The sequence below is a fragment of the Asaia sp. As-1742 genome, assembly GCF_011753235.1.
Taxonomy (GTDB): Bacteria; Pseudomonadota; Alphaproteobacteria; order Acetobacterales; family Acetobacteraceae; genus Asaia; species Asaia bogorensis_B.
This window is the reverse complement of record NZ_VWWA01000012.1, coordinates 1-57,671: the sequence shown is the minus strand read 5'-3', so window position 1 is coordinate 57,671 and position 57,671 is coordinate 1. Positions and strand designations below refer to the sequence as shown.

The 57,671-nt window shown below is 60.6% G+C and carries 47 protein-coding genes and 1 tRNA gene (1 of these 48 running past the window's edge); 35 read left to right on the top strand and 13 right to left on the bottom strand.

The window, feature by feature from the left end; all coding sequences use genetic code 11:
* Positions 1 to 363: the 5' portion of an NUDIX domain-containing protein gene (locus F3J08_RS14095; RefSeq protein WP_166930777.1), read on the bottom strand. The gene continues 315 nt to the left of window position 1, outside the view; only the first 363 of its 678 coding nucleotides appear in the window; its start codon is at positions 361 to 363; its stop codon lies beyond the left edge, outside the window.
* A gap of 65 nt (positions 364 to 428) precedes the next feature.
* Between F3J08_RS14095 and F3J08_RS14090 the strand changes: the two genes are divergently transcribed.
* The 6 genes from F3J08_RS14090 to F3J08_RS14065 all read left to right on the top strand — a co-directional run bounded on the left by F3J08_RS14090 (position 429) and on the right by F3J08_RS14065 (position 8,187).
* Complete coding sequence (locus F3J08_RS14090) at positions 429 to 911, top strand: NADH-quinone oxidoreductase subunit B family protein (RefSeq protein WP_062164147.1); 483 nt, start codon at positions 429 to 431, stop codon at positions 909 to 911.
* Complete coding sequence (locus F3J08_RS14085) at positions 908 to 1,825, top strand: NrtR DNA-binding winged helix domain-containing protein (RefSeq protein WP_166930775.1); 918 nt, start codon at positions 908 to 910, stop codon at positions 1,823 to 1,825. The genes F3J08_RS14090 and F3J08_RS14085 overlap by 4 nt, the downstream gene beginning before the upstream one ends.
* Before the next feature lie 151 nt (positions 1,826 to 1,976).
* Positions 1,977 to 2,954: a quinolinate synthase NadA gene (gene nadA, locus F3J08_RS14080; RefSeq protein ID WP_369794239.1), complete on the top strand. Its 978-nt coding sequence runs from the start codon at positions 1,977 to 1,979 to the stop codon at positions 2,952 to 2,954.
* 11 nt (positions 2,955 to 2,965) lie between these two features.
* A complete protein-coding gene (locus F3J08_RS14075; RefSeq protein WP_166930774.1) occupies positions 2,966 to 4,540 on the top strand; it encodes an L-aspartate oxidase in 1,575 nt (524 codons plus the stop codon).
* Positions 4,537 to 5,397, top strand: a complete 861-nt coding sequence (nadC, locus tag F3J08_RS14070) for a carboxylating nicotinate-nucleotide diphosphorylase (RefSeq protein WP_122038821.1) — start codon at positions 4,537 to 4,539, stop codon at positions 5,395 to 5,397. Before F3J08_RS14075 ends, nadC begins: the two co-directional genes overlap by 4 nt.
* Positions 5,398 to 5,859: 462 nt before the next feature.
* Positions 5,860 to 8,187, top strand: a complete 2,328-nt coding sequence (locus F3J08_RS14065) for a TonB-dependent receptor (protein ID WP_166930772.1) — start codon at positions 5,860 to 5,862, stop codon at positions 8,185 to 8,187.
* Positions 8,188 to 8,253: 66 nt separating this feature from the next.
* On the opposite strand, the gene F3J08_RS14060 is transcribed toward F3J08_RS14065, so the two are convergent.
* Positions 8,254 to 9,402, bottom strand: coding sequence for a redoxin family protein (locus tag F3J08_RS14060; RefSeq protein ID WP_166930770.1), 1,149 nt, complete (start codon positions 9,400 to 9,402; stop codon positions 8,254 to 8,256).
* A gap of 48 nt (positions 9,403 to 9,450) precedes the next feature.
* Complete coding sequence (locus tag F3J08_RS14055; protein WP_166930768.1) at positions 9,451 to 10,935, bottom strand: mannitol dehydrogenase family protein; 1,485 nt, start codon at positions 10,933 to 10,935, stop codon at positions 9,451 to 9,453.
* 180 nt (positions 10,936 to 11,115) lie between these two features.
* Here F3J08_RS14055 and F3J08_RS14050 point away from each other — a divergent pair, with 180 nt between their 5' ends.
* The 7 genes from F3J08_RS14050 to F3J08_RS14020 all read left to right on the top strand — a co-directional run bounded on the left by F3J08_RS14050 (position 11,116) and on the right by F3J08_RS14020 (position 19,547).
* Positions 11,116 to 12,396, top strand: a complete 1,281-nt coding sequence (locus F3J08_RS14050) for a TIGR03862 family flavoprotein (protein WP_240149369.1) — start codon at positions 11,116 to 11,118, stop codon at positions 12,394 to 12,396.
* Between the two features lie 100 nt (positions 12,397 to 12,496).
* Positions 12,497 to 13,927: an ATP-binding protein gene (locus tag F3J08_RS14045; RefSeq protein ID WP_166930766.1), complete on the top strand. Its 1,431-nt coding sequence runs from the start codon at positions 12,497 to 12,499 to the stop codon at positions 13,925 to 13,927.
* Positions 13,928 to 14,117: 190 nt separating this feature from the next.
* Positions 14,118 to 14,333, top strand: a complete 216-nt coding sequence (locus F3J08_RS14040) for a hypothetical protein (RefSeq protein WP_062164157.1) — start codon at positions 14,118 to 14,120, stop codon at positions 14,331 to 14,333.
* Positions 14,334 to 14,361: 28 nt separating this feature from the next.
* On the top strand, positions 14,362 to 16,233 hold the full coding sequence (locus F3J08_RS14035; RefSeq protein WP_166930764.1) for a potassium transporter Kup: 1,872 nt from the start codon (positions 14,362 to 14,364) through the stop codon (positions 16,231 to 16,233).
* A gap of 124 nt (positions 16,234 to 16,357) precedes the next feature.
* Positions 16,358 to 16,672 carry a hypothetical protein gene (locus tag F3J08_RS14030; RefSeq protein WP_122039128.1) on the top strand — a complete coding sequence of 105 codons (315 nt, stop codon included), beginning with the start codon at positions 16,358 to 16,360 and terminating at the stop codon, positions 16,670 to 16,672.
* A gap of 344 nt (positions 16,673 to 17,016) precedes the next feature.
* Entirely contained in the window at positions 17,017 to 18,204 is a 1,188-nt protein-coding gene (locus tag F3J08_RS14025; protein ID WP_166930762.1) for a glycosyltransferase, read from the top strand.
* A 14-nt stretch (positions 18,205 to 18,218) separates the two neighbouring features.
* Positions 18,219 to 19,547 carry a lipopolysaccharide biosynthesis protein gene (locus F3J08_RS14020; RefSeq protein ID WP_166930760.1) on the top strand — a complete coding sequence of 443 codons (1,329 nt, stop codon included), beginning with the start codon at positions 18,219 to 18,221 and terminating at the stop codon, positions 19,545 to 19,547.
* 115 nt (positions 19,548 to 19,662) lie between these two features.
* On the opposite strand, the gene F3J08_RS14015 is transcribed toward F3J08_RS14020, so the two are convergent.
* Entirely contained in the window at positions 19,663 to 19,941 is a 279-nt protein-coding gene (locus tag F3J08_RS14015; RefSeq protein ID WP_166930758.1) for a hypothetical protein, read from the bottom strand.
* 310 nt (positions 19,942 to 20,251) lie between these two features.
* Between F3J08_RS14015 and F3J08_RS14010 the strand changes: the two genes are divergently transcribed.
* From F3J08_RS14010 to F3J08_RS13995, 4 genes are all read left to right on the top strand, one after another.
* Positions 20,252 to 21,529, top strand: a complete 1,278-nt coding sequence (locus F3J08_RS14010; RefSeq protein WP_122039098.1) for an MFS transporter — start codon at positions 20,252 to 20,254, stop codon at positions 21,527 to 21,529.
* Positions 21,530 to 21,541: 12 nt separating this feature from the next.
* Complete coding sequence (locus F3J08_RS14005) at positions 21,542 to 22,780, top strand: SLC13 family permease (RefSeq protein WP_166930756.1); 1,239 nt, start codon at positions 21,542 to 21,544, stop codon at positions 22,778 to 22,780.
* Positions 22,781 to 22,881: 101 nt separating this feature from the next.
* Positions 22,882 to 24,357, top strand: coding sequence for a DUF2252 domain-containing protein (locus F3J08_RS14000; protein ID WP_166930753.1), 1,476 nt, complete (start codon positions 22,882 to 22,884; stop codon positions 24,355 to 24,357).
* Between the two features lie 195 nt (positions 24,358 to 24,552).
* Positions 24,553 to 26,079, top strand: a complete 1,527-nt coding sequence (locus F3J08_RS13995; RefSeq protein ID WP_166930752.1) for a glycoside hydrolase family 32 protein — start codon at positions 24,553 to 24,555, stop codon at positions 26,077 to 26,079.
* A gap of 49 nt (positions 26,080 to 26,128) precedes the next feature.
* On the opposite strand, the gene F3J08_RS13990 is transcribed toward F3J08_RS13995, so the two are convergent.
* Positions 26,129 to 27,190, bottom strand: coding sequence for an oxidoreductase (locus F3J08_RS13990; protein WP_166930750.1), 1,062 nt, complete (start codon positions 27,188 to 27,190; stop codon positions 26,129 to 26,131).
* A 251-nt stretch (positions 27,191 to 27,441) separates the two neighbouring features.
* Here F3J08_RS13990 and F3J08_RS13985 point away from each other — a divergent pair, with 251 nt between their 5' ends.
* From F3J08_RS13985 to F3J08_RS13975, 3 genes are all read left to right on the top strand, one after another.
* The gene (locus F3J08_RS13985; protein WP_166930747.1) at positions 27,442 to 27,756 is read left to right on the top strand and encodes a multidrug efflux SMR transporter; all 315 of its coding nucleotides are present in this window, start codon (positions 27,442 to 27,444) and stop codon (positions 27,754 to 27,756) included.
* A 599-nt stretch (positions 27,757 to 28,355) separates the two neighbouring features.
* Positions 28,356 to 28,694 (top strand): hypothetical protein, encoded by a 339-nt coding sequence (locus tag F3J08_RS13980; protein WP_240149368.1) that lies wholly within the window; start codon positions 28,356 to 28,358, stop codon positions 28,692 to 28,694.
* 214 nt (positions 28,695 to 28,908) lie between these two features.
* Complete coding sequence (locus tag F3J08_RS13975) at positions 28,909 to 29,298, top strand: heme-binding protein (RefSeq protein ID WP_166930745.1); 390 nt, start codon at positions 28,909 to 28,911, stop codon at positions 29,296 to 29,298.
* A gap of 137 nt (positions 29,299 to 29,435) precedes the next feature.
* Here the strand turns inward: F3J08_RS13975 and F3J08_RS13970 are convergent.
* Positions 29,436 to 29,512: transfer RNA gene (locus F3J08_RS13970), tRNA-Arg, on the bottom strand.
* Between the two features lie 137 nt (positions 29,513 to 29,649).
* A complete protein-coding gene (locus tag F3J08_RS13965) occupies positions 29,650 to 30,768 on the bottom strand; it encodes an alpha/beta fold hydrolase (protein WP_240149367.1) in 1,119 nt (372 codons plus the stop codon).
* A gap of 131 nt (positions 30,769 to 30,899) precedes the next feature.
* On the opposite strand from F3J08_RS13965, the gene polA reads away from it, so the two are divergent.
* From polA to F3J08_RS13950, 3 genes are read left to right on the top strand one after another with little or no spacing between them, the layout of a single operon-like run.
* On the top strand, positions 30,900 to 33,659 hold the full coding sequence (polA, locus tag F3J08_RS13960) for a DNA polymerase I (RefSeq protein WP_166930743.1): 2,760 nt from the start codon (positions 30,900 to 30,902) through the stop codon (positions 33,657 to 33,659).
* Positions 33,660 to 33,662: 3 nt separating this feature from the next.
* Positions 33,663 to 34,289 carry an SCO family protein gene (locus F3J08_RS13955; protein WP_166930741.1) on the top strand — a complete coding sequence of 209 codons (627 nt, stop codon included), beginning with the start codon at positions 33,663 to 33,665 and terminating at the stop codon, positions 34,287 to 34,289.
* Between the two features lie 13 nt (positions 34,290 to 34,302).
* On the top strand, positions 34,303 to 36,018 hold the full coding sequence (locus F3J08_RS13950) for an ABC transporter substrate-binding protein (protein ID WP_370458746.1): 1,716 nt from the start codon (positions 34,303 to 34,305) through the stop codon (positions 36,016 to 36,018).
* Between the two features lie 106 nt (positions 36,019 to 36,124).
* Here the strand turns inward: F3J08_RS13950 and F3J08_RS13945 are convergent, their stop codons facing one another.
* Positions 36,125 to 37,366 carry an acyltransferase gene (locus F3J08_RS13945; protein ID WP_166930739.1) on the bottom strand — a complete coding sequence of 414 codons (1,242 nt, stop codon included), beginning with the start codon at positions 37,364 to 37,366 and terminating at the stop codon, positions 36,125 to 36,127.
* Positions 37,367 to 37,559: 193 nt separating this feature from the next.
* Here F3J08_RS13945 and F3J08_RS13940 point away from each other — a divergent pair, with 193 nt between their 5' ends.
* Positions 37,560 to 38,027 (top strand): hypothetical protein, encoded by a 468-nt coding sequence (locus F3J08_RS13940; protein WP_146926484.1) that lies wholly within the window; start codon positions 37,560 to 37,562, stop codon positions 38,025 to 38,027.
* Positions 38,028 to 38,350: 323 nt separating this feature from the next.
* On the opposite strand, the gene purD is transcribed toward F3J08_RS13940, so the two are convergent.
* The gene (gene purD / locus F3J08_RS13935; protein ID WP_166930737.1) at positions 38,351 to 39,607 is read right to left on the bottom strand and encodes a phosphoribosylamine--glycine ligase; all 1,257 of its coding nucleotides are present in this window, start codon (positions 39,605 to 39,607) and stop codon (positions 38,351 to 38,353) included.
* 58 nt (positions 39,608 to 39,665) lie between these two features.
* Between purD and xseA the strand changes: the two genes are divergently transcribed.
* Together xseA and F3J08_RS13925 are read left to right on the top strand one after the other, a co-directional pair.
* Positions 39,666 to 41,117 carry an exodeoxyribonuclease VII large subunit gene (gene xseA, locus F3J08_RS13930; protein WP_166930735.1) on the top strand — a complete coding sequence of 484 codons (1,452 nt, stop codon included), beginning with the start codon at positions 39,666 to 39,668 and terminating at the stop codon, positions 41,115 to 41,117.
* Positions 41,114 to 41,488, top strand: a complete 375-nt coding sequence (locus F3J08_RS13925; RefSeq protein WP_122039085.1) for a hypothetical protein — start codon at positions 41,114 to 41,116, stop codon at positions 41,486 to 41,488. The genes xseA and F3J08_RS13925 overlap by 4 nt, the downstream gene beginning before the upstream one ends.
* Before the next feature lie 140 nt (positions 41,489 to 41,628).
* Here F3J08_RS13925 and F3J08_RS13920 read toward each other — a convergent pair whose 3' ends face one another.
* Positions 41,629 to 42,648 (bottom strand): dienelactone hydrolase, encoded by a 1,020-nt coding sequence (locus F3J08_RS13920; RefSeq protein ID WP_166930733.1) that lies wholly within the window; start codon positions 42,646 to 42,648, stop codon positions 41,629 to 41,631.
* A 199-nt stretch (positions 42,649 to 42,847) separates the two neighbouring features.
* On the opposite strand from F3J08_RS13920, the gene F3J08_RS13915 reads away from it, so the two are divergent.
* Entirely contained in the window at positions 42,848 to 43,765 is a 918-nt protein-coding gene (locus tag F3J08_RS13915) for a LytTR family DNA-binding domain-containing protein (RefSeq protein ID WP_166930732.1), read from the top strand.
* A 288-nt stretch (positions 43,766 to 44,053) separates the two neighbouring features.
* Here the strand turns inward: F3J08_RS13915 and F3J08_RS13910 are convergent, their stop codons facing one another.
* Positions 44,054 to 46,993: an Rne/Rng family ribonuclease gene (locus tag F3J08_RS13910; protein ID WP_166930730.1), complete on the bottom strand. Its 2,940-nt coding sequence runs from the start codon at positions 46,991 to 46,993 to the stop codon at positions 44,054 to 44,056.
* Positions 46,994 to 47,512: 519 nt separating this feature from the next.
* Here F3J08_RS13910 and F3J08_RS13905 point away from each other — a divergent pair.
* Both F3J08_RS13905 and F3J08_RS13900 read left to right on the top strand, forming a co-directional pair.
* A complete protein-coding gene (locus F3J08_RS13905) occupies positions 47,513 to 48,415 on the top strand; it encodes an N-acetylmuramoyl-L-alanine amidase (RefSeq protein WP_166930729.1) in 903 nt (300 codons plus the stop codon).
* Between the two features lie 237 nt (positions 48,416 to 48,652).
* A complete protein-coding gene (locus F3J08_RS13900) occupies positions 48,653 to 50,224 on the top strand; it encodes a 2-isopropylmalate synthase (RefSeq protein WP_166930727.1) in 1,572 nt (523 codons plus the stop codon).
* 194 nt (positions 50,225 to 50,418) lie between these two features.
* Here the strand turns inward: F3J08_RS13900 and F3J08_RS17235 are convergent, their stop codons facing one another.
* Together F3J08_RS17235 and F3J08_RS13890 are read right to left on the bottom strand one after the other, a co-directional pair.
* Complete coding sequence (locus F3J08_RS17235; RefSeq protein WP_166930726.1) at positions 50,419 to 50,880, bottom strand: hypothetical protein; 462 nt, start codon at positions 50,878 to 50,880, stop codon at positions 50,419 to 50,421.
* Positions 50,881 to 50,904: 24 nt separating this feature from the next.
* On the bottom strand, positions 50,905 to 51,174 hold the full coding sequence (locus tag F3J08_RS13890; RefSeq protein WP_122039081.1) for a hypothetical protein: 270 nt from the start codon (positions 51,172 to 51,174) through the stop codon (positions 50,905 to 50,907).
* A gap of 398 nt (positions 51,175 to 51,572) precedes the next feature.
* Between F3J08_RS13890 and F3J08_RS13885 the strand changes: the two genes are divergently transcribed.
* The 6 genes from F3J08_RS13885 to F3J08_RS13860 all read left to right on the top strand — a co-directional run bounded on the left by F3J08_RS13885 (position 51,573) and on the right by F3J08_RS13860 (position 57,565).
* Complete coding sequence (locus F3J08_RS13885) at positions 51,573 to 52,619, top strand: rod shape-determining protein (RefSeq protein WP_122039080.1); 1,047 nt, start codon at positions 51,573 to 51,575, stop codon at positions 52,617 to 52,619.
* A 21-nt stretch (positions 52,620 to 52,640) separates the two neighbouring features.
* A complete protein-coding gene (gene mreC, locus F3J08_RS13880) occupies positions 52,641 to 53,585 on the top strand; it encodes a rod shape-determining protein MreC (RefSeq protein ID WP_122039079.1) in 945 nt (314 codons plus the stop codon).
* 4 nt (positions 53,586 to 53,589) lie between these two features.
* A complete protein-coding gene (locus tag F3J08_RS13875; protein ID WP_166930724.1) occupies positions 53,590 to 54,156 on the top strand; it encodes a hypothetical protein in 567 nt (188 codons plus the stop codon).
* A gap of 111 nt (positions 54,157 to 54,267) precedes the next feature.
* Complete coding sequence (mrdA, locus tag F3J08_RS13870) at positions 54,268 to 56,175, top strand: penicillin-binding protein 2 (protein WP_166930722.1); 1,908 nt, start codon at positions 54,268 to 54,270, stop codon at positions 56,173 to 56,175.
* The gene (rodA, locus tag F3J08_RS13865; RefSeq protein ID WP_023978670.1) at positions 56,175 to 57,329 is read left to right on the top strand and encodes a rod shape-determining protein RodA; all 1,155 of its coding nucleotides are present in this window, start codon (positions 56,175 to 56,177) and stop codon (positions 57,327 to 57,329) included. Before mrdA ends, rodA begins: the two co-directional genes overlap by 1 nt.
* Positions 57,326 to 57,565: a hypothetical protein gene (locus tag F3J08_RS13860; protein ID WP_166930721.1), complete on the top strand. Its 240-nt coding sequence runs from the start codon at positions 57,326 to 57,328 to the stop codon at positions 57,563 to 57,565. The genes rodA and F3J08_RS13860 overlap by 4 nt, the downstream gene beginning before the upstream one ends.
* The last annotated feature ends 106 nt before the right edge of the window (positions 57,566 to 57,671 follow it).

Sequence of the window (57,671 nt, the reverse complement as noted above, 5' to 3'; positions counted from 1 at the left end):
TACTGTGCCGTCATCGACCATTCCGGCGGGCAGGGAGAGGGACTCTGCGGTGGCTACCGGAAGGCGTGGCTCGCAGGTAAGCACGGTTCTTGGCGGGTGATCGGGATGACGCAGTACCACGAGGATACCGACGGAGTCCCCGCGCAGGAAGGCATAGCGGGGTACGGGAACCCCCTCATGATAGGCCTGTGCCTCGGCGAACACAAAGCCGATCCGGCTGCCGAACTTCACGGCATCGCGGATCGTGAGGGAGGAAACCTCGAACTCCCGTTCCACGCCCTCTATCCAGCGACGCACATGGGGTGCGTTGGCAATGGCGTCATGCCAGTCTTGTGGAATATGGGACGCAAAGGCCAGAACCATGCGGGGTTTTTCCTTGAGCCGGTTTATGGTTTTACTCACAACGAACCAGATGACCGGAACTGTCCATGATTTTTCTGCGCGCCCTGCTGGACGCCAATAGATGGCGGCCCCGTGATTCCCTGCCACCCGCGCCGCGTCCACTCACGCTTCATATCGTGGCAGGTGGTGGCTGCGATGGCTGTCGTATCGAGGCACAGGCCCTTCAGGGCGCGGCCTATGATCTGACCCGTCACGACATCCGTTTTGTCGATACACCCCATGATGCCGAGCTTCTGTTCGTCACCGGCGTTGTGACGCGCGCCATGCTGCCCGGGCTTCAGGCCCGCTGGGAGGCCATGCCGGGGCCAAAGGGCATTGTGGCGATCGGCGATTGTGCGCTTGGCATGGGGCCGTTCGGGGTGAATTACGCCGTGCTGGGCGGTATCATGGAGGCGGGTTTGGCCGGTGTGCGGCAATGCGATGTGGCCCTGCGTGGCTGCCCGCCCAGCCCGGCAGAAATCCTGCGCGCCCTGCTTTTGCTGACAACCGGACGGGTCGTGAATGCATGAGTAATATCGAGACCGAACTGGTGGCGGTGCTGCTTGCGGTGCAGGATGAGCAGCCTCTCGTGCTGACACTCGACCAGGGGCGCAACCTGCCTTCCGGACCGCTGGAAACGGCGCATCGCTCCTTGCAGCGTGGCATGCGCCTTTGGGTCGAGCAGCAGACGCAATGTCACCTCGGCCATATCGAGCAGCTTTATACCTTTGCTGAGGCGTCGGGCGATGACGGTGGTGAAGCGGGATTGGCGGATGCAGGGCAGGCCGGCGCAGACGCGCCACGTCTCATACGTATTTCCTATATGGGGCTGACCCGTCTGGAGGATGCACAGGAAGGCTGGCGCGGGCTGTACGAATATTTCCCGTGGGAGAATTTGCGGGGCAGCGGAGCGGAGCTGATCGAGAGCGAAATCGGCCGGGCGCTGCAAAACTGGGCCGGGCGCGATCCAGCCCGGCAATGGCGCTGCGCCGAGACGTTCGGGCTTGAAGGGCAGCCCTGGAATGACGAGCTGGTCCTGCACCGCTATGAACTGCTGTGGGAGGCCGATCTTCTGCCTGAATCGCGCAGGCCCGGCGCCTGGGTGGTACCTGGCCGTGCCATGCCGTCGGACCGTCGGCGCATCCTCGCGACTGCTCTGGCGCGTCTGCGGGCCAAGATACGCTATCGCCCCGTGGTGTTCGAACTCATGCCCGAGACCTTCACCCTCTGGCAGTTGCAGCGCACGGTCGAGGCCATTGCGGGAAGGCCGCTGCACAAGCAGAATTTCAGGCGGCTGATCCTGGCCCAGGACCTCGTGGAAGAAACGGGCGAGGCGGAAAACCAACCCCAGGGACGCCCTGCGCGGCTCTATCGCTTCAGGCGAGAGGTGATCGGTGCCCGACAGCTTATGGGCTCCAAATTACCGATTGCCCGGTCAGTGTGATCCAGGATGGCCTCTATCCGTGCTTTTTAGACAATCACGGCTTTGTGGCTTTGAAAACATCGGGGAGGCACCCAATGTATGGGTCTCGACAGTTTTGTCCCTATTATGCTCATATAGAGCATAACTAAGCGGAGAGGATCCGATGGATCAGATGACCCTCGTCAGAGATCGTGGCGATGCCCTGTACGAACCCGTTTCACGTCTGATGACGCGCGAGGACTGGGAGCGTAATTTCGAGGATGATATCCGGGCGATCCTGCGGCTGAAGCGCGAACGCAATGCGGTCATTCTTGCGCATAATTACCAGACCCCGGAAATCTTCCACTGCATCTCCGATATCCGCGGTGACAGTCTTGCACTCGCCCGCGAGGCCCAGCGCTGTGAGGAGCAGGTAATCGTGATGGCCGGCGTTCACTTCATGGCTGAAACAGCCAAGCTGATGAACCCGGAGAAAACGGTGCTCATACCGGACTCGATGGCAGGTTGCTCGCTGGCAGAATCCATCACGGCTGAGAATGTCCGGGCGCTCAAGGCGGCTTATCCCGGTGTTCCGGTCGTGACCTATGTGAACAGTTCGGTCGCCGTCAAAGCGGAGACCGATATCTGCTGCACGTCCGGCAATGCCAAGAAGGTGGTCGAAAGCCTTGGTGTGCCGCGCGTCATCATGATTCCTGATGAGTTTCTGGCGAAGAACATCCAAAACGAGACTGGCATCGAGATGCTCACCTGGCCTGGCCATTGCGAGGTTCATGAGCGTTTCACGCCCCTCGAGATCAGGCAGTACCGGCGTATGCACCCCGGTGTCGTGGTGCTGGCCCATCCGGAGTGCCCGCCCGAAGTTGTGGCAGAAGCCGATTACGCAGGCTCGACGGCGGGGATGATGGAATTCGTGGCGGTCAAGCAGCCCGCCAAGGTGCTGCTGGTCACGGAATGCTCCATGAGCGACAACCTCGCAGCGCTCAACCCGGCGGTCGAGTTCGTTCGCCCGTGCAATCTCTGCCCACATATGAAACGTATCACGCTGCCCGCCATTCGTCGTGCGCTGGAGACCATGCAGGAGGAAGTGACCATTCCCGATGCGCTCTTCCCGCAGGCCAGGCGTGCGGTCGAGCGGATGCTTGCGGTCTGAGGGCCTGAGCCATGATGACACTCACCCGTTTTGCAGGCTGGCCCGTCATTGCGGGTGCAGGTCTTGCGGGGCTCTCGGCGGCCCTGCATCTCGATCGGCCCTGCGTGGTGCTCAGCCCGTCACCTCTGGGGACGGAAGCGGCCAGCATGCTGGCGCAGGGCGGCCTCGCAGCGGCCATCGGCCATGATGATGACGTGGCGCTTCATATGCGCGACACGCTCGATGCCGGTGACGGGCTGTGTGACCCCCGTGCGGTCGAGGCCATCATCGGGGCTGGTCCATCTGCAATAGCGACACTGCTTGACTGGGGGGTGGCGTTCACCCGCACAGGGGGCAGCGATCTGGACCTGCACCTGGAGGCGGCCCATTCACGCGCGCGCATTGCGCATGTGAGTGGTGATGGCAGCGGTGCGGGAATTATGGAGGCGCTCATAGCGCGGGTAAAAGCCTCCCAGCGCATTGTGGTGCTCGATGGGGTGACACTGGACCACCTCCATGTGCTGGACGGACGTGTGCGCGGCGTATGGCTCAACACGGGTCAGTTCATTCCAACCAATCACTGTATCCTGGCCTGTGGCGGGGCAGGGGCGCTCTATGTCGGTGCAACGAGCCCTGCCAGCAATACGGGGCGGGGTCTGGCAGCCGCCGCGCGAGCCGGGGCCCGGCTGGCCGATATGGAATTTGTCCAATTTCATCCAACCGCCCTTGATGTCGAGACAGGGGGTGGACGCTCGCCTCTGATCAGCGAAGCCGTACGGGGGGCGGGAGCAGTGCTCGTGGATGAAACCGGCAACCGCTTTACGGACGAGCTGCAGTCCCGTGATCGCGTATCACGTGCGATTGCGCGCCACCGGGCACTGGGGCATCGCGTGTTTCTCGATGCGCGATATAGCGGGCCGCATGCGCGGGGCAACCGGCATGGTGCCGGGCAGTCGACGGGTTTGCGGCAGGTCTTTTCACGCCAGTTTCCAGGTATTGCGCGCATCTGTGCCCAGCACGGTATCGACCCCGACCGTGAGCCCATTCCGGTAAGGCCAGCGGTTCATTACCACATGGGCGGTGTGGCGACAGATCTGCATGGCCGGGCAAGCCTCGCGGGGCTATGGGCCTGCGGCGAGGTCGCCTGCACCGGGTTGCACGGCGCGAACAGACTGGCCAGCAACTCCCTGCTTGAGGCGTTCGTGATGGGGCGGGCCGTGGCATGGGACGTGAACAATGCCACGCGCGAGCGCCATTCCTGTCAGAATCCCACAGAACCTGTGCGCTTTGGTGCGGCGAGTTTTGGGCCGCGCATGGACAAGGGGGCAGGGATCCTGCGGGATCATGACGGGCTGGAGGGTCTGTCGTCCTTTCTCACCCCGCTTGCCGCGCGTGATGACCATGCTCTGGTTGGCGCTGCCATCGCCAAAGCTGCCTTACGCCGCAAGGAAAGCCGTGGAAGCCACTGGCGTCTCGATGGAGACGAAGCGCCTCAAACCGGGCGTTTCCAGTTTACCCTTGCTGAAATCGGCCTTGGACAGGGCGATATCGTCGCGTCGGGTTCAGACCACATGATCCATGCGCAGAGGAGCTTTGTACACGCATGACAATTTTTATTCCTCCCTTGCCCGATCTGTTGTGGGAGCCTGTCATAAGGGCCGGTCTGGCCGAGGATTTCGGCACCGGGGGTGATGCCACGTCACAGGCCATTGTCCGGCCCGGTCAACGCCTGCGCGCGGTGTTCCGCGCCCGTCATGAGGGCGTTATGGCTGGAATGGCGGGTGTCAGGCTGGCATTTTCCCTGCTTGACCCGAACGCAAATTTTACAGCACTCAAGGAAGATGGATGTCGCATCGCGCCACGTGACATTCTGGCCGAAATCGAGGGGCCCGCGGAAATCGTTCTGGGGGGAGAGCGTACGGCGCTTAACCTGCTCTCCCATCTGAGCGGCATCGCAACCGCAACGCGTCAGGTCGTGGACGCCATCCACGGCACGAAAGCCCGCGTATGTTGTACCCGTAAGACCCTGCCGGGCCTGAGAGCCATCCAGAAATATGCCGTCAAGGCAGGGGGCGGGAGCAATCACCGCTATCGTCTCGATGATGCAATCCTGATTAAGGATAATCATATTGCCTTGTGCGGAGGGGTGGCTTCGGCGCTCAAATCGGCGAGGCAGCGCGCAGGGCACCTCATGGCGATTGCCCTTGAGGTGGATACGCTTGACCAGCTTGAAACGGCCCTCTCGACGGGTGGGGCAAATGTCTATCTGCTCGACAATATGGGTCCCGATATGCTTCGGCGCGCCGTGGAAATGGTGAAGGGCCGCGCCCTAACAGAAGCTTCCGGTGGCATTACGCCTGATACTGCGCCAGCCATTGCGGCTTCAGGGGTGGATGTGCTCTCGCTCGGCTGGTTGACCCATAGCGTCAAGGCTCTGGATATCGGGCTTGATATCGATCTGTAACGATGTCGCCTTCTCCTGCTCCCACCCTTATTCCGGGCAGGGGGGGAGCAGGCTCGCATGCCGGTGATTTATGGGCGCTGCAAATGAGTGCGTACCATCCGGCATGGAACGGTTTGCGTTCTGGCCCGTCTGGCCGGTGTTCTCCATCTCTGTTGACCTGAGGCGCAAGATCGTCGGCCTCCCATGAGGGCGGTTTGAAGGCGTTCGAAGTGGGGGCAGGTCGGGCAAAGCCATGCCTTGGAAGGCATAAGCCCAACATGCTCGCCGTGGGGGCAGGGTGGCCCCTATGCATCAGACCCGAACAGAAACGTTCCATATCCGACACATTACGACTTGATTTCGACTTGTATACCTGCTTGTGTTCGTGCAGATATAAAACTGCAAGCGGGGCTTTCGAGGCGTAACTTTGTGTCTCGTAAGTAATAAACTCGAAAACTTTCGGAAATTGGGAAGAGGGTCTCGATGGCGTATGTGTTTGGTCGTGCGAAACTGAAAATCGGGCTGGCGATCTGTCTGGCCTCGGCCACCTGTCTGTCGCAGAATTTTGCCCATGCGGCCTCCGGTGCGCCGGCCTCAGCCGGGACCCCGCGTCATGGTAGTCCGAAACATACGGTGGCCCGGCCTGGCCAGACAGCAACGGCACCCGTGCCGCACGTTGGTCGCAAGAAGGCTGTCGAGGCCAGGGGCGAGGAGCAGATATCGGTTACCACCTCACGCCAGGCCCTCAATGGCGGTGGTGGCATGATGCGCATCGAGCACGCGCCGCGTAACGTGCAGACCGTCGATCACGAATATATCTCCATGCGTAACCCCTCGAGCACGGCGCTCGATCTGATCCAGAATCTCCCAAGCGTCAGCATCAGCACGCCCGATCCCTATGGTATGCAGGGCGGGCAGATCCAGACACGCGGTCTGACTGATCTCGATATGGCGCTTCTGGTCGATGGCGCGCCCGCGGCAGCCGCCAAATACATCACGGAAAATGTGGATACCGAGAACGTCGAATCCGTCTCGCTGACGCCCGGCAGTTCCGAGACCGCGTTGCCCGTCATGTCGGCGGCCAGCGGAACGATGAATGAGACCACCCATACGCCCGACAGGAAGTTTGGCGGTCTGGTTGATTTTTCCTATGGCACGAACAACCTGTCGCGCGAGTTCATCCGGCTGGAGACCGGCGAGATCGGCCATAGCGGCGTGCGCGGCTATGTCTCGTTTTCAAACACCCACACACGCAGCTGGATGGGGGCGGGTATCAATGACCGCCGACATGTTGATTTCGGTCTGAACAAGCAGTGGAAGAATGGCTCCTTTGCCAAGGCCTTTGTCTCGTGGAACTGGGAAGACTTCACGATCGACAATTATCCGACCCAGCAGGAATTTTACAAATACAAGCATACGGGTGAAGGGTACGGTCGCTCGGCAAATTCGAACAACATCAATTACTGGAAAAACAATACGGATTACTGGAATCAGGTCTATCTTTCTGCCCCGATCCATATTGTCCTGACGCGCCGCATCGCCTTCGATCTTCAGCCCTATTACAACCTTGGACGGGGCTGGGATGCGTCACCAGGCGGCACCGTGACGCAGAATGATGGCACCACCCGCAACGTGACCAGCTACTTCCTGCAGGGAGCGACCGAGCGCCGCGGGGCGACTGCAAAGCTTGGTATCGATGTGGATCGCCACAACCATGTGTCTTTCGGCTACTGGTACGAAAACAACTATACCCAGCAATCCTACCCAACCAGCTACACGCAGGATAACGGTGCTGCCCCCAGCCCCAACTGGGCAGCCTATCGGATCGATGCGGGCGATCAGCAGAATGCAGGCACGGAAATCCACAGCCTGTTTATCGAGGATCATGCCAAATATCTGAACGACAAGCTTGATATCCAGGCCGGATTCAAATTCGTCATGTCCAATACCTGGAACAAGGATCTGTACGGGCGCATGTCCAACAACCGGACCGCCCCTTTGCCGCAGCTTTCTGTCGGCTATACCATCGACGAGCACAGCCAGATCTACCTGAATGCAGAAGGGGATTACCGTCAGCCGAGCGCCGTGGATCTGGGATGGCTCTATACCAGCGTACCGATCCCGAAGAACCAGTATTCCATCAAGGAAGAGCTGGGCTATCGCTATCATGATCAGCACATCATCGTTGATGCGTCATTCTTCAACTACAATGTCACCAACCGTATCGTGAACCAGTATCTGGGCATGAACCAGTTCAAGCCGTTCTCGATCGGTAACCAGCATATGCGTGGTTTCGATTTCATGATCTCGGGCCGCCCGATTCACGGATTCAGCCCCTATGCCTCGGTCGAATATCTCCATGCTGTTCAGGACAGCAATGTGTTCGACCCCTATACAAATGTCATGCTGAACTCGAAGGGCACGCAGGCCATCATGGCGCCGCGTGTGCTCGCGAATTTCGGTCTGACCTACAAATATGCCGGGTTCTTCGGCAATGCGAGCCTGCATTACACGGGCCCGCAATCGGTCAGCGTTGCAGGCGATCAGCGCATGCCCGGCTTCGTCACGAACACGATTTCACTGGGCTATCGCTTCAAGCCAATCGGTATCGCCCAGTCGCCAACCATCAAGCTGAACTTCGCAAATGTAACGGGCTCGATTGTGCGAACGGGGGCTATGGGTGCGATCTATAGCGCGAAGGATCCGAGCACAGTTTATAGCGGCAGCCTTGCGCCCTATACCGGCTACGGCAATTCCTTCATGACGGCTGCACGCTTCACCATGACGGGAACAGTCTCCACCAGCTTCTGAATGGCGCTTGCTCAAGGCAGAACCATCGAAAACGCCCCGGCTGAAGCGCGGGGCGTTTTTTGCAGGTCAGCCGAAGGTGAAGGAGAATGCCTCGACACCGGGTGACAGAAACTCGATGCGAAACAGATGGTCGCCCACGTTGTTCTCGCTTTGGCGAATGAGCTGATAGAGACGCTGGCCGCTCACCGTTCCCATACCGTCGGCATCGCAATCTGTTCCGTGCATGGCACCCGGAGGTTGGCCATCAAGGGTGACACGAAACCTGACGGGTTTGCCGTCTTTCGCCGGGCCGAGCACAAGGTGCAGGTCGCGGGCATGGAAGCGAAAGGTAATTGAACCGCCCGGCTTGTTGAGGCGGGCGGCTTCAGGCCCAATCGTCCAGTTCCCGCTCAGACCCCATTCATTGAGGGCGGGGCTGTTTTCGATGACATAATCATTAGGAGAGTCCTGGACGGCCCCTCCAGTCGAGATGAAATGACTCGCCCGTTCATAGCCGATATAGGTTTCGGGAGAGCCGATAGCAGAGAGATCGGCTTCGGATTGCTCGCCCGTTCCCACAGGATGAACGAGGTCATCTGGCACGTTCTTCGCGCCATTATCGCGCAGCATGGCCTGTATCTGATGTTCGGAGCGGTCGTAATCACCTTCTCCGAAATGATGGGCCTGTATCTTGCCATCTCCTTCGACGAAATAGGCGGCAGGCCAGTATTCGTTGTTGAAGCCGTTCCAGATGGCGCGGTCGTTATCGACGGCTACCGGGAAGGTGATGTGGAAGCGCGCGACCGCCTTCTCGATGTTTTCGAGGTTTTTCTCGAAGGCAAATTCGGGCGCATGGACGCCAATCACGACAAGTCCGTAGGGTTTGTACTTATTGGCCCAGGCCTCGACATAAGGCATTTCGCGCAAGCAGTTGATGCAGGAATAGGTCCAGAAATCGATCAGAACCACCTTGCCCTTGAGCGCCTGCGCCGTGAGCGGCGCAGAGTTCAGCCAGTTGGTGGCGCCACTCAGTGAGTCGAGCGGAGCCGCTTTTGCCCCTGTAATGCCCCACCCGAACGCCAGGCCGAGGCACAGGCCACCCAGGGCGAGACGCATCTCTCCAAGGTGGGGGATCGCTGGCAGGCCCGACCCGAACCGGAACCGGGCTGCTTTGGGCCGCGAAATGGCAGGCTGGGTTGAGAGAGGTTGAAGAGAACCGGAAGCGCGCTGAGCCATGAAAGGGCCTTTTCGGGCAGGTGCAACGCGCCTCCGGGGTCTGTCAGGTCAGTCGCCGGAACCCGTTGCTGCGAGAAGTTCAGCGAGAACGGCGGGGGTTCCCTTCTGTTCCATTCTCTCTGCCATTTCACGTATCAGGCTGCGATGCGCTTCGCTCAGGGTGAAGCTCTCGAACACTGTCATGCTGAAAACGCTCTCCCATGACAGGGCGCGCTCGCGCTGGGCGTCGCCCATGGCGGGTTCGAAGGGCTCAAAGCGAGCGCCGGCATCGGTGCGGCCGTGCAGGTAGCGAATAAAGCAGGCCAGCACGAAAGCGATGCGCTGTATGTCAGCCCCTTTTTCAATCAGCACGTTCCATGTCGGCGCAAGAAAGACGGGCAGTTTGCTGCCGCCATCACCCGTGATGCGGGCCAGCCTGTCGCCCACGGCTGGATTGCTGAAACGGGCCACGATCAGGTCGCGATAATCGGTCAGGGACATACCGGCGGGCGCGGTAAGATGCGGGATGACGTCCAGCGTCATGAAACGATCGACAAGAGCATGGATGCCCGGATCGGTAATCGCATCACGCACGGTGTCGAGCCCGGCAAGCTGGCCGGGATAGGCCAGCATGGAGTGGGAGGCATTGAGCATACGCACCTTGGCGAGCTCGTAGGGATGCACGTCAGGGACAAGCTGCGCGCCGACCTTTTCGAGTTCGGGGCGCCCATTGACGAAATGATCCTCAATGACCCATTGCGCGAATTCTTCCGAGATCACGGGCAGCTGGTCAATCACCCCACATTCGGCATTGACCCGTTCGGCGTCTTCCTTGAGCACAGCTGGCGTAATGCGATCGACCATTGAACTCGGAAATGAGACCTCCTGGGCGATCCAGGCTGCCAGATCGGGATCGAGCGCTTCGGCATGGGCCAGAACGGAACGGCGGGTCACCACGCCATTATCGCGCAGGTTATCGCAGGACAGCACGGTGAAGGGCGCAATGCCCGCCTCACGGCGACGGCGCAGCCCTTCGACAATGAAGCCGAAAGCCGATTCCGGTCGGGCCGGATCGGCCAGTTCACGCTGGGTCAGAGGGGCTTCCAGACGGTAGGCACCTGTGGCGTGATCCTGGTTATAGCCGCCTTCCGTGATGGTCATGGAGACGATGCGCGTCGCGGGAGCAGCAATGCGGGCCAGAACGGCCTCAGGGTCGGCCGGGGCGAAAAGATAGGCGATCATGCTGCCGATCACCTGATGGCGGGTCTTTCCGTCAGGGGCGTAGCGGGTCAGCGTGTACAGGTCGTTCTGCGCCGGAAAGGCCTCCAGCTTGAGGCGTTCGGTAGCGTCATCAATCAGCCCGACGCCGCAGAAGGCCCAATGGCTGTTGCCCGGTTCGTGCAGAAGCTTGTCCATGTACCAAAGCTGATGAGCGCGGTGGAAATTGCCCACGCTCAGATGCACGATCCCGGCTGTCAGGGCGTCGCGATCATAGGAGAATGTCTCGACACTGGAGGGGAGGGCCGGGAGAGTTGCTGTGGAAAGAGCAATCATGAGCTATCCTGGGTGTGATCTTTCGCGATCACAACAATGGCGTTGGGGTCGTCCTGCCCCGGATGGAAAAATGCCGGAACAGTCCGGGCATGGCCTCGTTCGGCCACGCAATCTGTAGTGCAGCGCGCCGGATGATGTGGCGGTTCCCTGATATCCCTCAAGCGATAAAACGGACTGTCTATGGCACTATTTGGTGAGGAGGATTACACCGCCCCGATGACGAACAGGAAAACGATTGCCGTAATTGGCGCGGGCCCGGCCGGACTTGCCGCCGCCGAGCGGATTTCGGCGGCCGGGCACGATGTGGTGGTCTATGACCATATGCCAAGCCCGGCCCGTAAATTCCTGATGGCCGGGCGCAGCGGGCTGAACCTCACCCATGCCGAAGATCTCCCCCTGTTCCGGACGCGCTATGGTGCAGCAGAGGCATGGCTCGCGCCGTTTATCGAGCGCTTTCCTCCGCAGGCGCTGCGTGACTGGGCCGACGGGCTCGGGCAGAGCTGTTTTACGGGCAGCAGCGGTCGCGTCTTTCCTCATGCCATGAAGGCCTCACCGCTCTTGCGGGCGTGGCTGGGGCGTCTGGCAGCGCAGAACGTGCGGCTTGCTTTGCGCTACCGCTGGACCGGATGGGACGCACAGGGACAGCTGCTATTTTTGACACCAGAGGGCGTGGCCAGCGCCTGCCCGGACGCTGTTGTTCTGGCGCTCGGTGGTGCATCATGGTCTCGCCTGGGGAGTGATGGTGGCTGGGTTGAGTACCTGCCCCCTGAGAGCGTCTCCCCGCTCCAGCCGGCCAATTGCGGCTTTCAGACGTGCTGTCCTGCGGCCTTTCACGAGCGCTTTCACGGCGAGGTGCTCCATTCGGTCGTCATCAGCGGGGCAGGCGTACAGGCGCGGGGGGATGTGACCATCACGCAGCGCGGCATCGAAGGAGCGCCCGTCTATCGCGTGTCGGCGGCATGGCGCGATGCGCTGGCGGAGAGGGCGCCGCTCGACATCAGGATCGATTTCCGCCCCGGCTTGACCCGCGACGCACTCACCAAGCGTCTGGACAAATTCCGTGCGCGGGAGAGCCAGGCGAACAGGCTGCGTCGCCTTGGCCTCTCCGCACCCGCCCGCTGGCTGCTGCGCGAGGCGTTTGAGGGGAGGGTGCAACCCGCAGGGTCCTGCGTTGAAAATCAGGGGCAAGGGGCCGCTGACGGGCTGGCCGCGCTCATCAAATCCTGCCCCTTGTGGCTAAGCGGCGCAGATGCTCTCGACCGGGCCATTTCCACATCGGGCGGTGTGCGGCGCGATGCCGTGAACCAGGCGCTGATGCTCAAGGCGCGGCCCGGCGTGTTCGTGGCTGGAGAGATGCTGGACTGGGAAGCGCCAACGGGCGGCTATCTGCTTCAGGCCTGTTTCGCCACCGGTCGGGCGGCAGGCGATGGGGTACTGTCGTGGCTGGAGGCGGGGACCTAGAGTCAGGGCAAACTCGCAAGCCCCAAGCGAAGTGTAAAACCCGCTCTCATGCCTTGGCGAATGGCTGACTTTAGAGGCGAGTTGCGCTAGGGAGACCCCCATGAGCGTATCGATTACCATGGGTCGTGGCCGCGACGGTGCGGATGTCCAGCTGGACCTGACAGAACTTCTCGCAACCCGCCTGCTGGTGCAGGGCAATTCGGGTTCGGGAAAGTCGCATCTGCTGCGTCGTCTGCTTGAACAGACGGCAACGCTTGTCCAGCAGGTTATCGTCGATCCCGAGGGTGATTTCGTGACACTGGCTGATAAATACGGCCACCTCGTGATTGATGCATCGGAACAGACAGAGGCCACACTCCGTGCTGCCGGTGAGCGCGCGCGTGCCCACAGGGCATCGGTGGTGCTCAATCTGGAATCGGTCGAGGCAGAAATGCAGCTTCGGGCGGCAGGGTCGTTCCTCAACGGGATGTTCGAGGCACCGCGCGCGCACTGGTATCCGGTGCTGGTGGTCGTGGATGAGGCGCAGCTTTTCGCCCCAGTCGCGAGTGGTGACACCTCCGATGAGGCGCGGCGTCTGTCCCTTGGGGCAATGACCAACCTCATGTGTCGTGGGCGAAAGCGTGGTCTGGCAGGGGTGATCGCAACGCAGCGTCTGGCGAAGCTCGCCAAGAACGTGGCGGCCGAGGCCTCCAATTTCCTGATGGGCCGCACCTTCCTCGATATCGACATGCTCCGCGCGGCTGATCTTCTGGGGATGGAGCGCCGCACGGCGGAGGGGTTCCGTGATCTGGCCCGCGGCCAGTTCATGGCGCTCGGCCCCGCGCTGAGCCGCAGGCCGCTCATGGTCACGATCGGCACGGTCGAGACGGCCAGCCACGCGACAGGGCCGGTTCTGACCCCGTTCGAGGCACGCCCCGCCGAGGATAATTACAGCCTCATTCTCGAACCTGTGGTGGAAGCGACGCCCCGCCCGCGTGAGCGGCGCACGCCCGCGCCCGATCTGCTCGCGCAACTCGACGCTTATTCGGCGGCAGCACCGGTCGAGGAGGTCGCGCCCGAAATCGATGCTGCGCCGGAACTGCTCTGGCGTCTGGTCGAGGCGGTGATTGCCGAGACGGATTCGGCCTATCGCCCGCTGGCCACGCTCTATCAGGATTTCCAGCTGCGCGCCCGCATCGAGCGGCTCAACCGCAATGTGCTGGATCTTGGCGTGTTTCGGCTGCTGCTTGCGAGTGTGCGCTCGGGGTCAAGCTTTGAGCAGGCGCAGGAAGAGACCTGGCAGCAGGCGCTCGATATAGCCCGGGCCGTACCTGAAGACGTGCAGGGTGTCGTGCTGCTTCTGGCACGTGCCGCCCTGGACGGGGCGCCGTGCCCCAGTGATGAGGCCATAGCCGAGGCCTATGGCACGCATTCACTCGGCAGGGCGCGTCGGCAGCTTGCCTATCTGGAGGAACGCCAGATCATCGTGGTGCAGGACATGCCAGTGGGCCGGCGCGTCGCTTTCATAGGGCATGGCTGGCAGACCGGCTGAAGGCGTAACAGCCGGGCACCGCCCCACCGGGTGCGGGATGCCAATGTTACAAGACAAGGGGAGTGTCCCGCGTCGGATGACAAAATCGTATTCCACCTCAGCAGCCGCGGGCTGCAACCGTGCGGTGGACGGTATCGTTTGATCAGGGAACCCGATTTGTAACCAGCCCTGAAAGGTTCTGGATAAAATTATGACAAACGATGAACTGATCGCCCTCGTAGCCCTTAATGGTGCGGATGCAACCTACGATGCCCGTCTCTCCGGCTACGACATCACCGTGCCGGTGCATATCCAGGGGGGCGACGGGCACTACATCATCAAGCATCTCGTCAAGCCCATGTATTTCTCGGGCGCGATGATCATCGACGTCAAACTTCTGGACTCCGACGCGCCTCGCCACGAGTGATCGCGGGGTCTCTTGCACGGGGAGCCGTATGGCCGAAGAACACAGAAAGGTGCTGCCAGGCGCACTGGCAGCCCTCGGCATCGTTTTTGGTGATATCGGCACCAGTCCACTTTATACCCTCCAGACCGTCCTGAACGACACAGGCTCGACCGACCGGGTGACCTTGCTCGGTGGTTTCTCCCTGCTTGTCTGGACGATGATCATGGTGGTTGCTGTGAAATACGCGACCGTGGTCATGCGGGCAGATAACCGGGGGGAGGGCGGTATCCTCGCCCTGTTCTCGCTCGTTGGCGGCTCGTTCGGCAAACACTGGTATGCACGCAGCACGCTGCTCGCCGCAGCCGGACTGTTCGGCGCGGCGCTGCTTTATGGTGACGGCGCCATTACCCCGGCCATTTCGGTGCTCAGCGCCATCGAGGGCATTGGCGTTGTCACGAAGTCGCTCCAGCCCTACATCCTGCCCATCGCCACCGTCATCCTGTTTGGCATCTTCGCCATACAGCCACTGGGTACAGCGCGTATCAGTGCCGTGTTCGGCCCCATCATGCTGGTCTGGTTTCTGGCCCTTGGTGGGATCGGCCTCTTCTCCCTGCTGCATGATCCTTCCGTGCTGGTCGGGCTCAATCCCCTTTACGGTTTGCGGTTCCTGTATGAGCACGGCGCGAACAGCCTGATCATCCTGGGGGCGGTTTTTCTCTCGGTAACGGGTGCTGAAGCGCTCTATGCCGATATGAGCCATGTGGGCCGGCCCAGCGTACGCCTTGCCCTTGCGGTGATCGTGCTGCCCATGCTGGTGCTGAGCTATGCCGGGCAGACGGCTTTTCTGGTCAGTCATCCGCAGGTGAAGGACAATCCGTTCTTTGCGGCTATGCCGCATGGTCTTGTGCTGCCCATGGTCATTCTGGCGACCTTCGCCACGATCATTGCCAGCCAGGCCATCATCACCGGCGCCTTCACGCTCACGCGTCAGGCCATGCAGCTTGGCTGGTTCCCGAGCCTCAACATCCGCCAGACCTCGGATGAGGAATACGGGCAGATCTACGTGTCTGTAGTGAACTGGGCGCTGATGATCGTCACACTGCTCATCGCGCTCAGCTTCAAGAGTTCAGATGCCCTGTCCGGTGCCTATGGCACGGCGGTGTCCACCACCATGCTCATGACGACCCTGCTCATCTTCGATGTCATGCGTGAACGCTGGTCATGGCCACTCTGGAAGGCCCTGCCGATCGCGCTTTGCTTCTCGGTGGTCGACGTTGCGTTCTTCGTTGCCAATCTGCTCAAGATCGACAAGGGCGGCTATGTGCCTCTGCTGATCGGCCTGTTCATCTATGTGATCATGACCACCTGGCGTCGCGGTATCACCCTCCTGCGTGCAGGCCTTTCCCCCCTTGGTGAGCGCTCAGATAAGGTGTTGCAGAAGCTGCGTGACGGAGAGCTGATCCGCACACCCGGCGCTGCCGTGTTCCTCTCGCGCTATGAGACGGCCCTGCCACCCATCGTGATGCGCCACGTTGCCGATTTCCATTGCCTGCCCGAACATGTCGTCATTCTGAATGTGAAATTCGATACGGTGCCCCGTGTGCCTGCCGATGAGCGCATGTCGGTCAAGGATGTCGGCCACGGGATCTGGACCGTGAATGTCAGCTTCGGTTTTGTGGAGATACCGAACCTCTATTATGTGCTGGGTCAGGCCAAGGAAGCGGGCTGCGGTCTCGATCTCGAGACGGTCGTTTTCTTTGCTGGTGATGATGATGTGGTACCTGACCTCAAGACACCCAAAATGGTCTCGCCACGTCGTATCCTTTTCGGCTTTCTCTATCGCAACGCTGTGCGGGCCTCTGACCGCTTCACCCTGCCGCGCGAACGACTGATCGAGATTGGCCATCAGGTCGAGATCTGACCTGACATGTTTGCGACCCTTCAGTGATGAAGGGCGTTACGCTCACCTCGCCCCGATGTCAGCAATGCGACGGGGCCAGACTGGAAGGAATAATACCATGCGTCATCTCCTCGGCTGCACGCTTATGGCAGCAAGCCTCGTTATCACGCTCCCGCAGGCTATGGCTGAGCCGGGTGGCTGCCTGAAATATGGCGCGGCGGGTGCCGTAGGCGGCCATCTGGTCAATCACGGCGTGCTGGGTGCTGTGGGCGGCTGCGCGACGGGGATGTATCGCCGTCACGAATACCGCAAGGAAGCCAAGGAGAAGGCAGCGGCTTATGACAAGGAGCACCCGGGCGCCAAGGGCAGCTATGAGGAAAAGGCCACGGCTTACGACGTCGAGCACTCGACGCAGCCGGGAAAATCCGCCCCGTCTGACGCCCCGCCGCCGAAGAACTGAAGACGTCTTCAGCGGACATCCATAAGAGAAGATACCGCAGTGACATCTAATGCCAGTGATATTGGCTTGTGCAGCTGCGTCGCTTTTCTGCATACGGGTGATATTGAACGCTGACCAGACCCGGTGAAATCATGAATTGCGATCACATATCGCGGTCATGACAAGTCATGAGCCCCGTTATTACACCTCAAAAGGGGTAATAACGGGGCTTTTTGACTCAATAAGGCTTGGCGAAGGCGAAGAACGCTAATAAATCGATAACCTTAAAGTAACGCATTGTATCTTGTGTCAAACTATGACAAGCAGGGCTCATCATCCCAGTGTCGCGGATTTTCTAGCCCGTCATGTCTGTCACCCTGCCATTCCGATCTTCTCCCCAACAGCAGCCATTGTCGCGTATCGGCATTGTCCTTCGTGATTTCCGCCTTGGTGGAAGCGAGCGCGTGGCTGTCGGTCTTGCCAATTACTGGGCCTCATGCGGCCTTGAAGTCGTCATCCTGGCTGGACGTGGGGTTGGGCCGTTGCGCTCCCTTGTCATTCGGGATGTATCCATCGTGGATTTTGCGATCAGTGCCCGGCTGAACGACAAGGCTCTGGCCTGGGCTTTGGCCTGGCGCGCCCGTCACCGTGCTGCCGGCTTCGCTTTTGACGCCGTATATGTGCCTGGCAACAGTCATTGGCCCGTGGTTCCGCTATTGGCGACGCTGACGCGGGAAAAGCGTCCTTTCATTCTCGCGCAGGTCAGTTCGCCAGTCTGTCGTGAGGGTCGTTCTCAGGCAGCCCAATCACGATACAACCGGCGTATGCGCGCCTTGCTGCGCTATGCCGATCGCGTGACGACCCTCAGCGAAAGCCTTGCCGAGCAGACGCGTGAAATCCTGAGGGGCTCGCCAGTTGATGTGGTGCCCCTGCCTGCCTTGTGGGATGAGAAGCCGCCGCAACCCGTGCCAGAAGGCAGCAAGACCATTCTGGCAGCCGGACGCCTTACCGCCATCAAGGGGTTTGACGGTCTGATACGGACTTTCCCCCACGTTCTTAGGCGCCATCCCAAGGCGAAACTGGTGATTTGTGGTGAGGGAGAGGCACGCCCCGAGCTTGAGGCGCTGATCGAGCGTCTTGGTCTGTCAGACTGTGTGACGCTGACCGGCTACGTGCCCTCTATACGTACCCATCTCGAGGAAGCGCGGCTCTTCACGCTCACTTCGCATTGCGAAAGCTTTGGTGCCGTACTGACGGAGGCGTTCGCCGCGGGGCGTCAGGTCGTCTCGACAAACTGCTCACCTGCGGTTGGCGCGCTTATCAGGACAAATGCTGCAGGACGGATCGTACCCACGCGCAATGAGGGCGCACTGGCCGAAGCGTTGATCGAAGTTCTTGATGAAGCTCCCCCACCTCACGACGAGCTGGCCCGTCTGGTAGATCGTTTCCATGTTTCGCATGGGGGGAGGCTTTTTCTGGGGCTCATGCAGCCCAGGCGCCCCGTCAGTCCGGGCCTGACAGGACGAGCCTTTGACAAAACGGCCCGCGCGTAATCTTTTGCCTGATCATGGGTTCTGAACAACGCTCGGCGCTGCACCGTATCTTCAGCAATACCGGCTTTCTGGTTTCCAGTCGCATCATCAATGCGCTGTGCAGTTTCGCCTATGTGGCATGGGCTGCGCATACGCTGGGTCTGAAAACCTTCGGTGTGCTGCTTCTGATCACCACCTTCGTCATGCTCGTTTCAGACATGACGCATCTCCAGTCATGGCAAACGCTGCTGCATTATGGCGCTGCGTCATATGAGGCACGGGATCGCAGGCGTTTCATGCCCATACTGGGCTATTGCATGCGCTCGGACATGCTCAGCGGTCTGGCGGGGCTGGTTGGCGGTCTGATTGTGATTGCCGTGGCAGGCACGCATTTTCTGGGCTGGTCGGACGCCGTCAAGCGTGATGCCTCATGGATGATGCTCACGGTCGCTTTCATGAATACGGGGTGGTCCACGGGGCTGATCCGGCTGAGCAACCGTTTCGGGCTGGCAGCCCTGTTCGATTTCGTTTCGACCTGTGTTCGTACGATCGGTTATCTGATCGGCTATCTGCTTCATGCCTCGCTGGAGTTCTTCCTGTTTGTCTGGTTCCTGCATCAGGCAGCCTTGTTTGTCGTGACGAGCCTCGGTGGGTTTATCCTTCTGCGCCGTCATATGGGGCGGGATATCGGGTTTTTCTCCTGTCTTTTCTGTGCGGCCGATATTGTTGGTATCTGGGGATTCACCATCAGGGTCAGCGTCAACCAGATCCTGGATGCTGTGTTCCGTCAGGGTGGGACGCTGATCATCGGTGCCGTACTCGGCGCGCGTGATGTGGCGATCTATCGCGTGACCAAACAGATATGCGATGGTCTTGCCAAACCGGCCCAGATGATGATCCCGAGCCTGTACCCGGAGTTCGTGCGGTTTCGCGACAGCCAGAACTGGCAGGCCTTGCGCCATGTCACGCGACGCCTGGCACTGGTGATTATCGGGTTTTCGGTACTGGCAGTGCTTGTGGCGCTGTTCGGGGGCAAGGCGATCCTGCATCTCATGCTGCATGACAGTTTTGCCCATGAGCGCCTCATCATTCTTCTGATGGTATGCAGCGCCCTGCTTGAGGTGTGCATCATTCCGCTTGAGACATTGCTGACCGTTATGGGGCGGCTTGCGATCATTCTGAAATATCGGCTTGCCGTCATGGTGCTCTATTTTGTCGTGCTGGCGGGCCTCATGTCAGTCATCGGTGTGACAGGGGCGGCTCTGGCCAGCGTGGCGTGCTCGGTGATGATTTTCGCCCTCTGCCTGTTCCTTGCCGCGCGCTGGATCTCTCCGCGCTGGGCTGAACGTTACGGCGTGGTCTGAGGGAGTTGTTACCTGAGTGCTCGGCAGATCCGAGACGGGTTTACTAAGAGGGTTTCGGAACGCTGGAGCATGATGCGGCCGCGTCTACGGTTGAGTGTCTTGCACTCCCCAACCTCTATCGACGGCCTCCTTCCGATCGGTCCAGTGCCAGAAACAGCAGAGCAGCGATGCCGAGGCACACAGGGGTGACCGACGCGCCGCCATATTCGTGTCCCCCTTCGATATCGCGCACGATGCCGAATGCCCAGCGATGATCGGGGAAGACGAATAAGCCGACATGCGAAGGCCAGAAGCAGCGCATCAGCCCGACCGACGTAAAAGAAAGGCACATCAGCCATGAGAACAGCCGTAATGCGTGCAGGTCGACGCGTGATCTTGCGGTGATGGCTTGCATGGTTTTCGCCTTCTTCTACGCGTTCAATCGGGGGAGTCAGCAGCGGTCGGGAAACTTGCCAACGGATGTTTGGAACATCTCACGGGGGCGACCGTTCACGCAGGATGTTTTACCTTCGCGATGACCTGACAGACGTGATGAAGCATCCTGCCACTGTCGGACAAGCCGTCAGAGAGAGGCAATGCCGGGTGTACGATCATGACTGGCTCTCTCGGACACTTGGCAGTTCACAGCTGGTAATCTAGTGGCCCAGTGCTGTTGATCACAAGACCAGTTCATTTATTACTTTTATTATGGTGGTAGTGAAGACGTGAAAGAGGCACAGGCGGACGGGGCTCCGGTAAAGGCCGGGTCGGCGCAAGGCCTTTCGGCCAGCAGCAAGGCAGGGCTGGATGCGACCAATTTTTTTCTGGCGGATGTGCAGGGAGGCGTTGGTCCTTATCTGACCGTCTATCTTGCCAGTGCTCGACACTGGCAGGCAGGGCCGATTGGTTTGGCTATGGCCATGACCGGGCTTGCAACGGCGTTCTGCCAGATCCCCGCAGGGCTGATGGTGGACTCTGTCCGCTTCAAACGTGCCCTGGTGGCAATCTCTGCGGTTGTCACGGCCTTGAGTTGCCTCCTGATCGTTGCGGTGCCCGGCATGGCTCCTGTCCTGGCAGCGCAGATCATGATGGGAGTGGCGGCAGCGGTCATACCGCCAGCGCTGGCCGCCATTTCATTGGGGCTGGTAGGGCGCCGTCGCCTGCCTGGCCGTATCAGTCGCAACCAGAGCATCAACCATTTCGGCTCCTTTACTTCTGCTGCGCTGGCAGGTCTGTGCGGACAATACTGGGGGCTGAACTGGATTTTCTATCTAGTCTGCGGTTCGGCTCTGGCGAGTGCATTTGGCCTCCTGCTCATACGACCCGGTGAGATTGACCAGAAGGTTGCGCGTGGCAGTGAGGATGATTCGAAGGAGCCACCCGTCTCGATCGGTTCTCTGGTCGGTCGCCGACCTGTATGGGTTTTCCTCTGCTCCATCGTGCTCTTCCATCTGGGTAATGCCGCGATGCTTCCATTTGCCGGTCAGGTGATGGCCAAGAGCCATCCGGGCTCCGAAACCGTCACGCTGAGCGCCTGCGTCATTGTGGCGCAGTTCGTGATGATGCTCGTGGCATGGGGCGTCGGGCGTGCCATGGCGCGTGGTATAGGCCGCAAGCCCATCTTCCTGCTTGCTTTCGCCATCCTGCCGATACGTGGCCTGCTGTTCACCTGGTTCGACGCCCCGGAGGCGATTATCGCCATTCAGGTACTGGACGGTATTGCGGCTGGTATTTTTGGTGTCATCGCCATCATCATCGCGGCCGATCTGACTCAGGGAACAGGCCGCTTCAACTTCCTGCAGGGGATGGTGGCGCTGGGTGTCGGCATCGGGGGCGGACTGAGCAATCTCGTCGGCGGTTACATTGTGCAGCTTGAGGGTTATCACGCCGGCTTTCTTTCTCTCACGGTCATTGCTGCCACGGCGCTGGTATTCTTCTTGACGCTCATGCCCGAAACACGTGACCCGGATGAGCAGGGCGTACCTGCTGCCGTGGCAGCCTGAGGAACAACCGCCATGGAGGCGCTTATCCTGTGGGGGGCCTGTCTTTTCGCAGTAGCGGGATTATTGCTGCGGCCGTGGCAATTGCCCGAGGCGCTGTGGACGTCACTCGCCGCCGTAACCCTGCCGCTCGCAGGGATTATCGCCTGGCATGATGCTGGCCGGGCAATCGCCTCGGGCAAGGAGGTGTATCTGTTTCTGCTGGGCATGATGCTGCTGAGCGAAGTGGCACGGCAGGAAAAGCTGTTCGACTGGCTGGCGGCCTTCGCGCTGAGCCGGGCGCGCAGTTCCGGGCAAAGGCTGTTCCTTATCATTTTTGCTGTCGCAATCGTCACAACGGCCTTTCTCTCCAATGATGCCACGATCATCCTGCTGACACCGCCCGTCATTGCGGTTGCCAGCAAGGCCAGGATCGATCCTTATCCCTCGCTCTTGGCCTGCGCCTTTGTCGCCAATGCGGCGAGCTTTCTGCTACCGATCAGCAATCCGGCCAATCTCGTGCTTTACGGAGGAGCTCCCCCCGGTCTCGTGCCCTGGCTGGGGCGTTTCCTTGCGCCATCCTGTATGGCGATTGGGATCAGCTTTGTGATGCTTTTCTGGATGATGCGACACAGGATCGCGGTGGAGTTCGATCAGTCGGAGCCGTTGCCTAAGCTGGATGCGACGGCGCGCTTCAGTGCGCTGGCGCTGTTTGTCATCACGCTGCTGCTGACCCTCGTTTCTTTCATGCATGGTTCGCTGGGCTGGGCCACAGCCGCGGGAGGCGTGGCGCTTTATGCCGTGATAACGTTGCGCCGCCGCCAGTCTCCTTTGCCCGGACTCAGCGAAATCTCCTGGTCGGTTTTTCCGCTTGTTGCCAGTCTCTTCGTGCTTGTCGCAGCCGTTGAGCAAAGTGGTGTTATCGCCTCGCTTGTCCGGTTCATTCTCGCCTGTGGTCACGGCACCGAGGCCGTTATGGTGACGGGCTTTGGCATGGCCATTCTGAGCAATATCATCAACAACCTGCCTTCGGGCCTGATGGCGGCCCAGCTTGCCCCGATGCTCTCATCCCATGGGAGCGCCTTTCAGGATGCGTTGTTGATTGGTGTGGATCTGGGGCCGAACATGACGCTGAGCGGATCTCTGGCAACGGTGCTCTGGCTGATTATACTGCGCAAGCACGATCTTGAAATGAGCTATGGGCGCTTCATGCGCTTTGGCATGGCGCTGACCGTACCCGCCCTGATTGCCGCTTTGCTTGTTCTGATGATCTGAGTGCAGGTGTTTCACCCCCGATAGCGTGAGAGGCGGATTGTATCATTGGATGTCATCTGGAAGACTGGGGACCTCCCGACCGATACGAGGCTGCTTTTCGCATGGCTGAACTTCCGCAACCGCCCGCTTCCATCGCCACATCCGTTTTCGAGACACGCGATGCCCGCCATGAGGCGGGGCAGGGCCTGCGGAAAACCGTGCCCCGCAGCGCCCACGCCGCATGGGAGCCGCCTTCGGATCGGGTCGATCCGGTCGATCTGCTTGTCAGGCAGGGTAAGAGCCGTATCCAGAACCTGCTGCCAATCCGTTATGAGCGTATGCGTGCGTCTCCGTTTGCCTTCATGCGAGGGAGCGCCATCGTCATGGCCGCCGATCTGGCCCATACCGTCGCCAGCGGGCCGTATGTGCAAAGCTGTGGTGACTGCCATATGGCCAATTTCGGGGCCTATGCCTCGGCTGATGGTATAGCCGTTTTTGACATCAATGATTTTGACGAGACCTGTCCTGCCCCGTTCGAATGGGACATCAAGCGTCTTGCAACGTCGCTGGTTCTTGCAAGCGGCGAGGCAGGGGCGGCTGACAGACAGGCGCGGCATAACGCTTTTCTGGCCGTGCGGACCTATCAGGATGAGATGGCCCGTCTTGCGCCAATGAGCCCGCTGGAAATCTGGTCCGACCGGATCGATCTTGCAGCCGCCATAGCCGATTTCTCCGACAAGCATACACGCAAGGGCGTGCGTGAGCGTCTGGAAGCGCGGCTTGAGAGCGCGCGTAACCATTTCGGTCTGGTGTCATTCGACAAGAACACGCCCAGCCTGCGTGTCAAACCGCCGCTGGTGGTCCGTCTTCCTGACGAGGACGAGACCATCCACCAGGCCTTCGCACGTTACATCGCCACCCAGCCCCCTGAACGCGCTGTGCTGCTGTCGCGCTACCGTCTGAACGATGTGCTGTTCAAGGTTGTAGGGGTCGGAAGCGTCGGCACTTACTGCGCGATTGGCCTGTTTGCCACGGCCGATGGCGAAACCCTGCTGCTGCAGATCAAGGAGGCGCAGGAATCAGTGCTCGCGGCTTATTGCGGGGAGCCTCACTACGATAATCAGGGGCAACGCGTGGTGGAAGGCCAGCGCCTGATGCAGGCTTCTTCAGACAGGTTTCTTGGCTGGACCCATACAACGAACACCAAGCGCTCGCGTCATACGCCTGATGGCTCGAACAGGCAGTTCTATGTCCGGCGCCTCAAGGATAGTCGTCTTGCCGCTATTGGCGCGGATGTGGCGCAGGAAGGGCTGGATGATTATGCCGCCCTGTGCGGCAGGGCGCTCGCACGTGCTCATGCGCGATCGGGCGATGTGGCGGAGATTGCGGGTTATCTGGGCAGCAGCGACAGCTTTGCAGAAGCGATAGCCGATTTTGCCGAGGCTTACGCTGGCCAGACGCGCAAGGACTGGGAAGACTTCAACGCGGCGATCGATGCGGGCAGGCTTAGCGTAACTGGCGAAACGAAAGACCGGAAAAAGAGCCGGGGTGCGGGGCAGGGCACCAAGCGGCGTGCGGGGCGAGGCAGAAGCGCATAGTAGCCCCTCAACCGTCGGTCAGAGGCAAAGTAAGAGGAGCGGAAACACCGCGCCGCCCCGTTGGCTGGCCTGGTAACAAGGTTCGGCTGATTTATGAATTATTGACATATTGGCATTTTGCCATTATCTATGTTTTGTCCCTGACCGAAAAGGGGCTGTTTTCATAAATAATCTTCAACAAGATCTTGGAAAAACATGACTGACCGGAAAACCGAATGTTCCGTCGCTCTGGCGGGCAAGCTGTATCGACCCTCAGTTCATTTCACGCCTCCCACGGGCTTCATGAACGATCCGAACGGACTCGTTTTCGATGGCACGCAATATCATCTTTATTACCAGCATAACCCTGACGCCGCGTATTCAGCCAATATCTGCTGGGGCCATGCCACGAGCACGGATCTGTTGAGCTGGAAAGACCAGCCAATCGCCGTACCTGATACGGTTGACGGTCAGGCCTATACAGGTTGTGCCGTGCTCGATCGTGACAATCGGTCGGGCCTGTTTGCCAATGCCCATGGCACCAACATCGCAGCGCTCTACACGCGCTCCCTGCCGACACGACAGAGCCAGTATCTCGCAATCAGTGACAATAACGGCCAGAGCTTCGAGGAGTATGCGGGTAATCCCGTTCTCGACATCGGCAGTCCGAATTTCCGCGACCCCCAGGTGATCTTTCACGAGCCCACGCAGAAATGGGTGATGGTCATTGCCGAGGTCGATCATCATCGCATCGGTTTTTATGCCTCGAATGATCTGATCCACTGGACGCATCTCAGCCATTTTGGCCCCGCGGGACTGCCGACCGTCAACTATGAATGTCCCAACCTCATTCAGGTGAGGGACGAGGCCGGCGCCATGCGCTGGGTGCTGTTTGTCTCGATCAATCCGGGCAGCCCGATGGGGGGCAGCGTCACGCAGTACTTTATCGGTGATTTCGATGGCGCGGTGTTTACACCCTGCGATGCGATCCTCCGCCTGACCGATTTCGCCAAGGATGCCTATGCCCTGCAGGTGTGGAGCAACATGCCGGATTCCGAGGCGGTCAATATCGCCTGGATGGGGAACTGGCAGTACTGTCAGGAACTCCCGACGCGGGATTGGCGCGGCGCGATGTCACTGCCGCGCTCCATGACCATCATACAGGACACCAATGGCTATCCGCGTTTGGTGCAGAAGCCACGGGGCGTGGAAAAACTTCGTCTCCCGCTTCTGAGTGAGGCGAACCGTTATCTCGCCGTGTCAACGCGTCGGGAAATCCCTCTCCCGGTGGGCAAGGCCATTGAGATTGTCATTCGCCTGACTGCCGATGAATATCGCCAGACTGAGCCGGGTCAGAATGGCCCTGTAATCAATCGCTTCGAACTGGCTTTCGCTAACGAGGAAGGCGAGAAGCTGTCGATCGGTTATGATGTGCCATCCTCGCAAATCTGGCTGGATCGCAGCAAGCTGCGCGGGTTCGATCATCCGTTCTTCACGGGGCGTTTCGCCGCGCCAGTCAATACGGCCTATTATCCCGATGCCCGCAGTGTTGACCTGCATCTGTTTCTCGATGGCTGCGCCCTTGAGCTCTACGCCAATGAGTATCTGGAAACGGCGACGGCGCTCGTCTACCCGGCCAGACCGCTTGACCGCCTGCGTCTTGTAACCGAGGGGACGGGGTTCACGATCGAAACGCTCGAGATTTACACACTCGACAAGACGATGTGCCGAGCGACGCTCTGAAGTCCCGCAGGGGGTAGTCTTGCCGCCCCCTGCTTTATCACCTGAGCGGTCAGTAAGCTGCTTTCTCCTCCTCCGTCAGGGGGAGGGGAACAGCCCGTTTCTCCCGAGCCGACTGGGCCGCTGCCTCGATCACCGCCATGACGGCGAGCGCTTCGACTGGCCTGATCGGGTTTGCGCCCTCGCCTGACAGGGCCCTTGCAAGGCGGCGATATAATTCGCGTTGGTCACCTGGCAGGGCGTCGGTTTCATGAAAGCTTGTTTCATCGGTGTGGATCTGCAGGCGATCCGGGTCCTGTCCCCAGTCTTTCTCGCCCGGCTTCATCCCTGCACGGAGCTGCCCTTCCTGTGGGTCGCCAAGTGTCTTGATCAGGGTGCCGCCCGTGCCATGCACACGAAAGCGGACGGCCCCTCCGGCCGCCAGTGAACCCGTATGGAGGATGACCCGTGTCGGGCCATATTCCAGAATGATATGAGCCCAGTCATCACTGAGGGCGCCGTCACGCTGGAGGGCGATGGAGGCCTGAACCTGCTCGGGCAGACCAAAAATCTGAAGTGCCTGATCAACAAGATGCGGACCGATATCGAACAGGACACCCGCACCAGCGCCTTTCCCCTCGCGCCAGCGATCCCTCACCTGAGGGCGGAACCGATCGATGGTTGATTCAAAATGACGGACCTGCCCAATGACACCCTGCGCCAATGCGGCGCGGATTGTCAGGAAATCACTGTCCCACCGGCGGTTGTGAAAGACGCAGAGTTCGCGCCCATGATGTTCTGCCGTTGCGATAATCTGTCGCGCCTCATCGAGCGACAGGGCGAAGGGCTTTTCCAGCAGGACGTGTTTGCCCGCAGCCAGGGCAGCACAGGCAAGCGGGAAATGCGTATCATTGGGGGTGGCGATCACCACCAGATCAATCGCCGGATCGGTAAAAGCGGCCTGCGGATCGTCATAGACGCGGCAGTCAGGGTGGTCTGCGCGGACCTCATCGGCCCGGCTCGACACGATGCCATACAGGTTCCATTCGGGCAGGGAGTCGATGAAAGGCGCGTGGAAAACACGGCTCACGTAACCATATCCGACCAGTGCCGCCTGCGTGATGCGTGCTGCCATGAGAATTTCCTCCCCTTGTATCATCGATCCGTTTTCCGGTTCCGGCATACGGCCAAGCAACTGAAATCTCGATAGGCCGCCGGTTGTCTCGGTGAGTTAATCGCCATGGCACGACGCGAGTTGTCCCGTCGTGCCGATTTGAACTCTGTCTCCAGCCAGATTATGATGACTTCAGCAGTGACGACGTTCCTGCCTCCATGCGAGCTTCAAGACCGGGACGGCCCGGCGAAACCCGTTTCAGGAGGTCCGTCATGGCGTGGATCGCGCTTTTTCTTGCCGGTATGTGCGAAATTTTCTGGGCTGCGGCCATGAAGCAGTCAGAGGGCTTCACGCGCCTCTGGCCAAGCCTTGCCACGGTCATTGGCATGGTGGTGAGTGTCGGGCTTCTCGGCTGGGCAATGAAGAGCCTGCCTTTGGGTACTGCCTATATGATCTGGACCGGTATCGGCGCGATCGGGGCATTCATCATCGGGATCATGCTTTTTGGCGAGGCTGGTAGTCCTCTGCGCTGCATTGCGGCCCTTCTCATTCTCGCTGGCCTGCTTCTGATGAAATGGGCCACGTGAGAAGCGGCTTTTCATAGCTCCGCCCTCCAGCCTGGGCGTGAGCTGCGAAGGGCTGTGCTGGTCCGGGGCGATCGCGCGCCATCCTTGCACGCTCGCAAAGATCGTTCAGGTCACCGCGCATCCCGTCCCCTGGTGGACTGCGAGCAGGCATGGGGGCGGTTACATTCCCTTTCGCTTCGTTCCTCGTCCGGTATGAAACGCCCTGCCATAGAATGAGCAGGACAATCGCCAGACGGATCACGCCCTTTCATGATACTCCGGATCACGACATCCGCATTGCTTGTGCTCGTTTCAGCCGGGTGGGTTTCTGCGGCGCTTGCGCAGAACAATACGGTCTATAACGGGCAGGTCTATACGGCCTCGCCCGGTTATGGCGCCACCTCATCCGCCGGACCGGAGGACGGGCAGGAACAGCGTTGCAGACGCCCCCCGCCGCCGCCACGGGACGGAAGGGGACCTCCGGGGGGAGATGACGGACACCCGCCCCCGCCGCCGGATGATGATCGTGGGCCGCCACCAGGAGACGGGCAGCGCTGGCCCCATCCCCCGCATGGATGTCCGCCCCCGCCACCCCCTCCCGATGGGGAAGGATATGGGCGATGATTCCTCCTAGCCTGTGTGACGTGCTGATCGCCCCTGAAGACAACGGCGCAAGGCGGTACGCCGGGGGGCGGTCTCATGATGGCGAGCAGGCGCCCAGACGCTCCGTAGCGTTGGCCTATAAGGCCCGGACACTCGGTTTCTGCCTTGTTCTGATCTTTTGCGGATGTGCATCTCATACGCAGCCAGACATGGATGACAGCGCGGGTGCTGATGATCAGGCGCAGCAGAGCGATGGCGCGCATGGATCACATGGAGGGGGATCCCATATGGGTGGGCTCTGGACTGAAATGGCCCGCACGGCCCTGCAGACCGGCATGGGTTTCATCCATCACTGAACGCGTCATATGAAGCAGCATTTTAAGGGGAGTAGGCCGAGCCTCTTCCGAACGCGCCACTGTCACACGACATGGTGTGGGGCATCAGGGCTGTCCTGCGCCGGTGGCAGGAGAGCACATCGCTATCGTAACAATCTTCGCCGTTGCGTGATCGGACGTCCGGACTTTTTGTCCCTATAGTCGGATTTCAGATCTACTCAGAAAGAAAACTCCGATGCAACTCGCTACCGCCCTGGATTATATCGACCGCGCCTTGCAGATTGCCCGCGAGCGCGGCGTGAGGGTTGCGGTTGCCGTCGTGGATGCCGGTGGCCATCTGGTGGCTTTCAAGAAGGATGACGGGACGCAGCTGGGAAGCATTGAGCTCGCCCTGTCCAAGGCACGTACCTCAGCCCTTTTCCTGCGCCCGACCGAGGATATGGAAAAGGCCCTGCATGCGGGCAAGACCATGATTGCTGCTCTGCCCAATGTTCTGCCTGCGGGTGGCGGTGCACCCATCATGGTCAATGGTGCGGTCATCGGGGCGCTGGGACTGAGCGGCGGGGAGGGTGAGACCGATGCCCGTCTGGCCGAGGCAACCATCAAGGTCTTCGGCATAAGCTGAACAGGTCTTCTGCGGCCCCCCGCCAGCGCCTCGCATCGTTGGGGGCTGGCCTGCAAGGACACTCTGCCTTGGCTGAAAAGCGCGCAGAAAACATGGCGCGCTATAGGGCCGTCGAAACTAATGTGATTTTCGGAAAATGGCGGACCCGAAAGGATTCGAACCTTCGACCTTCGCCTTCGGAGGGCGACGCTCTATCCAGCTGAGCTACGGGTCCCGCTGGATCGCTTCATAACCAGATTTTCCAGAGCACGCCAGTCCCAAATTTCGGGTGTCGATCAGACGTGTGATCGCTGTTTTATGAGCAGGCGCTCTCTCAACACTCCTTGCGGTAGGCGTCTTGTCGGGCAAAGCTCAGGGGCCGAAATGGCCCGGATCACCCGCCATCCATGCTGCCGCGGCGGCATCGCCGCCAGAGGGGAGAAGCTGGTCCGGGTGCAAAATCCATGAGGCAATGTCACCCGTCGCATTGCGCCCATTGCGGTCGCGCAGCAGCAGATGGTGACCCCCGGGGATGAGATCCTTGCGCACGCCCGCAGGCAGGTGGTGCCAGAACGAGGCCATGGGCGGGGCCGGGATCATCTGGTCATGATTGCCGTACAGGACGAGCATTGGGAGTTGGACATTCCGGGCCTGGCCCTCGCTAGCGGCCATCAGTTCAACCAGCCCGTGCAATGTGTCCAGACGATATTCATGCAGGGTGAGGGGGTCGAAATAGAGTCGGCGCAGGGCAGCAATGTTGTTGGTGGCGATATGCTCCCCCGGCACATGCGCGCCGGTAAAGACCCAGTCCGGGGCGATGGTGTCGAGCCCCTGCAGAACAAGGCGTGAGAAGGGGTCAAAGCGCCATATGGCGGGGGAGACGAGAATGACGCCGCTCAACCCCGCGCCTTCGCGGGCTGCCTGCGGATCGGCCGCCAGAATTGTCGCAACCGCGCCCCCCATGCTTTCCCCCATGATGAAAAGCGGCACGGTTGGGTTGCGGGCATGGATGAAGCGGGCCTCTTCGCGCGCATCCTGAACCAGCCTTGCGGTGCTGCTCCAGCGGCCGCGACTGGTTGTTTCACCAAAGCCTCGGGCATCAGGCGCTATGGTTTCAATACCCGAGGCGGCAAGCTGTGGTGCAGAGAATTCCCAGGCGTCGCGACTGTCACCAAAGCCATGCAGTGCCAGAATGATGGCATGCATCGGCGCTTTGGCAGGCCATACACGCAGCGGCGCAACGGCACCGTCAGACAGGGTGATATGCATTGAGGCAGAAACAAGCGCGGCTTCCTGCCCGCGTGGTTGCGGCGCATGGCGGGGTGGGGCGGTGGTGCAACCCGACAGGATCAGGCCACAGATCACAACAGGAACGAGGCGCGCGAGCCATGCCCGTGGCGAAATGGACGCGCCCTTGCCTTTCTCAGGGCGGGCATCGATCGCCGTTACCCTGCGACGGTGGTTTGAATGTGGGCGGAACTCTCGTATCATCGGGAGAGTATTGCGTCCTCTGGGCGCGCTGGCCAGTAGGGGCGTAAATCCGCCCCGCCGGGACGCCATATGATGGCGTACCCGCAGAAGGAGATGCGCAGCTTGTCATTCTCGATCATACAGGTTGCCGCATGAGCGCCGGGAAACATCTGGTTCTGGTTGATGGTTCGGGCTTCATTTTCCGTGCCTTTCATGCGCTGCCGCCCATGAGCAGCCCCGAAGGGGTGCCGGTCAATGCGGTGTATGGCTTTACCAATATGCTGCAACGTCTGTTGCGCGATCATGTCGGCACGCATCTGGCCGTTGTTTTCGATGCCGGGCGCCAGACCTTCCGCAACGATATCTACCCCCAGTACAAGGCGCATCGTCCCGAAGCGCCAGAAGATCTGCGCCCGCAATTCCCGCTCATTCGCGATGCGACGCGGGCTTTCAATGTGCCCATGATCGAGCTGGCCGGGTTCGAGGCGGATGATATCATCGCCTCCTATGCCGAAATCATCGAGCAAGAGGGCGGTCAGTGCACGATCGTCTCGTCAGACAAGGATCTGATGCAGCTTGTGAGCGATCGTGTGGCCCTGCTCGATCCGATCAAGCAAAAGCCGATCAAACTGGCAGAGGTCGAGGCCAAGTTTGGCGTACCGCCAGAGCGTGTGATCGATGTGCAGGCCCTGATGGGCGACCCGACCGATAACGTGCCGGGTGTTCCGGGGATCGGGCCCAAGGGTGCGGCCCAGCTGGTGCAGGAATTCGGCACGCTGGAGGCGATCCTCGCGGCCGCTCCCGACATGAAGAAGTCCAAACGGCAGCAATCGCTGATCGACCATGCCGAGGCCGCCCGTATTTCGCTCCGGCTGGTGACGCTGGCACGCGATGTGCCCTTGCCCGAACCCGTCGAGGCCCTTGGCTGCCGTGAGCCCGACGCGCCCGTCCTGCGTGATTTCCTTGAAAAGATGGGGTTCCACTCGGTCATCCAGCGCATGGGGCTGGGGGCGCTGGCTGGCAAACGCGGTGTCGGCAAGGTCGAGCCGACGGCCCACGAGGCAACCGAGGATACGACCAGGGGCGACAAGCCCTATGGCCCGTACGAAACCATCCAGTCCATCGACACACTCAAGGACTGGATCGCCCGCGCACAGCGCCGTGGGTATTTTGCCTTCGATACCGAGACGGACTCGCTCAATGCCCGTCAGGCGACGCTGATTGGCCTGTCACTGGCCGTGGCACCGGGCGAGGCGGCCTATGTGCCGCTGCGTCATGAGGGCACGCTGGAGCACCCCGCGGGCGGCCAGCTGGATGTGGCAGAGGTACTCGAAGCCCTGCGCCCGCTTCTGGCCGATGACTCGGTGCTGAAGATTTTCCAGAACGCCAAATACGACCTGCTCGTGCTGTCTCACGCAGGTATCGATAATGTGGCACCGATTGATGACACGATGCTCATTTCCTATGCCCAGTCGGCGGGTGAGCATGGTCAGGGCATGGATGAACTGTCACGCCTGCATCTGGGCCATGAGCCAATTTCCTATGACTCCGTCACGGGAACAGGGCGCAGCAGGGTGCCGTTCGCGCAGGTACCCATAGCCCGCGCAACGGAGTATGCGGCCGAGGATGCCGATGTGACGCTGCGTCTGTGGCTCGCTCTCAAACCCGCCCTGCGCGAGCGTCATGCGCTGGCGCTCTATGAGGAGATGGAACGCCCTCTGGTTGCCATCCTCAGAGACATGGAGCAGGCGGGGGTCAAGCTCGATGCAGCGGAACTGCGCCGCATGTCAGCCGATTTCGGCTCGCGCATGGCCGAGATGGAAATCGAGATCCATGCTCTGGCGGGGCGCAGTTTCAATCTGGGGTCGCCCAAGCAACTGGGTGAAATCCTGTTCGACGAAATGAACCTGCCCGGTGGGAAACGCACCAAGGCAGGCGCGTGGGGCACGGATTCATCGGTGTTGCAGGAACTGGCCGATGCCGGGCATGAACTCCCCGCGCGTATTCTGGCGTGGCGTCAGCTCGCCAAGCTGAAATCGACCTATGCGGATGCGCTGGTACAGCAGATGGATGCGCGCACCCATCGCGTACACACCTCGTTCCAGATGGCCATCACCACCACAGGCCGTCTGTCATCCAACGACCCCAACCTGCAGAATATTCCCATCCGCACCGAGGAAGGCGGCCGCATCCGCCGTGCCTTCATTGCGGAAGAGGGCTATGTGCTGGTTTCAGCGGATTATTCCCAGATCGAACTGCGCCTTCTGGCCGAGGTGGCCGATATCGGCCCATTGAAGGAAGCATTCACGCTGGGGCAGGATATCCATGCCCGCACGGCTGCCGAGGTGTTCAATCTGCCGCTCGAGAATATGGACCCGCTGACGCGTCGGCGCGCCAAGGCCATCAATTTCGGCATCATCTACGGCATTTCGGCTTTCGGGCTGGCGCGTCAGCTTGGCATACCTGCCGGTGAGGCGCGTCGTTATATCGATGCATATTTTGCCCGCTATCCGGGTATCCGCGATTACATGGATCGTACCAAGGATGATGCCAAGCGTGATGGTTATGTCACCACGCCGCTGGGGCGTCGGTGCTACGTGCCGGGGATTGGCGAAAAGAACGGGGCCAGACGCGCTTATGCGGAGCGTCAGGCCATCAACGCCCCCCTGCAGGGCGGGGCTGCCGATATCATCAAACGCGCCATGGTGCGTCTGGGGCGGCGCTTGCCACAGAGCGGGCTGGACGCCAGAATGCTGCTTCAGGTGCATGATGAATTGCTGTTCGAGGTCCGGGCTGACCAAGCCGAAGCTCTGGCAGAATTCGTCCGTATCGAGATGGAGCAGGCCGCGACACTGAGTGTGCCGCTGGTTGTAGAAACAGGCATTGGCAAGAACTGGGCGGAAGCACATTAAGCAATGAACAAGAACCGTACACCCCGTAAGACCTGGACTGCCCCGCGTCTTGCCATTGTCGTGCTCATTCTCGCTCTGGCGCTCAGCTGGAGCGGGTATCGTCTCTCGGAAAAATTCGGCAGCACGGTTTCGACCCAGGGGAACGAGATCGGCGGTAGTTATCGACTGGTTGCACTTGGAGAGGGCAATGTCACCGAGGGCGATTTCAAGGGGAACTGGGTCCTGGTCTGGTTCTTCGATACGCATTGTCCCAAGGGGCTGTGTGGCCCGGTGCTGAAAACCATGAGTGATACCAAGCTGGCTCTTGCGCGCGAGGGGGTGAGGGTTGCCCCGTTGGCCATCACACTCGACCCGCTTCACGATGAATCAGACGACCTCAAGAAATACGCCCTGCCTCTGGGCGATCATGTCGTGCCGCTCACGGGTTCACCTAGCATGATCGACAGGGTGGCGAAGGAATTTCACGCACCCAACGAGATGGTTCATGCCGAAGATGGTGCAGCCTATCATCTCCCGGCCCCGCGTATTGTGATCATGGACCCGCAAGGGCGTTATGCCGGGACGGTCGATTCGACAGCAGGGACCGAGGCGCTGGTGACGCGCATCCATCAGCTTGCTCATCGCGGCTGAAGAGTAGCGCAGCGTGAGAGGGCGTTACGGTCTCATCCTTGCCGGGCTGGGCGCCCTTCTTCTGGCGCCCTTCCTTCATGGCCAGCAAGCACAGGCGGCGCCCCCAGGGGCAGAGGAAGCATCGCCCGCGATGTCGGATGGCATTACGCAAGGCAGTACTCATCGCGGTGGTGCGTTGCGACTGACCGCCGATGCGCCGGGCGGTACACTGGACCCGCAAATCAATTACACCAGCGAATATATCCAGCTTTTCGTCAACATGTATGACGGGCTCGTGACCTATCGTCAGGCTGACGGAACGCGCGGGCTCGAGGTTGTGCCGGATCTTGCGGAGGCGCTGCCCGAGGTGAGCGCGGATGGTCTGGTGTGGGCGTTTCGCCTGCGTGAGGGGATACGCTTTTCAAATGGCGCGCCGGTAACTGTAGAAGATGTGGCGGCATCGCTGCGTCGCATCTACAAGGTGGGTAGCCCCACCGCCTTGTCCTTTTATGGCAATATTACCGGAGCCAAGGCCTGCCTTGCCGATCCCGCCCATTGCCGTCTCGAGGGGGTGACGACCGATCCGGCGACGCGGCGTATTACCATCCGGCTCGACGCCCCTGACGGTGAATTTCTCCAGAAGCTCGCTTTTCCTCATGCTGTGATCCTGCCCAGGGATGCCCCGGCGACGGAATCGGCGCTGACGCCCCTACCGGGCACAGGGCCGTATCGGATCACGCATTATGATCCGTCGCGTCGGATGGAAATCGGGCGTAATCCCTATTTCAGGGTCTGGAATCCGGCCGCGCAGAGCGAAGGCTATGTCGATCGGATCGATTATGATTTCGGCCTGTCGGATGAGGCCGAGGTGACCGCCATCGAGCAGGGTCAGTATGACTCCATGCTCGATGCCAAGCCGCAGGACCGGCTGGGCGAGCTGGGCAGTCGGTTTACCGATCAGGTGCATCTGCAGCCGCTTCTTGGCCTGTATTATCTGGCCCTGAATGTGCATGAGCCGCCTTTTGACTCGCTTGCTGTCAGGCAGGCCATCAATCATGCGATCGACCGCCATGCGATGACCATTCTCTATGGCGGTTCGGCCATTGCCGAGCCGCTCTGCCAGATTGTGCCTCATGGTATCGCCGGGGCCGATATTCCATGCCGGTTTGGGCGGCTATCCGATTCCGGACAATGGCAGGGACCCGATATCGATCGGGCCCGGGCACTTATCCGCCAGAGTGGCCATGCGGGGCAAAGCGTGACGCTTGTCGTGCCCAATCAGGCTGTTGGACTGGCAATGGGGGTCTATCTGCGGAACATGCTGCAATCCCTGGGATTTCAGGCCAGCGTGCGCCCCATGACACCCGCCACGGCGGAAGGCTATGCCCGCAATTCAGACAATCACGTGCAGATCAGCCTGGCTTACTGGTATGCGGATTACCCGTCACCCTCGACTTTTCTCGATGCCTTGCTGGGTTGCGACAACGCACGCTCTCACTCTGACAGCGCGACAAATGCGAGCGGGCTCTGCCATCCCGGGCTTCAGGCGCTCATGACACAGGCCGAGCACAGTCTTGATGCAGGGCAGGCTCGCACGCTGTGGGAACAGGCAGGCACATTGGCGATGGAGCAGAGCGCCGTCATACCGCTCATTCAGATGCGCTATGTGGATTTCGTCTCGAAACGTCTGGGGAATTATCACTACTCATTGCTCAACCACATGCTGATCTCGCAGGTCTGGGTGCAATAGGCTCGCGCAACCCGCACTCCGGTTCCTCAAAGGGCGTGGTCGTTCAGGCACTGTCTGAAAAGTGCGCTCAGATGCTCTCACGCTCTCGTCCAAACGATCACAGCTTTCATGGGGTGGCGCCTGGCCAGCCACGCAGCCGTTTGTCGAGCGGCTGTGAAAAACCGAGGCTGATCACGCGGCCGAGGCCGAATACAGCAAGCAGGGTCGGGGGGTAGATCAGCCATGCCCAGCCGGTATCGAGCCCTGATAACCGGGTGAGCCCGACGACGGGCATGACGATGAACATATGGCTGAGATAGATTTCATAGCTGTCTTGTCCCCAGCGACGCAGCCAGAGTGTATGTCGCCCTGTGTATGCGGCCCCCCATTCCCTGGCGAAAGCCCAGACACACAGGCCTATGGCCGTATTGAAAAACAAGGGTGTCGCGAGCCCGAAAAGGGACCAGCACCAGCCCCCCTGCAAAAGATAAAGCGCCATACTGGCGAGGCCTGCTGAACCGGCCATCGTGACAGCCAGTTGATAACGCCCATGCAAAGCCAGCCTTGCGACCAGAGCCGCGAACACGCCCGTGGCGATGGCGCTCATGCCGGGGCCATAGGCCTTTTCCTGCCATATCTCAGTGGCATCACGCAGTTGCCACTCGAAATACGGCGCGGCGAGCGCGAGGAGTGCTGCACAGATCAGCAGGGTTGTTCTCGAACGACCGAGGCTCAGGCAGATCAGCGGGAAGGCAAGGTAGAAAACTTCCTCGACCGAGAGTGACCACAGCACATCCCAATAAGCCGGCAGATATCCTGTGCGGCCCTCATAGACATTCAGATGCATGAACAGGGCGGAAAAGGCTGCCCCACCGAGGCTTTGTCCCGGATGGTCCGGCACGAAGCTTGGCACATGCAGCGCACCAAGCGTGCAGCAGATGGCGATGAGGGCAAGAAGGCAGGGCAGGATACGTGCAGCACGTCGGCCCGAGAAGGCGCGCCAGTCGAGCGCGGCAGGACGGCCGTAGCGTCTGATCATGTGATCCGTGATCAGGAAGCCGGAAACGACGAAGAACATCGTCACCCCCTTGATGCCGCCCCAGTTCAGCATCCTCAGCACGCGATAAGGCATGACGCTCGCAAGACCGGTTTCCGTGAGGGGAAAACGCAGGGCGAGATGATGAATGACCACCAGCAGAATGGCGATCCCGCGCAGGCAATCAATCCCGTCATTGCGACGCGGGTTGATCTCGTCCTGCGCTTCTTGGGCGGCGCAAGAGAGAGGCATGGCGGAAGGAAACAGGGGACGCGGAGGCGCGCTCATGATGTGGCAAAGCTCGGCAGGGATGATGACGCTGCGACCTGACATCCCATCGTGGCACCATGATGGCTGATGCGACGCGAGCGCGGCCCATCCTCGTCGCGTCAGTGGATCCTCAGGCGCGGCAACAGAAAAGAAATGTTATCTATAACTTCAATATAACGTGATATATGGGACTCATAACGTTATTTTCGCTATCTTGAGGTCGCCGCCGTGCCGTCACGGCGTCATGGAGAACACGATGATGCAGCATACGATCATGGCGGTATTCGATACCGCCCGTCATGCCCAGATCGCTGTTGATGACCTTCTGGTTTGTGACATTCCATCAGAGACAATCCACCAATATCCCCTGCATGCAGGCGATGCCCCTGCCGAGGCCATGCGAACGGGCAACGAGCTTCATCGTCCACCGGGCGTGTGGACGTGGCTGATCAATGATCATCCATCCCCGGCTTCAGACAAGGCGCATCAGGTGGCGCTCTATCATGAGAGCCGCGCGCGGAACGAGCCTGTGCTGGTTGCCGTCGCGTCATCTACGCTGAACGAAGCCAAGATCAGGAAAATCCTCAATGACCATGCCCCGCTGGATGTAAAGGGCTCGGAAGAAGGACAACATCATGAGACCACGTCGCTTGCGCAGGAAAGCCAGATGGACCCGTCGTTCCTTGAGCCCACGGCCCCTGTCGAAATGACGGAATACCACTAGGGCCTCAAAGCCCTCCCGGTCCGGTCTGATTGCCGGGCCGGGAAGAAGGCTCACCGTATCCTTGCGTAAGGCGACTCCTATCCCGGCGAGGGAGAGGAGTACGCATGCCTTTGCGCATTGTGTTTATGGGCTCACACGCGCGCGCCGTCCCTCAGGCGGATGCGGCCACGGGTCAGACCGAAGCCTGACGCGGCCGGTTTGATCCGGCGCTGACTTGGGCTTTCGTATCCGGCAGGCAGAATTACCTCGCCTGTTCCGACACCAGGACCAAGTCGATGCCTTGCGAACGGACCCGACGCATTTGCAGGCGGGTCAGTCTGGCTTCAGAGACCGATATCGCGACGGTAGATCCCGTCATCCCAGTCTATAGCCGAGACGCCCTGATAGGCCCGAGCCCGTGCCTCTTCCGGCGTTGCACCTGTGGCGCACACGGTCAGGACGCGGCCACCGGAAGCGACGAGCTTACCGTCCTGCATGGCTGTGCCGGCCTGAAACACCTGTACGCCTGGCACAGCATCGGCCCGCTCGATGCCCCGTATCACCCCGCCTTTGGAAGGGGTGCCCGGATAGCCACGCGCCGCCAGCACGACCGAAATCGAGGCCTCATCTGTGAAACTGATGGCGGCGTCATCAAGGCGTCCCTCGGCCAAGGCCTTGAGCACGGGCAGCAGATCCGATTGCAGGCGGATCAGCAGGGCCTGTGCCTCGGGGTCGCCGAAACGCACATTGTATTCGATCAGCTTGGGGCCATCCTCGGTCAGCATCAGCCCTGCAAAGATGATCCCCCTGAAGGGTGTCCCACGCCGGACCATCTCGGCCAGCATCGGGCGCACCATGATATCGAGCGCCTTTTCCTGCGCATCACGATCGAAATGGGGCGGCGGCGACACGGCACCCATGCCTCCAGTATTGGGCCCTGTATCCCCTTCACCAATGCGCTTGTGGTCGCGCGCGGCACCAATCAGCACAGCCTCACCGTCAGAGCAGAAGGCGAACAGCGAGACTTCCTGCCCGACAAGACATTCCTCGATCACGATGCTGGCGCCCGCGGCACCGAAACTGCGATCGGTCAGGATATCGATGATGGCGGCCTCGGCCTCTTCGAGCGTCAGGGCCACGATCACACCCTTGCCGGCGGCCAGACCATCGGCCTTGATGACAATGGGGGCACCGCGGCGACGCACGAAGGCGAGGGCAGGTTCTGCTTCCTCAAAACGCTCCCATCGTGCCGTGGGAATGCCGGCGGCATCGGCCACATCCTTGGTAAAGCTCTTGCTGCCCTCAAGCGCACTCGCGGCCTGGCTCGGCCCGGCGCAGGCAATGCCGGCTTCGGCGCAGAGATCGGCGAGACCGGCAACAAGCGGCGCTTCCGGGCCGGGAACGACGAGATCGATTCGCTGTTCACGGGCGAAATTCACGAGGGCCGTGACATCGTCGGCGGCAAGAGGGACCAGCGTACCAAGCGTCTGCATGCCCGGATTGCCCGGTGCGATGAAGAGCGTTTCCAGCTCCGGAGAGCGGGAGAGGCAGGCTGCCAGAGCATGTTCGCGTCCGCCTGATCCGACAAGTAACACCCGCATTGTCATTCTTCCTGTTCTGACTGGTCGTAGCCCGCGTTCCGTAGCATAGACTGTGCTCATGAGCGAAAACGATCACAGCGCGAGCGGGAATGTCCCTGAATATTCGGTCAGTGAAATTTCCGGCGCCATCAAGCGTACGCTCGAAGGCAGCTTCGGCCGCGTGCGCGTGCGCGGTGAGATCACCGAACTCAAGCGCTATCCCTCGGGCCATATCTATCTCTCCCTGAAAGACCAGGGTGGCAAGATATCGGGCGTGATCTGGCGCGGATCGGTCTCACGCCTTGGCATGGTGCCCGAGAACGGGGTCGAGGTGATCGCGACCGGCCGCGTTTCGGCCTATGGCGACAGGTCGAGCTATCAGCTTGTCATCGACCAGATGAGTTTTGCGGGTGAGGGAGCCCTTCTCGCCAAGATCGAGAAGCTGCGCCAGAAGCTTCTGGCCGAAGGGCTGTTCGACAGCGAGCGCAAGAAGCCGCTGCCCTTCCTGCCACGGCTGATCGGGCTCGTGACATCGAGCCGCGGGGCGGTACTGCACGATATTCTCACCACATTGTCACGCCGCTTTCCACGCCCGGTTCTGGTCTGGCCCGTGGCTGTGCAGGGTGAGGGCGCTGCGGCCCAGATAGCGGCGGCCATCGAAGGGTTTTCGAGCCCGACCCTGCCTGAAACGCTCCGACCCGATCTGATGATCGTGGCGCGCGGTGGCGGTTCGCTGGAGGACCTCATGGCCTTCAATGATGAGTCGGTTCTCCGCGCCGTGGCGGCCTGTCCCATTCCGCTGATCTCTGCGGTCGGGCACGAAACCGATACCACCCTGATCGATTTCGTGTCGGATCAGCGCGCCCCCACCCCCACGGCGGCGGCTGAAATGGCCGTTCCCCTTCGTTCGGAGATGGTGGCCGATCTGGCTCATCGCGGCGCACGCCTTGCCGGTGCCCTGTCGCGGCAGTTGCAAATGGCCCGGGCGAGACATGACCAGATCGTTGCGCGCCTGCCCGACCTGCCGGGATTGCTGGAAACAGCGCGTTTCAGGCTAGACGAGCGCGGACAGCGTCTTGAGCTTGCCCTGCCCATGGTGGCGTCAAAAGCCCGGCAACGTCTGATGACGCTTGAGGGGCGCATGCCCTCGGCCGCTCATTTCATGGGCCAGAAGCAGGCGCGTCTTGGCCTGGCCAGCGCCGCTCTGGCTTCGGGCATCCGTTTTCGCATGCAGCAGGAGCGCGCGTCATTTACGCATGCGCGTCTTGGAACCGAAACGGTCAGCGCTCGTCTTGGTCTCGATCGGGCGAGGTTGTCCGGTATGGTGGGCAGGCTTGAGGCCGTGTCGCCCGAGGCGGTTCTGGCCCGCGGTTACGCACTGGTGCAGGATGCACAAGGCAAGCCAGTAACAACGGCTTCCGAACGGCCACGTGGCGGTGCCATTACGCTTCGTTTTGCAGATGGCACGCGCCAGGGACGGCTCGACCCTCTGGGAACGCAAAAGAAAGAACAGGGGGATTTAGGACTATGAGAACGCGCTTTGCACTCACACTCGCGCATGCCGGTCTGCTTGGGGTTTCGCTTCTGGCCGGTTGTGCCGACACGCCTGCGCCCCAGCCAGCTCAAGCCCAGACCCAGGCGCGTATCCCGCCGCAGGACTTCGCACCGGGCCTGACCGGCGAAACACCGCTGCCCGCCAATGAGGCGCAACTGACCAATGATCCTTCGGCCCCGGTCAGTACCCCCCTCTGCGGTGCCGTGCAGCAGGAAACCAATCGCATGGGCGGGCAGGTCTTCAGCGACGGTCTGGCCTCAGGCAGTACCTGCCCGCAAAACGCCTGCTTCAACCCGCTGACGGGCACGTATATCGCAGCGACCGGCGCACCGAGCGTTTGCCGCTGAGCTGGGTAAAGCAACAAGCAAATAATACATCCCTGACCGTCACGCCGATCCTGTTGTAACCGGTGGAGAATTTCTGGGGTCGGGACTTTCGTCTCTGGCATCGTGCCTCTTCACCGTTGCGCGAGCGGGCACGACTGTAATCAGGGTTTGGGAGTAAGGCGGGGAACATCTCCGAGCAGGGTACGGTCGAAAAACACAATCAGCTCACGGTTAAGGGCCTCGTGAAACGCGGGGCGGCTGAAACCCCGCGCACTCTGACAGATGCTCATTGCGTCGTAGCCTATGCGGCACGGGGCAAGAAAATCGAAATGCCCGGCACCGCGCACAGGGTGATACTCGGGAGGAGTCGGCAGATTGTCGCGTACAGGCTCGACCGACCCCGGCGCAGGCAAAACAGCGTCATCCATGGCCTGCCAGAGCTGGACCGGAAGAGTGACCTGCGCCAGCGCATTCCGTGTCATTGTGAAACCCAGAGCAGGCGCTGCGATCGACATGGCTCTGAACCGTGGGTCGAGCAGAGAGGGCAGACTGCCAGTCGTTGGTTGGGTGTGCTTGCCGAGAAGGGCGCAGGTGAAGCTCTTGGCGTGTTCGATGCACCAAGGGCGCAGGCGTGCAAGATCAGGTCGTGCGCCGGCTGCCAGCAGGGCCGTCAGACCACCAGCCGAGAATCCGAAAGCACCGACGCGGTTGCTGTCGATATGCGTCCTGAGAGGCGAGTCCGAAAGCATGTAGGTCAGTGCTGCGCTCATGGCTCGGGTGCGCCCTGCAAGATCGGTCACGTGTGATGTGTCTCGCCAGTTATCGCCCGGTTCAGTCAGGGCGACGACGATATAACCCGCCTGAGCGAGAGCGGCAGCGCTGTCCAGATGGCTGGTCCATGAGCCTCCTGTTCCATGAGAGATGACAATCAGGGCGTGGTTCTCGTCGCGTATGGGGCCCTCAGCGACACATTCCTGTTCATAAGGGCCGAGCGTCTGCAAACGCGTTGTACCGCTGCTTGGGTACCAGAGGCCCAGTTCCAGTCCCCCTGGGGTGACGATATGCTGGCAGCCAACAACCCGCTGTGGGTTGTTGGCTCGCGTTCCTGACTCCGCCATTGCGGAATTGAGGCAGGGGAAGAGCATTACCGAGAGAAGGCAAACGTAAAGGCGGAATGGCATGCGAGGCAGACTCCTGTTGAGACAGGGTCAGAAACCCGCAATTACCCTGCACATCCAGCGGGTTTTCGTGAACGGGCGAGTGGGCAGAAATGCCGATTGGCAGGGCTTATGGGCTGGATCGGATCACGTCATCAAAAGGGGTAACGCACGATGCCAGAGACGCGGGAATGAGGGAGATGAAGGCAATGGCTCACAGCGCATGACAGATGAACGGACGTTTCGCCCCTCCCAGCCGCGTGAGATGGTGACTCGAGGCATTGACCTGCGTCCTCGATTTCTTTTGCGCGGCCTGCTTCTGTCTGTGGGAGCCGGGCTGTTCCTTGGTGTTCTTGGGCCATATGGCAGTTATCAGAACCCCGGAACATTCGATCGGGTGGCTTACTGGATCGCTTCCATCATGGCGGGATTGGTCCTCTACGCGGGGCCATTTTTGCTTCTGCGGCGTGTGGGTATGAAACGCAGGGGCGTGTCTTACTGGGTCGGAATCCTTGCTGGTGTGGGACTTCTCAGTCTTGTCCAGACCCTGATCACACGAGATCTCGCAGTGGCGATCTGGCCAGACGTCGCGCCCAGGCTGCCAGGCTGGGGAGTATGGTATCTACAGGTCCTTGCGATTGCCTTGCCTGTCGTGTTGCTCGTATTGCTGCGGCAGTACCGTCGCGATGGCCGTTCACTCACGCCGGAAAATTACCCGCTACCCGGTGGCGAGGAGTATGTTCAGGATCCTGCCGTGTCGTTCGTAGAGCTTGATGCAGGGGGCGGCCTGAAGATTGACGACACGTTTCCTCCCCCCGACCGGATCGATGCGCTACAAATGGAGGATCATTATATCCGTTGTCATCTCTCTGCTGGTTCTCGGATGGTTCACGGGGTTTTTCGCGATGCGCTTGCCCGTCAGTCGGGATGTGACGGGCTTCAGGTTCATCGTAGCTGGTGGGTAGCGCGAAGAGCGGTCGTGCGGTGGGAGGGAACGCCCAGATCCCTGCGTCTGCATCTTTGCAACGGGCTGGTTGTGCCTGTAGCCCGCGCACAGGTTGCCCATTTGCGAGAAGCCGGGTGGCTCGGCGCATTGCCTGCGGTTGATGCGGATTCTGTGAAGCAGTCGGCTCCGCACTGATGGGTTGATATGGGGAAATCGCTTCATCGAGCATGACCGTTTGGTGGCGTTTCCTGACAGCAACGGCACGATCATGGAGGCCCCACGCATCGAAGCCCTTCCGCCTTGCGCGCAGTCATGATGCCTCTGCTCAGATGAGATGCCCGTGTCATTCTCTTGTCTGGCTTTAGTCTGGTTTGGAAGGGTCTCGCCTGTTGAATGAGCGATCACCCGACGCGTAAGAGGACAAAAAAACGGGGCGGTGTGAGCCGCTCCGTTTTCCTGCTTCAACGATGAAGTCTGTTGCGGTTACCGCTTCCACCAGCCCGTACGGGGCTTGGCGGGTGCAACCTCATCGACATTGATGGGCTGCACGACCGGTGCTGCATCATCGGCCTTGGCCTTGCCACGGCGGGCCGAGGCTTTGGCGGGCGCCTTGGCAGCCTTTTCCTCTGCCTTCACAGTGCTGTCAGCCTCGACGTCGCTTGTAGCTGCCTTGCGCGACGTGCGGCCACGACGTGGCTTGGGCGCATCGGCGGTTGCTGCTGCGGGTTCCGCGTCAACAGCATCACCTTCAGGCAGGGCAGCCGCAGCAGGTGCCTTGCGAGGGCGGCCGCGACGACGGGCTGCAGGCTTGTCCTGATCGGCCTCTGCCACGGCTACAGGCTCAGCTACGGAAGCTGAATCTGATTCCACCGGCGCAGTCGGCGCGGGTTCGGCCTGCTCAGCAGCCACCGGACGACGACGCGGACGGCCACGCCCCTTGCGGGCACCAGCCTCATCACCCTCGCGAACGCGGCTTGCAGCCGTTTCGACGGGCGCTTCTGCCGGAAGGCTGGCGGTCGAGGCAGGGATTTCTGCTCTTACAGATTCCCCGCCATTGTCGGTCGCACTAACTGCCAGAGTGGGCTTCGGCTCGTCATTGCGCGCAGATGGTGCGCCCAGACGGGATTCTGCCTGTTCGATCATATCGAAGATGTCGAACGAGGCGCCACCGAAGGGATCGGCCGGGGTAGGGCCGTTCCAGCGGTTTTCCGGCTGGTTGCGACGACGATCCTCGTTGCCACGCTTGGCGCCATTGCGCTCACCGTTGCGGTCCGCGTTATCACGTGTCTCGGCCTTGCGGGGCTCCTGGGCACGGGCTTCGCGCGGTGCTTCGGTCTGGCCGCGTTCCTCACGGGAGACACGACGCGTCCGCATGCGACGACGACCGGGAACGATCAGGGCTTCGCTGTCGCCAGCTGCCTGATCGTCGTGCGATGCCGCAACGTCCTGCTCAGGTGCCGTGCCTTCTTCGTCCTCTGCTTCATCAGAGACATCGGCCTCGGCTGCCTGCGGCATGTCGCGCGACTCATCCGAGCGTCGGCCATTGCGACGACGACGGCGACGGCGACGGCGACCGCCATCTTCACGGCTGTTTTCCTCGCGCGGTGCTTCGTCACGGCTTTCCTCGGCCGAAACCGCGCCCAGATCGGACTCATCTTCCACAACGATGGAGGCAGGTGCGGCAGGGGTCGCTTCAGGCTCATGACGCTCGGGCTGCGGCGCGCGCTGCTCGGCAGGAACCTGCGGGCGCAGGCGTTCGATACGCAGATCGGCCGGTGTCAGGCTGTCATCCGGCTGGAACGACACGCGCATGCGGTGGCGCTGTTCGATCTCGCCCAGCCAGTCGCGCTTGTTGTTGAGGATGTAGAGCGCGATGCCCGACGTGATGTGGACACTGATCTCGGCGGCTTTCTGCTTCAGCCCTTCCTCGTCCAGGGCGCGCAGCACATGCAGGGCGGCACTTTCAATGCCACGCACATGGCCTGTGCCCTGACAATGGGGGCAGGGAACCAGAACGGCTTCCGAGATCGACGGGCGCAGTCGCTGGCGAGACATTTCCAGCAGACCGAAATGCGAGATCTGGCCAATCTGGATGCGTGCGCGGTCAGAACGCAGGGCATCCTTCAGGCGCTTCTCGACCATCGCATTATGCTTGCGGCTTTCCATGTCGATGAAGTCGATCACGACAAGCCCGGCAAGGTCGCGCAGACGAAGCTGACGGGCAACTTCCTCGGCAGCTTCGAGGTTCGTGCGGACCGCCGTATCCTCGATATTGCGCTGACCGGTCGAACGGCCGGAGTTCACGTCGATCGAGACGAGGGCCTCGGTCTGGTTGATCACCAGATAGCCACCCGATTTCAGCTGGGCCGTGGGCGAGAAGATCGCGTCCAGATGGCCTTCCACATGGTAGCGGCCGAACAGGCTCTGGCTCTGGTCGCGCCAGAGTTTCACCTTGTTGGCGTTATGCGGCATCAGAAGACGCATGAATTCGCGCGCATTCTTCCAGGCCGGCTCACCATCGATGATAATTTCTTCGATGTCCTTGCTGAACAGGTCGCGAATGGCGCGCTTGATCAGATTGGCTTCTTCATAAATTAGCGTCGGGGCGACCGAAGACAGCGTGTGGTTGCGGATATCGTCCCAGAGCTGAAGCAGATATTCGCAGTCACGCGTGATTTCGGGCCCCGGACGCTGCGCACCAGCCGTGCGCACGATCATGGCCATGCCGCGCGGTAGGTCAAGCTCGGCAATAATGTCGCGCAGGCGCTTGCGATCGCTGTCGGATGTGATCTTGCGCGATACGCCGCCGCCACGCAGGGCATTGGGCATCAGCACGCAATAACGTCCCGCCAGCGAGACATAGGTGGTCAGAGCCGCACCCTTGTTGCCGCGCTCTTCCTTGACGACCTGAACGAGCAGGATCTGGCGACGGCGAATGACTTCCTGGATCTTGTAGTTACGCAGGAAGCGGGCCGTGCGACGGGCGGCTGCACCCTCGTCACCCGTGTCATGCTCACCACCGACGGTTTCGGGGCGGGCTTCGAAATCGGGCTGCTCTGCCTGCTCGGTCTGTTCTGAGTCCGCGGTGGTCTCACCGCCTTCGTTCTCGGTCTCGACGCGCTCATCGGCGCGGAGATCTTCGTCCTGAAGGGCGAGAAGCTTTTCGCGGTCGGCAACCGGGATCTGGAAATAATCCGGATGGATTTCGCTAAAGGCAAGGAAGCCGTGACGGTTACCGCCGTAATCGACAAAAGCAGCCTGAAGGCTGGGCTCTACGCGAATGACCTTGGCGAGGTAGATGTTGCCCTTGATCTGCTTTTTTGATGATGTTTCGATATCATAATCTTCGAGACGATCACCATCCATGACCACAACGCGGGTTTCTTCCGCGTGTGTGGTGTCGATCAGCATACGCTTGTTCATAAATAAGGAGACTCCGGTCAGCCCTTGTCACGGCCGGTATCGAACCCTGTGCAGACACAGTGGCGTTTCCGGCGCGCGCGGCAGAATGTCGAGGCGTGGTTTGTGAGAAAGAGCCATCAGACCAGCGCTCGCGGAACAGCGTCGGACACAGGTCGATGCCTGCTCCGGTAGTTTTCCACAAAACGAGACTGGCAGATTTCATGCGGCCCCTGCGAGTTGTCATCTGCGCCCAGGCCTGGAAGACTGACCTCTCTTGTCGTCCCGCGGCTGTGCCTGCGGGAGGGAGGGGGCTCTTGCAAACCATGATGGCGCGCGAAGCATGTCAGAAAACGGGAGCGGCGCGCGGAGAATGCCCCCCTAGACGGGGCTCTGTCCTGGTGCCGGATCGACCGTATCGTGATCCTTCTCCCACAGGATGACGGAAAATGCCGTGCTATGCAAGATGGCCGCCATCGCCTTGTTGACACCTTATTTTTTGATCAGAAGATGCATTGTCATCTCTCATCACCGGGGCCGCCCATGCCTGTTTTTGATCCCACCCGCCGCAAGGTGACGCGACTTCTGGGGCGCTCGCTGGCCACAGGTACGCTGCTGGGCCCGCTCACTGCGCGTGCGGAGGGCCATCGGGCACCCTATCACGCGGCGCATGGGGCGAGCAGCCATCATCTGACGCCGCAAGCCAGCGGCAGGGCGCCTGCGCTGGTAGGCAAGGCCGCATCACCGCGCCCTGTGATCATGCTCGACCCCGGTCATGGAGGCAAAGACCCAGGGGCGATCGGTGTCAGCGGCACCTATGAGAAACACATTGCCGCAGCTGCCGCTCAGGAACTCTATCATCAGATCAGGAGCGCCGGGCGCTACGATGTGGTGATGACCCGCGCGGACGATCACTTCATCCCGCTCGAGGGGCGCGTGGACCTTGCCCACCGTCACAAGGCACAGCTTTTCATTTCCATGCATGCCGATGCCCTGCATGACCCGGAGGTAAGGGGCGCCAGCGTCTATACGCTTTCCAACGGTGCATCAGATGCGCAGACTGCCTCGCTCGCCCAGACCGAGAACAGCGCCGACCGGTTTGCTGGCCCGGCGTTTCACGGCATGTCCTCCGAGGTGCAGGCCATTCTCGCCAGTCTGGTGAACGAGGAGACGAGGCGGGGGTCGGCGCATATGGCCGCCAGTGTCGTATCAGCCTTTCAGCCGCGTATCGGCCTGCTGCGCCATCCTGCGCGTCATGCGGCTTTTGTCGTGCTCAAATCGGCCGATATTCCCTCTGTGCTGGTCGAGATGGGTTTCATGTCCAACCGGCATGACGAGGCGGCCCTGAGGCAGGGAGGCTATCGCAAGCAGGTGGCGACCGCCATGAGTGCGGCAATCGATCGCTATTTCGCGGGATCTGGTATGAATATTGCGCATTCGGGCTAGAAAATGATGCGACTGCGCTAGGCAAGAGCTGGTCTTTTACAGTAGGAAGGACGTCATGAAAATTCTGGCGCCCTTTTCAAGCATAGGATCCCGTGCAGCAGCACGCGCCTATCTATGCCCGGGCCTCCTTCTTCGTACGCTTCGACTTATCTGCCCCTGAGCGCATTTTGCGGCCGGTCCGACCGGCGCGTTCAGGGGTTATGATCCTGTTGTTCAAAGCCACGAAAAGACAAAGCCATGACCATCATCCATCCTTCTTTCGGCTCGGTTGCTGACGACCGCGTCATCATTTTTGACACCACCCTGCGTGATGGCGAGCAATCGCCCGGCTTCTCGATGAATCTGGAAGAGAAGATCCGTATGGCGAAGGCTCTTGAAGAGCTGGGTGTCGATGTGATCGAAGCCGGCTTCCCGGTTGCGTCGCCCGGCGATTTTGAAAGCGTGCAGAAGATCGCTGAAACGGTCCGTGAGGCTGTGGTGTGCGGTTTGGCCCGAAGCGGTGGCAAGCGGGACATCGAGGCCGCAGGTGAGGCCATTGCCAAGGCGCCGCGTCGTCGAATTCACAACTTCATTTCTACCTCGCCGCTGCACATGAAGTACAAGCTGCGCATGGAGCCAGAGACGGTTCTGGAACTGATTGCCGAGGGCAACAAGGCGTCGCGTCACTTCACGGATGACGTACAGTGGTCGGCTGAGGATGGTTCACGCACCGAGCCGGATTTCCTGTGCCGTTGCGTGGAAGTGGCGATCCGTCATGGCGCGACGACCATCAATATTCCTGACACGGTTGGCTTCACCACGCCGGATGAACTGCAGGCTATTTTCACCATGCTGCGTGAGCGCGTGCCGGGTGCGGAAAAGGTGATTTTCTCGACCCATAACCATAATGATCTGGGTCTGGGTGTCGCCAATACCCTGGCAGCAGTCGCCGGTGGTGCCCGCCAGATCGAATGCACGATCAACGGCATTGGCGAGCGTGCAGGCAATGCGGCGCTAGAAGAGATTGTCATGGCGATCCGCACGCGCCGTGACAAGATTCCCTTCCAGAACCGCATTGAAACCCCACGTCTGCTGGGGATTTCGCGCCTGCTGGCCAATATTACCGGCTTTGACGTACAGCCCAACAAGGCGATTGTCGGACGCAATGCCTTTGCTCATGAGAGCGGTATCCATCAGGATGGCATCCTGAAGAACGCAGCGACTTACGAGATCATGACGCCGGAGAGCGTGGGCTGGAGCAAGACATCGCTCGTTCTGGGCAAGCATTCGGGGCGCGCTGCCTTCCGCGACAAGCTCAAGGCGCTGGGCTATGACCTGCCCGATGAAAAGATCCAGGACGCTTTCGAGCGCTTCAAGGTTCTGGCGGATCAGAAAAAGACCGTATTTGACGACGATATTCGTGCCCTGGTCGATGACGAAACCCGTGATCACGACCGTATCCGCTTTGTCGCGCTGGAGCTGACAGCTGGCTCGAAGCGTCCTGCCGAGGCGACACTTGAATTGCTGGTGGATGGTGTTGTGCGCTCGGCAAAGGTCAGCGGTAACGGTCCGGTGGACGCTGCCTTCAAGGCTATTGGCGAGATCTTTCCGCATGAGGCCGAGTTGGCGCTGTTCTCTGTCGGCGCCGTGACCGAGGGCACGGATGCCCAGGCCAAGACAACTGTCCGTCTGCAGGAGGGTGGCAAGATGGTGGATGGTCAGGGCGCTGATGCCGACACGATCGTCTCTGCGGTGCGTGCCTATGTTCATGCGCTGAACAAGCTGCTGGTCAAGCGCGCCCGAAGCGAGCCCGAAGCACTTGACGCCTGATCAGACGGCAGATCCACATTTCCTTCACCCCGGCGGCCTCAGGCTGCCGGGGTTTTTTATGGCAACCCGAGGCTGTCATGACCGTGCGTCCGCCTATGAAAGATGTGATGGCCCGGGATAAAAGAAAACGCCCCGAAGCGGCATCGCTGCGGGGCGTTTTTCGTGTGGTGTTCAAAACGGCGACGCCGTTGTGATCAGTATCCGTAACCCTGGTTGTAGGCTGGATAGCCTTGCTGGGCCGGATATGCAGCTTGGGGCTGCGCAGGATAGGCCGGCGCAGCATAGCCGTTCTGGCCATTATTGTAATAAGGCTGCTGATAACCCTGTTGGGGCGGGGCCTGATTGTAAGAGCCGCCCTGATTGTAATACCCGCCCTGGGCGTAACCCCCATTGGGTCGGTTCGGTGTAGTAGCCGCACCGCCGGCCGCACCAACCAGTCCGCCAGCAAGAGCACCAATGGCCGCGCCCCTACCGCCGCCCGCGAGTGCACCGATCGCCGCACCGGCACCGCCGCCGATCAGGGCCCCCGAACCCGCACGGGCGCCGGGATCATAGGGGCTGCCGCACCCGCTGAGCAGAGTGCAGAGGCCAGCCAAGCCCATAATGGCCACTGGCCATTTGCGGGGGGAGGGGCGAGGCAAGAAGGCAGGTGTCATGACACGCTTTCGGCGAGTAGGGGATCAGTAACCGGAACGCGGACGATTGGGGGTGGTTGCTGCACCACCCGCAGCGCCGAGTGCGCCGCCTGCAAGAGCGCCAATGGCGGCACCACGGCCACCACCGGCCAGCGCACCAATGGCTGCACCACCACCAGCACCGATCAGGGCACCGGAACCAGCGCGTGCGCCGGGGTCATAAGGATTGCCGCAAGCGCTCAGGCCCAGCATGCCGAGACAGGCCGAAGCGGCCAACAGCTTGCGCGAGCTAAGGAAGGAAACACGCTTGGTCATCGTTCTTGTATCCTAGGTCATTTGTCCAACACTGTCAGAACGAAGTGGTTTTTGGCGAGTTTCCTCGAGCCACTGAGTCGTGAACAGGTCGTAAACAGAAAAGCCTTGTATCCGCGTTGGCAGCATGTCCGGATGATGGCCAAGACAGGACAGTTTGTAACTTACTGTAACTACTGCGATAAAGCATGGCTGATGCTGTGTTTCTATTCATTAAACTGCAATTTTCCCTGATCGCCTCTTGCTCCTCACACTGCGCACCGGTAAGCCACCCGCCAGAATATCTCGTGTCATGACTTCAGCCCGCTTGGCCTCATACAACCTCAAGGGGTAATCAGGCAGGCAAAACGGAGGCAGGGCGCGACACGTGCGCGCAAAACCCTTTCGGCCAGGAGGCTTGAATGTTCTCACGTCTGCTGGGTCTCATGTCGGCAGACATGGCTATTGACCTCGGCACCGCCAATACTCTCGTTTATGTCAAAGGGCGCGGCATCGTCCTTGATGAACCATCTGTCGTTGCCATCGCTGAGGTGCGTGGCAAGAAGCAGGTGCTGGCGGTTGGTGAAGAAGCCAAGCTGATGGTCGGCCGTACGCCGGGCAATATCACGGCCATTCGCCCACTGCGCGACGGCGTGATTGCCGATTTTGAGGTGGCGGAGGAAATGATCAAGCATTTCATCCGCAAGGTGCACAATCGCCGCGCTTTCGCCAGCCCGCAGATCATCGTCTGCGTGCCCTCCGGTTCGACTGCGGTCGAGCGCCGCGCCATTCAGGAAAGCGCCGAAAGCGCCGGTGCCCGCAAGGTCATGCTGATTGAGGAGCCCATGGCGGCCGCAATTGGCGCAGGCCTGCCGGTGACGGAGCCTTCGGGCAGCATGATCGTCGATATCGGCGGTGGTACGACGGAAGTGGCTGTAATCTCTCTTGGTGGCATCGTCTATGCGCGTTCGGTACGCGTCGGCGGTGACAAGATGGATGATGCGATCATCTCCTATATCCGCAAGACGTTCAATTTGCTGATCGGCGAAAGCTCTGCCGAACGACTGAAGATTGAAATAGGCTCTGCGTGCCTGCCTGACGATCCACGTGATCCGGGGCCGGTGAAAGAGGTCAAGGGGCGTGATCTCATCAATGGTGTGCCGCGTGAGGTTCTTGTGAGCCAGGCGCAGGTGGCCGAGAGCCTTTCCGAGCCGGTCATGCAGATTGTCGATGCGGTGACGATGGCGCTTGAAAACACGCCACCGGAACTGGCTGCGGATATCGTTGACAAGGGCATTGTGCTGACAGGCGGTGGTGCACTGCTCTATCGTCTGGACGATGTGCTGCGCAATGCAACGGGACTGCCGGTAACTGTTGGCGAGTCACCGCTATCATGCGTGGCGCTTGGAACGGGGCGCGCTCTTGAGGAAATGCGCCGTCTGCGGAATGTCCTGATCTCGATGTACTGATAGCCAGGGAGCATCCCGTCGATGCTGTCGATACAGGGACGACACGCACTCGCGAAACTGATGCTGCCGTTTTTCTTCATCCTGGCGGTCGGGTTGATCATGCTTGGTCTGACCCGACGTCCGGCTGTCGACTCTCTTCGCTTGAGACTGGCTGACGGGCTCTCTCCGGCTTACCGGCTCCTGGCAGCCCCTGGGACGGCCCTGAACCATCTTCGTCTTTCTTTCGTGGGCTTGACCGATATCGCAGGCGAGAATGCGCGCTTGCGTGCCGAGAACCAGAAACTGCGTCGCTGGTACGACGTCGCTGTGGCCCTCGCCGACGAAAATGCCCAGCTCAAGGCAAGCCTGCACTGGATTCCTGACAACGCCCCGAACTTTGTGAGTGGTCACGCCTTGCGTGATGCGGGCGGGTTATATGGGCGTTCCATACTCCTTGCCGTGGGTGACGGGCATGGAATCGTGCCTGGCGATGTGGCGCTCGATGCATCCGGTCTGCTTGGGCGTGTGACCGAAACGGGTGCCCATACGGTTCGTATCCTGATGATCAACGATGAGGCGAGCCGTATTCCGGTCATGCTCACCGCATCACGGGGAAATGCCATCATGGCGGGAGATGGCTCGCCTTATCCGAGACTCATCTACTATGCGCAGGATAATCGCCCCGTTGAGGGCGAGCGGGTGGTGACAGGGGAACAACCTGCGCCCGAGGGGCATGATCACGGGGCTTTTGCAGGCATGCCGGGCGGTCTGGTCGTCGGCACCGTTCATTATCTGCGACCCGGCTCACCGGTCGTTGTGCCGGAAGCGACGCTGGACCATCCCGATATCGTGCGCGTTTTCAATTACATGATCGCTGACCATAACGGGCCGGACGCGCCCGGCCGTGTGCATCTCACCCCGCCCATGCCGGTTGCGCCCGAGTTACCCTTCGTTCCGTTCCAGAAGCCCGTGCGCGGGCAGGGCTGACGCCATGGTATCCCATCGTGTGCCTCCCGAAATCCACCCTGGCATCGCCCCTCGCCAGACCTTGCGGCGACGCATTGACAGCGTCATGCGGGCACTCATGCCCTCGCTCTTCGTGGTTATCTGTGCGCTGATCCTGTCAGCAGGGCTGGGGCTTCCGGGGCAAAACGAACTCTGTTTCGGCATCGCGGCGAGTACGGTTTTCTTCTGGTCGTCCCATCGGCCGCAATCCATGACGCCCTTCATGACGTTCTGTGTGGGCTTGGCCTGCGAGGCGCTGAGCTTTGGACCGCCCGGTGTCTTTTTGTTTTCCCTGCTCGTTTTTCATGGCGTTGCGCATCTCTGGCGTTATGGTCTGAGCCGGATCAGCTTTCTGTTCGGCTGGGCACTGCTTGGCGCGCTTGCCCTTGTTTTGTCGTTGTTTGGATGGATCATCGCGTGTATCGGGACGTTGACATTGCTGTCTCCGGGGCCGAGTCTCTTTCAGGCAGCGGTGACAATTGGTATTTATCCGACACTGAGCGCGCTGTTTGCCTGGGCGCGTCGTACAGTGGCAAACCCCGAGCAAGCCTGAAGGCCCCGTCTTGAGCATGATGTCCCGTTACAGCGCAGTGCCTTGTGTTGAACGTCCGACAGACGAGAGCGATGTCATGACCTCTTCACGTGCCGGGATTTCCGCTGCGCGATGAGAAAGACCAGGCGTTCCTCTCCATCCCGCGCGAAAACCAAGCGCGAGGACGTCACTCCTTCACGCGGGGTGTTTACGCGCCGTGCCCTTCTTGTGCTTGCGACGCAGGCGGGCGTGCTGGGGGTGCTGGGCAAGAAGCTTTATGACCTGCAGGTCCATGAGGGCGATCATCTGCGCGACCTCGCAGCGAGAAACCGCACGAGCAAGCGGCTCCTGGCACCGGCGCGCGGTCAGATTGTTGATCGCTTTGGTATCCAGCTTGCCGGTAACAAGGTCAACTGGCGGGCGCTCCTCATGCCTGAGGAGACAACCGATATCCACGCGACGATTGCCCGTTTCGGACAGATCATCGCGCTGGACGACCGTGATCAGGCCCGTATAGAACGCGACCTTCGTCATATCCGCAAATATGTACCCGTTTCGCTCAAGGACTTTCTGAGCTGGGACGATATGGCACGTATCGAACTGAACGCGCCCAGCCTGCCTGGCGTGCTGATCGATGTGGGAACGACGCGCCTCTATCCTTATGGGCCGCAGCTTGCGCATATCGTCGGTTACGTTGCCCCGCCTAACGAGCGCGATGTGGCATCGAGTCCCATGATGGCACTTCCCGGTATGCGCGCGGGCCGCGCGGGCATCGAGCAGACGCAGGATCTGCTGCTGCGTGGGGAGCCGGGCTCGGTCGAGATGGAGGTCAACTCCAAGGGCCGTGTCATGGGCGAGATGGACCGACTGGACGGTCAGCAGGGCGATGAAGTTGTCCTGACCATCGATGCCGGCCTGCAGCAGATGGTGCTCAACCGCATTGGTGATCAGGCAGCGAGCGTTGTGGTAATGGATTGCCGCAACGGCGAGGTGCTGGCCATGGTCAGCACCCCATCCTTCGATCCGTCGCTTTTTGATTCTGGCGTGAGCCATGCGCAGTGGATCGAGTGGACGAACAACGTCCGGACACCGCTCATCAACAAGACCGTGGCCGGTGTTTATCCGCCGGGTTCGACATTCAAGCCTGCCGTGGCGCTTGCCGCATTGCAGTCAGGGCAGATCAGCCCTCAGGACCGGTTCAACTGCCCCGGCTATTACGATATGGGCGGCGTTCGCTTCCATTGTTGGTCGCGCTGGGGGCATGGCAGCATCACCATGCAGCAGGCGCTCATGTATAGCTGCGACGTCTATTTCTATCTTGCAGCGCGCAAGATCGGCATGGAGCCGATCAAGGCGATGGCCAACGGGTTTGGTCTGGGCACCAAGCTTGATATCGAACTGCCCCATACACGTGCGGGTGTGATCCCCACGCCTGAATGGCGGCAGAAGCACGGCTTCCACTGGAATGGTGGTGACACGGTCAATGCCGGTATCGGGCAGGGCTTCGTGCAGGTGACGCCGCTTGAGCTTGCGACCTACGTCTCGCGCATCGCCTCCGGCCGGAATGTCACGCCGCATCTCGTGCGCAAGGTGAATGACAAGGATTCCGAGCACACGCCGCTTGATGCCGCGCCTGTGCTCGATATTCCCGACACGCATCTTGCCGTCATCAGGCAGGGAATGTTCGACGTGGTCAATGCGCCACGAGGCACCGCGCCCAAGGCCCGGCTGAACATCCCCGATGTGGCTATGGCTGGCAAGACGGGCTCCGCGCAGGTGAGACATGTCTCACGTGCCCTGCGTGAGAGCGGTCACTTCAACTCGATGAACCTGCCTTGGGAAGAGCGCCCCCACGCGCTGTTCATCTGTTTCGCTCCTTATGACGCGCCTCGCTATGCGATTGCCGTTGTGATCGAGCATGGTAATGGCGGTGCTGATGCCGCGGCCCCTCTGGCGCGGGACATCATGACCGACACGCTCTCGCGCGACCCGGTCAATCATGACCACGCCCCCGGTCAGGCTGTCGCGGACGCCGAGTAATGAACTGGCAGAAACGCCTGTGGCGTCCCGAGCCCAGTTTCAGGCTTCTGGGCAAGCTTCTCCAGATCAACTGGCTCTACGTGCTGCTCATCTGCGCTCTGGCCGGGGTTGGCTATCTGGCGCTCTATTCTGCCGGAGGCGGCACGGCCAAGCCTTTTGCACGCCCGCAGATGGTTCGGTTCGGCTTCGGTCTGGTGATGATGATCGTGGTTGCACTCACCAGCCCCAGAGTGCTGCGTCTGCTCTCCATTCCGATCTACCTCATGGCCATCACCCTGCTGACCCTCGTGCTGCGCATGGGCCATGTGGGCAAGGGCGCAGAGCGCTGGATCAATCTGGCCGGTATCCAGTTCCAGCCCTCGGAATTCGCCAAGATTGCCCTGGTTCTGGCTCTGGCAAGCTGGTTTCATCGCATCGACATCAAGCGCATGGGCAATCCGCTCCGATTGATCCCGCCCGCCTTGCTGACGCTCCTGCCAGTGGTTCTGGTGCTCAAGGAGCCCAATCTGGGTACGGCTGTCATCATCGGTCTCATCGGCGCGACCATGTTCTTTGCTGCGGGCATGCGCCTTTGGCAGATTGTGCTGCTGGTGGCGCCGGTGCCCTTCCTCGGCAAGTTCGTCTATGCGCATCTGCATGACTACCAGAAGGCCCGCATCGACACCTTCCTGCACCCTGAGCATGATCCGCTTGGCGCTGGCTACAACATCATCCAGTCCAAGATTGCCCTTGGCTCGGGCGGAATGTGGGGCGAGGGTTATCTGCGCGGGACGCAGGGGCAGCTGAACTTCCTGCCGGAAAAACAGACCGATTTCATTTTCACCATGATCGGTGAGGAATGGGGCTATGTCGGCGCGGTGTCGGTCATTGGTCTTCTGGCCACGCTTGTGGTTGGGGGGATGCTCATGTCCATGCGTAGTCGCAACCAGTTCGGGCGGCTGCTGGCTCTGGGCATCTCGGTCGATTTCTTCCTCTACTGCGCGGTCAATCTGTCGATGGTCATGGGGGTCATTCCGGTGGGTGGCGTGCCGCTGCCCCTCATCTCCTATGGCGGTTCGGCCATGCTCACCATGATGTTCGGCTTTGGCCTGCTGCTTTCTTCCTGGGTGCATCGCAACGAGCGCGATGTTGTCGAGCGTAATCCGGATCTGTGAGAAGGATCAGACCACCGAGCCCGGCGATCCTGCGTTCCTATCATGACACGGCGTATCGGATTGCGCCCTTTACCCTGCGTATCGGGCAGACACTCAGGCCGTGGCCTTTTTCCGTTCCGGCGCTTGTGCTGATCGGGGCCTGTAATCCCGGCGGCAGGCGTATGACTGATCGGTACAATCAGCGCACCATGACGGCTTTGCATGCAATACTCTACCTGTTTGGTCCCGGGTTTTGATGGTGCAATCTTTTCATCGGAATGGAAGGAAGCACTATGGGCCAGGTTCACCACGGGAGCGCCACGACGACAGCGGCAGTCCGTCGAGCGATACAGCATAGTCAAG

Bases quoted from the DNA above. Each gene is read 5' to 3' on its own strand.
- F3J08_RS14090 (WP_062164147.1), top strand. From the start codon at position 429: ATGATTTTTCTGCGCGCCCTGCTGGACGCCAATAGATGGCGGCCCCGT.
- F3J08_RS14085 (WP_166930775.1), top strand. From the start codon at position 908: ATGAGTAATATCGAGACCGAACTGGTGGCGGTGCTGCTTGCGGTGCAG.
- nadA (WP_369794239.1), top strand. From the start codon at position 1,977: ATGACCCTCGTCAGAGATCGTGGCGATGCCCTGTACGAACCCGTTTCA.
- F3J08_RS14075 (WP_166930774.1), top strand. From the start codon at position 2,966: ATGATGACACTCACCCGTTTTGCAGGCTGGCCCGTCATTGCGGGTGCA.
- nadC (WP_122038821.1), top strand. From the start codon at position 4,537: ATGACAATTTTTATTCCTCCCTTGCCCGATCTGTTGTGGGAGCCTGTC.
- F3J08_RS14065 (WP_166930772.1), top strand. From the start codon at position 5,860: ATGGCGTATGTGTTTGGTCGTGCGAAACTGAAAATCGGGCTGGCGATC.
- F3J08_RS14060 (WP_166930770.1), bottom strand. From the start codon at position 9,402: ATGGCTCAGCGCGCTTCCGGTTCTCTTCAACCTCTCTCAACCCAGCCT.
- F3J08_RS14055 (WP_166930768.1), bottom strand. From the start codon at position 10,935: ATGATTGCTCTTTCCACAGCAACTCTCCCGGCCCTCCCCTCCAGTGTC.
- F3J08_RS14050 (WP_240149369.1), top strand. From the start codon at position 11,116: ATGGCACTATTTGGTGAGGAGGATTACACCGCCCCGATGACGAACAGG.
- F3J08_RS14045 (WP_166930766.1), top strand. From the start codon at position 12,497: ATGAGCGTATCGATTACCATGGGTCGTGGCCGCGACGGTGCGGATGTC.
- F3J08_RS14040 (WP_062164157.1), top strand. From the start codon at position 14,118: ATGACAAACGATGAACTGATCGCCCTCGTAGCCCTTAATGGTGCGGAT.
- F3J08_RS14035 (WP_166930764.1), top strand. From the start codon at position 14,362: ATGGCCGAAGAACACAGAAAGGTGCTGCCAGGCGCACTGGCAGCCCTC.
- F3J08_RS14030 (WP_122039128.1), top strand. From the start codon at position 16,358: ATGGCAGCAAGCCTCGTTATCACGCTCCCGCAGGCTATGGCTGAGCCG.
- F3J08_RS14025 (WP_166930762.1), top strand. From the start codon at position 17,017: ATGTCTGTCACCCTGCCATTCCGATCTTCTCCCCAACAGCAGCCATTG.
- F3J08_RS14020 (WP_166930760.1), top strand. From the start codon at position 18,219: ATGGGTTCTGAACAACGCTCGGCGCTGCACCGTATCTTCAGCAATACC.
- F3J08_RS14015 (WP_166930758.1), bottom strand. From the start codon at position 19,941: ATGCAAGCCATCACCGCAAGATCACGCGTCGACCTGCACGCATTACGG.
- F3J08_RS14005 (WP_166930756.1), top strand. From the start codon at position 21,542: ATGGAGGCGCTTATCCTGTGGGGGGCCTGTCTTTTCGCAGTAGCGGGA.
- F3J08_RS14000 (WP_166930753.1), top strand. From the start codon at position 22,882: ATGGCTGAACTTCCGCAACCGCCCGCTTCCATCGCCACATCCGTTTTC.
- F3J08_RS13995 (WP_166930752.1), top strand. From the start codon at position 24,553: ATGACTGACCGGAAAACCGAATGTTCCGTCGCTCTGGCGGGCAAGCTG.
- F3J08_RS13990 (WP_166930750.1), bottom strand. From the start codon at position 27,190: ATGGCAGCACGCATCACGCAGGCGGCACTGGTCGGATATGGTTACGTG.
- F3J08_RS13985 (WP_166930747.1), top strand. From the start codon at position 27,442: ATGGCGTGGATCGCGCTTTTTCTTGCCGGTATGTGCGAAATTTTCTGG.
- F3J08_RS13980 (WP_240149368.1), top strand. From the start codon at position 28,356: ATGATTCCTCCTAGCCTGTGTGACGTGCTGATCGCCCCTGAAGACAAC.
- F3J08_RS13975 (WP_166930745.1), top strand. From the start codon at position 28,909: ATGCAACTCGCTACCGCCCTGGATTATATCGACCGCGCCTTGCAGATT.
- F3J08_RS13965 (WP_240149367.1), bottom strand. From the start codon at position 30,768: ATGATACGAGAGTTCCGCCCACATTCAAACCACCGTCGCAGGGTAACG.
- polA (WP_166930743.1), top strand. From the start codon at position 30,900: ATGAGCGCCGGGAAACATCTGGTTCTGGTTGATGGTTCGGGCTTCATT.
- F3J08_RS13955 (WP_166930741.1), top strand. From the start codon at position 33,663: ATGAACAAGAACCGTACACCCCGTAAGACCTGGACTGCCCCGCGTCTT.
- F3J08_RS13945 (WP_166930739.1), bottom strand. From the start codon at position 37,366: ATGTCAGGTCGCAGCGTCATCATCCCTGCCGAGCTTTGCCACATCATG.
- F3J08_RS13940 (WP_146926484.1), top strand. From the start codon at position 37,560: ATGATGCAGCATACGATCATGGCGGTATTCGATACCGCCCGTCATGCC.
- purD (WP_166930737.1), bottom strand. From the start codon at position 39,607: ATGCGGGTGTTACTTGTCGGATCAGGCGGACGCGAACATGCTCTGGCA.
- xseA (WP_166930735.1), top strand. From the start codon at position 39,666: ATGAGCGAAAACGATCACAGCGCGAGCGGGAATGTCCCTGAATATTCG.
- F3J08_RS13925 (WP_122039085.1), top strand. From the start codon at position 41,114: ATGAGAACGCGCTTTGCACTCACACTCGCGCATGCCGGTCTGCTTGGG.
- F3J08_RS13920 (WP_166930733.1), bottom strand. From the start codon at position 42,648: ATGCCATTCCGCCTTTACGTTTGCCTTCTCTCGGTAATGCTCTTCCCC.
- F3J08_RS13915 (WP_166930732.1), top strand. From the start codon at position 42,848: ATGACAGATGAACGGACGTTTCGCCCCTCCCAGCCGCGTGAGATGGTG.
- F3J08_RS13910 (WP_166930730.1), bottom strand. From the start codon at position 46,993: ATGAACAAGCGTATGCTGATCGACACCACACACGCGGAAGAAACCCGC.
- F3J08_RS13905 (WP_166930729.1), top strand. From the start codon at position 47,513: ATGCCTGTTTTTGATCCCACCCGCCGCAAGGTGACGCGACTTCTGGGG.
- F3J08_RS13900 (WP_166930727.1), top strand. From the start codon at position 48,653: ATGACCATCATCCATCCTTCTTTCGGCTCGGTTGCTGACGACCGCGTC.
- F3J08_RS17235 (WP_166930726.1), bottom strand. From the start codon at position 50,880: ATGACACCTGCCTTCTTGCCTCGCCCCTCCCCCCGCAAATGGCCAGTG.
- F3J08_RS13890 (WP_122039081.1), bottom strand. From the start codon at position 51,174: ATGACCAAGCGTGTTTCCTTCCTTAGCTCGCGCAAGCTGTTGGCCGCT.
- F3J08_RS13885 (WP_122039080.1), top strand. From the start codon at position 51,573: ATGTTCTCACGTCTGCTGGGTCTCATGTCGGCAGACATGGCTATTGAC.
- mreC (WP_122039079.1), top strand. From the start codon at position 52,641: ATGCTGTCGATACAGGGACGACACGCACTCGCGAAACTGATGCTGCCG.
- F3J08_RS13875 (WP_166930724.1), top strand. From the start codon at position 53,590: ATGGTATCCCATCGTGTGCCTCCCGAAATCCACCCTGGCATCGCCCCT.
- mrdA (WP_166930722.1), top strand. From the start codon at position 54,268: ATGAGAAAGACCAGGCGTTCCTCTCCATCCCGCGCGAAAACCAAGCGC.
- rodA (WP_023978670.1), top strand. From the start codon at position 56,175: ATGAACTGGCAGAAACGCCTGTGGCGTCCCGAGCCCAGTTTCAGGCTT.